Source organism: Psychroflexus sp. MBR-150 (genome assembly GCF_053628795.1).
In genome coordinates, this window is sequence record NZ_JBRJHB010000008.1 from 1 (window position 1) to 56,743 (window position 56,743).

The 56,743-nt window shown below is 33.9% G+C and carries 59 protein-coding genes and 1 other RNA gene (1 of these 60 cut by a window edge); 38 read left to right on the forward strand and 22 right to left on the reverse strand.

What is annotated here, in order from left to right:
• Window positions 1–167: 167 nt before the first annotated feature.
• Window positions 168–572 (reverse strand): Holliday junction resolvase RuvX, encoded by a 405-nt coding sequence (gene ruvX / locus ACSSV5_RS05980; protein ID WP_211066008.1) that lies wholly within the window; start codon window positions 570–572, stop codon window positions 168–170.
• 81 nt (window positions 573–653) lie between these two features.
• Between ruvX and ACSSV5_RS05985 the strand changes: the two genes are divergently transcribed.
• Entirely contained in the window at window positions 654–1,469 is an 816-nt protein-coding gene (locus ACSSV5_RS05985) for a 2,3,4,5-tetrahydropyridine-2,6-dicarboxylate N-succinyltransferase (protein WP_454245161.1), read from the forward strand.
• Here ACSSV5_RS05985 and ACSSV5_RS05990 read toward each other — a convergent pair.
• A complete protein-coding gene (locus ACSSV5_RS05990; protein WP_454245256.1) occupies window positions 1,466–2,116 on the reverse strand; it encodes a queuosine precursor transporter in 651 nt (216 codons plus the stop codon). The two genes, ACSSV5_RS05985 and ACSSV5_RS05990, sit on opposite strands and share 4 nt — an antisense overlap.
• Window positions 2,117–2,267: 151 nt before the next feature.
• Between ACSSV5_RS05990 and folK the strand changes: the two genes are divergently transcribed.
• The 10 genes from folK (at window position 2,268) to sucD (ending at window position 12,500) form a co-directional block, all read left to right on the forward strand.
• Window positions 2,268–3,389, forward strand: coding sequence for a 2-amino-4-hydroxy-6-hydroxymethyldihydropteridine diphosphokinase (gene folK / locus ACSSV5_RS05995; RefSeq protein WP_454245162.1), 1,122 nt, complete (start codon window positions 2,268–2,270; stop codon window positions 3,387–3,389).
• A 119-nt stretch (window positions 3,390–3,508) separates the two neighbouring features.
• Window positions 3,509–5,290, forward strand: a complete 1,782-nt coding sequence (locus ACSSV5_RS06000; RefSeq protein ID WP_454245163.1) for an ABC transporter ATP-binding protein — start codon at window positions 3,509–3,511, stop codon at window positions 5,288–5,290.
• A 62-nt stretch (window positions 5,291–5,352) separates the two neighbouring features.
• Window positions 5,353–5,985: a 7-carboxy-7-deazaguanine synthase QueE gene (locus ACSSV5_RS06005; protein WP_454245164.1), complete on the forward strand. Its 633-nt coding sequence runs from the start codon at window positions 5,353–5,355 to the stop codon at window positions 5,983–5,985.
• A 191-nt stretch (window positions 5,986–6,176) separates the two neighbouring features.
• Entirely contained in the window at window positions 6,177–7,217 is a 1,041-nt protein-coding gene (gene lpxD, locus ACSSV5_RS06010; RefSeq protein WP_454245165.1) for a UDP-3-O-(3-hydroxymyristoyl)glucosamine N-acyltransferase, read from the forward strand.
• On the forward strand, window positions 7,198–8,595 hold the full coding sequence (locus tag ACSSV5_RS06015; RefSeq protein WP_454245166.1) for a bifunctional UDP-3-O-[3-hydroxymyristoyl] N-acetylglucosamine deacetylase/3-hydroxyacyl-ACP dehydratase: 1,398 nt from the start codon (window positions 7,198–7,200) through the stop codon (window positions 8,593–8,595). Before lpxD ends, ACSSV5_RS06015 begins: the two co-directional genes overlap by 20 nt.
• A 6-nt stretch (window positions 8,596–8,601) precedes the next feature.
• Window positions 8,602–9,384, forward strand: a complete 783-nt coding sequence (gene lpxA, locus ACSSV5_RS06020; protein ID WP_454245167.1) for an acyl-ACP--UDP-N-acetylglucosamine O-acyltransferase — start codon at window positions 8,602–8,604, stop codon at window positions 9,382–9,384.
• A 250-nt stretch (window positions 9,385–9,634) separates the two neighbouring features.
• Window positions 9,635–10,201 carry an elongation factor P gene (efp, locus tag ACSSV5_RS06025; protein ID WP_454245168.1) on the forward strand — a complete coding sequence of 189 codons (567 nt, stop codon included), beginning with the start codon at window positions 9,635–9,637 and terminating at the stop codon, window positions 10,199–10,201.
• Between the two features lie 3 nt (window positions 10,202–10,204).
• On the forward strand, window positions 10,205–11,143 hold the full coding sequence (locus ACSSV5_RS06030) for a UDP-3-O-(3-hydroxymyristoyl)glucosamine N-acyltransferase (RefSeq protein ID WP_454245169.1): 939 nt from the start codon (window positions 10,205–10,207) through the stop codon (window positions 11,141–11,143).
• Window positions 11,144–11,145: 2 nt separating this feature from the next.
• Window positions 11,146–11,544 carry a nuclear transport factor 2 family protein gene (locus ACSSV5_RS06035; protein ID WP_454245170.1) on the forward strand — a complete coding sequence of 133 codons (399 nt, stop codon included), beginning with the start codon at window positions 11,146–11,148 and terminating at the stop codon, window positions 11,542–11,544.
• An 80-nt stretch (window positions 11,545–11,624) separates the two neighbouring features.
• Entirely contained in the window at window positions 11,625–12,500 is an 876-nt protein-coding gene (gene sucD, locus ACSSV5_RS06040) for a succinate--CoA ligase subunit alpha (protein WP_454245171.1), read from the forward strand.
• 247 nt (window positions 12,501–12,747) lie between these two features.
• On the opposite strand, the gene ACSSV5_RS06045 is transcribed toward sucD, so the two are convergent.
• The 4 genes from ACSSV5_RS06045 to ACSSV5_RS06060 all read right to left on the reverse strand — a co-directional run bounded on the left by ACSSV5_RS06045 (window position 12,748) and on the right by ACSSV5_RS06060 (window position 16,635).
• Window positions 12,748–13,746 (reverse strand): alpha/beta fold hydrolase, encoded by a 999-nt coding sequence (locus tag ACSSV5_RS06045; RefSeq protein ID WP_454245172.1) that lies wholly within the window; start codon window positions 13,744–13,746, stop codon window positions 12,748–12,750.
• A gap of 355 nt (window positions 13,747–14,101) precedes the next feature.
• Window positions 14,102–15,343, reverse strand: coding sequence for a M48 family metallopeptidase (locus ACSSV5_RS06050; protein WP_454245173.1), 1,242 nt, complete (start codon window positions 15,341–15,343; stop codon window positions 14,102–14,104).
• 5 nt (window positions 15,344–15,348) lie between these two features.
• The gene (gene ribH, locus ACSSV5_RS06055) at window positions 15,349–15,855 is read right to left on the reverse strand and encodes a 6,7-dimethyl-8-ribityllumazine synthase (protein WP_454245174.1); all 507 of its coding nucleotides are present in this window, start codon (window positions 15,853–15,855) and stop codon (window positions 15,349–15,351) included.
• Between the two features lie 3 nt (window positions 15,856–15,858).
• Complete coding sequence (locus ACSSV5_RS06060) at window positions 15,859–16,635, reverse strand: tetratricopeptide repeat protein (protein ID WP_454245175.1); 777 nt, start codon at window positions 16,633–16,635, stop codon at window positions 15,859–15,861.
• Window positions 16,636–16,848: 213 nt separating this feature from the next.
• Here ACSSV5_RS06060 and rpsU point away from each other — a divergent pair, with 213 nt between their 5' ends.
• Complete coding sequence (gene rpsU / locus ACSSV5_RS06065; protein ID WP_211066021.1) at window positions 16,849–17,043, forward strand: 30S ribosomal protein S21; 195 nt, start codon at window positions 16,849–16,851, stop codon at window positions 17,041–17,043.
• Window positions 17,044–17,103: 60 nt separating this feature from the next.
• Here the strand turns inward: rpsU and ACSSV5_RS06070 are convergent, their stop codons facing one another.
• Window positions 17,104–17,898: a DUF2797 domain-containing protein gene (locus ACSSV5_RS06070; protein WP_454245176.1), complete on the reverse strand. Its 795-nt coding sequence runs from the start codon at window positions 17,896–17,898 to the stop codon at window positions 17,104–17,106.
• Between the two features lie 37 nt (window positions 17,899–17,935).
• Here ACSSV5_RS06070 and ACSSV5_RS06075 point away from each other — a divergent pair, with 37 nt between their 5' ends.
• The gene (locus tag ACSSV5_RS06075) at window positions 17,936–19,459 is read left to right on the forward strand and encodes a GH3 auxin-responsive promoter family protein (RefSeq protein WP_454245177.1); all 1,524 of its coding nucleotides are present in this window, start codon (window positions 17,936–17,938) and stop codon (window positions 19,457–19,459) included.
• Between the two features lies 1 nt (window position 19,460).
• Window positions 19,461–19,985 (forward strand): hypothetical protein, encoded by a 525-nt coding sequence (locus ACSSV5_RS06080; protein ID WP_454245178.1) that lies wholly within the window; start codon window positions 19,461–19,463, stop codon window positions 19,983–19,985.
• A 42-nt stretch (window positions 19,986–20,027) separates the two neighbouring features.
• Here ACSSV5_RS06080 and ACSSV5_RS06085 read toward each other — a convergent pair whose 3' ends face one another.
• The 3 genes from ACSSV5_RS06085 to ACSSV5_RS06095 all read right to left on the reverse strand — a co-directional run bounded on the left by ACSSV5_RS06085 (window position 20,028) and on the right by ACSSV5_RS06095 (window position 22,591).
• The gene (locus ACSSV5_RS06085) at window positions 20,028–20,963 is read right to left on the reverse strand and encodes a glycosyltransferase family 2 protein (RefSeq protein WP_454245179.1); all 936 of its coding nucleotides are present in this window, start codon (window positions 20,961–20,963) and stop codon (window positions 20,028–20,030) included.
• Window positions 20,964–21,833, reverse strand: coding sequence for a glycosyltransferase family 2 protein (locus ACSSV5_RS06090; protein WP_454245180.1), 870 nt, complete (start codon window positions 21,831–21,833; stop codon window positions 20,964–20,966). It abuts the gene before it with no gap.
• Between the two features lie 68 nt (window positions 21,834–21,901).
• Window positions 21,902–22,591 carry a cell division ATP-binding protein FtsE gene (locus ACSSV5_RS06095; RefSeq protein ID WP_454245181.1) on the reverse strand — a complete coding sequence of 230 codons (690 nt, stop codon included), beginning with the start codon at window positions 22,589–22,591 and terminating at the stop codon, window positions 21,902–21,904.
• A gap of 221 nt (window positions 22,592–22,812) precedes the next feature.
• Here ACSSV5_RS06095 and ACSSV5_RS06100 point away from each other — a divergent pair, with 221 nt between their 5' ends.
• The 4 genes from ACSSV5_RS06100 to rny all read left to right on the forward strand — a co-directional run bounded on the left by ACSSV5_RS06100 (window position 22,813) and on the right by rny (window position 25,197).
• Window positions 22,813–23,103 carry a hypothetical protein gene (locus tag ACSSV5_RS06100; protein ID WP_454245182.1) on the forward strand — a complete coding sequence of 97 codons (291 nt, stop codon included), beginning with the start codon at window positions 22,813–22,815 and terminating at the stop codon, window positions 23,101–23,103.
• 5 nt (window positions 23,104–23,108) lie between these two features.
• The gene (locus ACSSV5_RS06105; RefSeq protein WP_454245183.1) at window positions 23,109–23,399 is read left to right on the forward strand and encodes a cell division protein ZapA; all 291 of its coding nucleotides are present in this window, start codon (window positions 23,109–23,111) and stop codon (window positions 23,397–23,399) included.
• Between the two features lie 62 nt (window positions 23,400–23,461).
• A non-coding RNA gene (gene ssrS, locus ACSSV5_RS06110) (6S RNA) lies at window positions 23,462–23,581 on the forward strand.
• Window positions 23,582–23,634: 53 nt separating this feature from the next.
• Window positions 23,635–25,197: a ribonuclease Y gene (rny, locus tag ACSSV5_RS06115; RefSeq protein WP_454245184.1), complete on the forward strand. Its 1,563-nt coding sequence runs from the start codon at window positions 23,635–23,637 to the stop codon at window positions 25,195–25,197.
• Between the two features lie 66 nt (window positions 25,198–25,263).
• Here rny and ACSSV5_RS06120 read toward each other — a convergent pair whose 3' ends face one another.
• Complete coding sequence (locus tag ACSSV5_RS06120) at window positions 25,264–26,217, reverse strand: NAD(P)H-dependent flavin oxidoreductase (RefSeq protein WP_454245185.1); 954 nt, start codon at window positions 26,215–26,217, stop codon at window positions 25,264–25,266.
• 6 nt (window positions 26,218–26,223) lie between these two features.
• Window positions 26,224–27,393 carry a tRNA 2-thiouridine(34) synthase MnmA gene (gene mnmA / locus ACSSV5_RS06125; RefSeq protein WP_454245186.1) on the reverse strand — a complete coding sequence of 390 codons (1,170 nt, stop codon included), beginning with the start codon at window positions 27,391–27,393 and terminating at the stop codon, window positions 26,224–26,226.
• 196 nt (window positions 27,394–27,589) lie between these two features.
• Here mnmA and ACSSV5_RS06130 point away from each other — a divergent pair, with 196 nt between their 5' ends.
• The 3 genes from ACSSV5_RS06130 to ACSSV5_RS06140 are packed head-to-tail and all read left to right on the forward strand — an operon-like array spanning window position 27,590 to window position 29,737.
• The gene (locus ACSSV5_RS06130; RefSeq protein ID WP_454245257.1) at window positions 27,590–28,933 is read left to right on the forward strand and encodes an MATE family efflux transporter; all 1,344 of its coding nucleotides are present in this window, start codon (window positions 27,590–27,592) and stop codon (window positions 28,931–28,933) included.
• 19 nt (window positions 28,934–28,952) lie between these two features.
• Window positions 28,953–29,168: a hypothetical protein gene (locus ACSSV5_RS06135; RefSeq protein WP_211066031.1), complete on the forward strand. Its 216-nt coding sequence runs from the start codon at window positions 28,953–28,955 to the stop codon at window positions 29,166–29,168.
• A complete protein-coding gene (locus ACSSV5_RS06140) occupies window positions 29,168–29,737 on the forward strand; it encodes a phosphatase PAP2 family protein (RefSeq protein WP_371815932.1) in 570 nt (189 codons plus the stop codon). Before ACSSV5_RS06135 ends, ACSSV5_RS06140 begins: the two co-directional genes overlap by 1 nt.
• 18 nt (window positions 29,738–29,755) lie before the next feature.
• Here the strand turns inward: ACSSV5_RS06140 and tamL are convergent, their stop codons facing one another.
• The gene (gene tamL / locus ACSSV5_RS06145; protein ID WP_454245187.1) at window positions 29,756–32,311 is read right to left on the reverse strand and encodes a translocation and assembly module lipoprotein TamL; all 2,556 of its coding nucleotides are present in this window, start codon (window positions 32,309–32,311) and stop codon (window positions 29,756–29,758) included.
• Between the two features lie 29 nt (window positions 32,312–32,340).
• Here tamL and ACSSV5_RS06150 point away from each other — a divergent pair, with 29 nt between their 5' ends.
• Window positions 32,341–33,081 carry a TrmH family RNA methyltransferase gene (locus ACSSV5_RS06150; protein WP_454245188.1) on the forward strand — a complete coding sequence of 247 codons (741 nt, stop codon included), beginning with the start codon at window positions 32,341–32,343 and terminating at the stop codon, window positions 33,079–33,081.
• Here the strand turns inward: ACSSV5_RS06150 and porT are convergent.
• A complete protein-coding gene (gene porT, locus ACSSV5_RS06155) occupies window positions 33,068–33,775 on the reverse strand; it encodes a type IX secretion/gliding motility protein PorT/SprT (RefSeq protein WP_454245189.1) in 708 nt (235 codons plus the stop codon). The two genes, ACSSV5_RS06150 and porT, sit on opposite strands and share 14 nt — an antisense overlap.
• 3 nt (window positions 33,776–33,778) lie before the next feature.
• Window positions 33,779–34,507 (reverse strand): bifunctional demethylmenaquinone methyltransferase/2-methoxy-6-polyprenyl-1,4-benzoquinol methylase UbiE, encoded by a 729-nt coding sequence (ubiE, locus tag ACSSV5_RS06160; protein WP_454245190.1) that lies wholly within the window; start codon window positions 34,505–34,507, stop codon window positions 33,779–33,781.
• A 195-nt stretch (window positions 34,508–34,702) separates the two neighbouring features.
• Between ubiE and ACSSV5_RS06165 the strand changes: the two genes are divergently transcribed.
• The 4 genes from ACSSV5_RS06165 to ACSSV5_RS06180 all read left to right on the forward strand — a co-directional run bounded on the left by ACSSV5_RS06165 (window position 34,703) and on the right by ACSSV5_RS06180 (window position 39,054).
• Window positions 34,703–35,731: a glycosyltransferase family 9 protein gene (locus tag ACSSV5_RS06165; protein ID WP_454245191.1), complete on the forward strand. Its 1,029-nt coding sequence runs from the start codon at window positions 34,703–34,705 to the stop codon at window positions 35,729–35,731.
• Window positions 35,728–36,849 (forward strand): glycosyltransferase family 4 protein, encoded by a 1,122-nt coding sequence (locus ACSSV5_RS06170; protein ID WP_454245192.1) that lies wholly within the window; start codon window positions 35,728–35,730, stop codon window positions 36,847–36,849. The genes ACSSV5_RS06165 and ACSSV5_RS06170 overlap by 4 nt, the downstream gene beginning before the upstream one ends.
• Window positions 36,850–37,162: 313 nt before the next feature.
• The gene (locus tag ACSSV5_RS06175; protein WP_211066822.1) at window positions 37,163–37,612 is read left to right on the forward strand and encodes a LexA family protein; all 450 of its coding nucleotides are present in this window, start codon (window positions 37,163–37,165) and stop codon (window positions 37,610–37,612) included.
• A 176-nt stretch (window positions 37,613–37,788) separates the two neighbouring features.
• A complete protein-coding gene (locus tag ACSSV5_RS06180; protein WP_454245193.1) occupies window positions 37,789–39,054 on the forward strand; it encodes a Y-family DNA polymerase in 1,266 nt (421 codons plus the stop codon).
• 284 nt (window positions 39,055–39,338) lie between these two features.
• Here the strand turns inward: ACSSV5_RS06180 and ACSSV5_RS06185 are convergent, their stop codons facing one another.
• Window positions 39,339–39,671 (reverse strand): single-stranded DNA-binding protein, encoded by a 333-nt coding sequence (locus ACSSV5_RS06185; RefSeq protein WP_211066491.1) that lies wholly within the window; start codon window positions 39,669–39,671, stop codon window positions 39,339–39,341.
• Window positions 39,672–40,085: 414 nt separating this feature from the next.
• On the opposite strand from ACSSV5_RS06185, the gene ACSSV5_RS06190 reads away from it, so the two are divergent.
• The 8 genes from ACSSV5_RS06190 to ACSSV5_RS06225 all read left to right on the forward strand — a co-directional run bounded on the left by ACSSV5_RS06190 (window position 40,086) and on the right by ACSSV5_RS06225 (window position 48,743).
• Complete coding sequence (locus ACSSV5_RS06190; protein ID WP_454245194.1) at window positions 40,086–41,651, forward strand: class I SAM-dependent DNA methyltransferase; 1,566 nt, start codon at window positions 40,086–40,088, stop codon at window positions 41,649–41,651.
• Window positions 41,644–42,750, forward strand: a complete 1,107-nt coding sequence (locus ACSSV5_RS06195) for a restriction endonuclease subunit S (protein WP_454245195.1) — start codon at window positions 41,644–41,646, stop codon at window positions 42,748–42,750. Before ACSSV5_RS06190 ends, ACSSV5_RS06195 begins: the two co-directional genes overlap by 8 nt.
• Window positions 42,743–43,387, forward strand: a complete 645-nt coding sequence (locus ACSSV5_RS06200) for an abortive infection family protein (protein ID WP_454245196.1) — start codon at window positions 42,743–42,745, stop codon at window positions 43,385–43,387. The genes ACSSV5_RS06195 and ACSSV5_RS06200 overlap by 8 nt, the downstream gene beginning before the upstream one ends.
• Complete coding sequence (locus tag ACSSV5_RS06205; protein ID WP_454245197.1) at window positions 43,384–43,596, forward strand: hypothetical protein; 213 nt, start codon at window positions 43,384–43,386, stop codon at window positions 43,594–43,596. The genes ACSSV5_RS06200 and ACSSV5_RS06205 overlap by 4 nt, the downstream gene beginning before the upstream one ends.
• A gap of 20 nt (window positions 43,597–43,616) precedes the next feature.
• Complete coding sequence (locus ACSSV5_RS06210) at window positions 43,617–44,294, forward strand: transposase (protein ID WP_454245198.1); 678 nt, start codon at window positions 43,617–43,619, stop codon at window positions 44,292–44,294.
• A gap of 1 nt (window position 44,295) precedes the next feature.
• Window positions 44,296–47,514: a type I restriction endonuclease subunit R gene (locus tag ACSSV5_RS06215; protein ID WP_454245199.1), complete on the forward strand. Its 3,219-nt coding sequence runs from the start codon at window positions 44,296–44,298 to the stop codon at window positions 47,512–47,514.
• A gap of 319 nt (window positions 47,515–47,833) precedes the next feature.
• Window positions 47,834–48,172 carry a type II toxin-antitoxin system HigB family toxin gene (locus ACSSV5_RS06220; RefSeq protein ID WP_454245200.1) on the forward strand — a complete coding sequence of 113 codons (339 nt, stop codon included), beginning with the start codon at window positions 47,834–47,836 and terminating at the stop codon, window positions 48,170–48,172.
• A 10-nt stretch (window positions 48,173–48,182) separates the two neighbouring features.
• Window positions 48,183–48,743, forward strand: coding sequence for a helix-turn-helix domain-containing protein (locus tag ACSSV5_RS06225; RefSeq protein ID WP_454245201.1), 561 nt, complete (start codon window positions 48,183–48,185; stop codon window positions 48,741–48,743).
• Window positions 48,744–49,454: 711 nt separating this feature from the next.
• On the opposite strand, the gene ACSSV5_RS06230 is transcribed toward ACSSV5_RS06225, so the two are convergent.
• Complete coding sequence (locus ACSSV5_RS06230) at window positions 49,455–49,955, reverse strand: hypothetical protein (RefSeq protein WP_454245202.1); 501 nt, start codon at window positions 49,953–49,955, stop codon at window positions 49,455–49,457.
• Window positions 49,956–50,184: 229 nt separating this feature from the next.
• Here ACSSV5_RS06230 and ACSSV5_RS06235 point away from each other — a divergent pair, with 229 nt between their 5' ends.
• The 3 genes from ACSSV5_RS06235 to ACSSV5_RS06245 are packed head-to-tail and all read left to right on the forward strand — an operon-like array spanning window position 50,185 to window position 52,628.
• Window positions 50,185–51,246: a 3-oxoacyl-ACP synthase III family protein gene (locus ACSSV5_RS06235; RefSeq protein WP_454245203.1), complete on the forward strand. Its 1,062-nt coding sequence runs from the start codon at window positions 50,185–50,187 to the stop codon at window positions 51,244–51,246.
• Between the two features lies 1 nt (window position 51,247).
• Window positions 51,248–51,769 carry a class I SAM-dependent methyltransferase gene (locus ACSSV5_RS06240; RefSeq protein ID WP_211066040.1) on the forward strand — a complete coding sequence of 174 codons (522 nt, stop codon included), beginning with the start codon at window positions 51,248–51,250 and terminating at the stop codon, window positions 51,767–51,769.
• Window positions 51,753–52,628 carry a glycosyltransferase gene (locus ACSSV5_RS06245; protein ID WP_211066041.1) on the forward strand — a complete coding sequence of 292 codons (876 nt, stop codon included), beginning with the start codon at window positions 51,753–51,755 and terminating at the stop codon, window positions 52,626–52,628. Before ACSSV5_RS06240 ends, ACSSV5_RS06245 begins: the two co-directional genes overlap by 17 nt.
• Before the next feature lie 84 nt (window positions 52,629–52,712).
• Here the strand turns inward: ACSSV5_RS06245 and tsf are convergent, their stop codons facing one another.
• The 4 genes from tsf to rplM all read right to left on the reverse strand — a co-directional run bounded on the left by tsf (window position 52,713) and on the right by rplM (window position 55,492).
• Window positions 52,713–53,534 (reverse strand): translation elongation factor Ts, encoded by an 822-nt coding sequence (gene tsf / locus ACSSV5_RS06250; protein WP_454245204.1) that lies wholly within the window; start codon window positions 53,532–53,534, stop codon window positions 52,713–52,715.
• Window positions 53,535–53,562: 28 nt separating this feature from the next.
• Window positions 53,563–54,516, reverse strand: a complete 954-nt coding sequence (gene rpsB / locus ACSSV5_RS06255) for a 30S ribosomal protein S2 (RefSeq protein WP_454245205.1) — start codon at window positions 54,514–54,516, stop codon at window positions 53,563–53,565.
• Window positions 54,517–54,646: 130 nt separating this feature from the next.
• The gene (rpsI, locus tag ACSSV5_RS06260) at window positions 54,647–55,033 is read right to left on the reverse strand and encodes a 30S ribosomal protein S9 (RefSeq protein ID WP_211066044.1); all 387 of its coding nucleotides are present in this window, start codon (window positions 55,031–55,033) and stop codon (window positions 54,647–54,649) included.
• Window positions 55,034–55,036: 3 nt separating this feature from the next.
• Entirely contained in the window at window positions 55,037–55,492 is a 456-nt protein-coding gene (rplM, locus tag ACSSV5_RS06265; RefSeq protein ID WP_211066045.1) for a 50S ribosomal protein L13, read from the reverse strand.
• Window positions 55,493–55,683: 191 nt separating this feature from the next.
• Here rplM and aroQ point away from each other — a divergent pair, with 191 nt between their 5' ends.
• The gene (gene aroQ / locus ACSSV5_RS06270; RefSeq protein ID WP_454245206.1) at window positions 55,684–56,100 is read left to right on the forward strand and encodes a type II 3-dehydroquinate dehydratase; all 417 of its coding nucleotides are present in this window, start codon (window positions 55,684–55,686) and stop codon (window positions 56,098–56,100) included.
• Here the strand turns inward: aroQ and ACSSV5_RS06275 are convergent.
• Window positions 56,092–56,743, reverse strand: partial view of a DUF2851 family protein gene (locus tag ACSSV5_RS06275; RefSeq protein WP_454245207.1) — the 3' portion only. It continues 635 nt past the right edge of the window; the window shows 652 of its 1,287 coding nt (coding positions 636–1,287); its start codon lies beyond the right edge, outside the window — the gene reads right to left on this strand; its stop codon occupies window positions 56,092–56,094. The two genes, aroQ and ACSSV5_RS06275, sit on opposite strands and share 9 nt — an antisense overlap.

Below are 56,743 nucleotides of genomic sequence, written 5' to 3' on the forward strand. Positions count from 1 at the left end.
AAAAAATATGAATCAAAAAAAACATAAATCAAATTTTCAAAAAAAAATTAGAAAAGTTTAAAGAGAAAGAAATAAACGGTTTTTAGAAGTTACCTTAAGTCAAAACTGCAAACCGCAAACTGAATACTGCAAACTGCAAACTGCCGACTGCAAACTGAATACTATCACTAATTAAGGTAGTCCTGCAAAATCAATGTTGCACTGATCTCATCTATCAAACCTTTGCTTCGTTTTTTTTTGTTTTTTAAACCACTTTGAGCAATAGCTTGTGAAGCCATTTTTGAAGAATAACGTTCGTCAATTCTTATGATTTTGAGTTTTGGGAAATCTTTTTTGATATCTTCAATCAACCATAGGATGTTTCTTTCAAGAGCCATAAGTTGACCATCGACGTGTTTGGGTTGACCTATAACAATTTCATCAACTTGATTTTTTGAAACATAAGTTTTTAAAAAATCCATTAAACTCTTGGTTTCAACTGCTTTAAGACCGAAAGCCATCATTTTTAAGTCATCGGTTACAGCAATACCTGTGCGTTTGAGTCCAAAATCTAAAGCCATTACCTTTGGCATAAAATTGTTTTTTACAAATATAGTATAAGCAATATTAATGACTGCTTAAGCAAAATCTTATATTTGAAAAAAAATTGAAAAATGAATAATTTACAAAATATTATATCCAAAGCATGGGACAATAGAGACTTGCTGAAAGATAAAGCTACAATTAAAGCCATTAGAGAAGTCGTTGAACTTTTAGATCAAGGCAAATTGCGTTGTGCTGAACCAACTGATCAAGGTTGGCAAGTCAACGAATGGGTAAAAAAAGCCGTGGTTTTGTATTTTCCTATCCAAAAAATGAAAACTTTAGAAGCTGGCATTTTTGAATATCATGATAAAATTCCATTAAAAACCCATTATAAAGAACGCAATATTCGTGTTGTGCCTAATGCTGTGGCTCGTCACGGGGCTTATATTTCAAGCGGTGTTATTATGATGCCGAGTTATGTCAACATAGGAGCTTATGTTGATGCTGGCACTATGGTTGATACTTGGGCAACTGTTGGCAGTTGTGCTCAAATTGGTAAAAACGTACATTTGTCTGGTGGTGTTGGTATAGGTGGTGTTTTGGAGCCTTTGCAAGCTGCACCTGTCATTATTGAAGACAACGCTTTTCTCGGTTCAAGAAGCATAGTTGTAGAAGGTGTAAGAGTAGAAAGTGAAGCCGTGCTTGGTGCCAATGTAGTTTTGACAGCATCAACTAAAATTATTGATGTGACAGGCGATAAGCCTAAAGAAATGAAAGGCATTATTCCTGCACGTTCAGTTGTGATTCCAGGAAGTTATACCAAGTCTTTTCCCGCTGGCGATTACAACGTGCCTTGTGCTTTGATTATTGGTCAGCGTAAAGCCAGTACCAATAAAAAAACATCTTTGAATGAGGCTTTAAGAACTTATGATGTGGCGGTTTAGTCTAAGCTTATTTCCTCATTAACTTTCAGTTTGAAGCGTTTTCTAAAACTATAAACAATAAGATAAAGTACTGGTGTGTCTAAAGCAGCGACAATAACTTTAAATAAAAAACCAGAAAATAATAGCACGTTAAACTTATTCCAAGGTATTTCACCGAAACTACAAAGTAAGCCAATCACAACTAACGTATCAATAAATTGAGAACTCATGGTAGAAAAATTATTTCTCAACCACAAATGGCGACCTTTGGTTTGTTTTTTCCAAAAATGATAAATAGCAATATCGATGTATTGTGCAAACAAATAAGCAATCATAGATGCAGAAACTGCAATTCCTGTAGAACCAAAAACCCGATTGAAGGTATCATCTTGTATTGGTGATGTGGGAATTGCTGAAACTTGATTTGATACCAAAATGATTAAAAGCGAAAATAAGGAGGCAAAAATTCCTACGGTAACAACTTGGTTAGCTTTTTTACGCCCATAAATTTCGCTGATAGTGTCTGTAATTAAAAACGTTAATGGATATGGTAAAATGCCTACAGAAACTTCAAACGTATAAAACCCAAAAAAATCCCAAGCAAAAAATTTTTTAAAAATCAGATTTGATGAGACTAATGATGAAATAAATAAAGCAGCTAATATCATATAAATAAAAAGTGCTTGTTTTTTAGAGGCTAAAGAATTCAAAATGGTATGTTTGTTTTACTTGCAAGCAAAAATAAAGGGTTGTAGCTTTGTAAAGCTTATTTTTTTAAAAAAAATACAGATCATCAATCGATAAAATTTTCTTAATATATTGAGCACACTCACAAGCGTTTACATCGCCTTAGGTAGTAATCAGGGGCAACGAGAAGTCTATCTACAAAAAGCCATAGAAGCTATTTTCACAAAAATAGGTTCTGTGACACATATTTCTTCAGTTTACGAAACACCAGCTTGGGGTTTTGAAGGCGAAGCATTTTACAACGCATGCATCAAAGTCAAAACTAGGCTTAAAGCTCAACAAGTTTTAAAAGAATTGCAAGAAATCGAAATAACTTTAGGACGTAGGCGACACTCAAAAAGATATCAAAATAGAACCATAGATTTAGATATTTTATTTTTTGGAGATGATTACATTGCGGATTCTAATTTAAAAATACCTCACCCAGAACTTTCAAAACGCGATTTTGTTTTATTTCCCTTGGCAGATATTGCTACCCAAAAAACTCATCCAATTTTGAATCAAAATATTGAAAAACTGAAAGATGATTTACCAAAAAACAACACAATAAAAAAGACGGATGTCAAACTTAAACCTGTCAATTTTAAAGTTCCAGATGTAAACTATATTTGCATTGAAGGAAATATTGGAGCAGGAAAAACAACGTTCGTAGAGATGATGGCCGAAGATTTTGATGCCAAGTTGATTTTAGAACGTTTTAAAGAAAATCCCTTTTTGCCACAATTTTATAAAGATCCTAAGCGTTATGCTTTTCCTACAGAAATGTCTTTTTTGGCAGATCGGCACCAACAATTAGTCGATGACATTACACAACTTGATTTGTTTTCTAACTTTAGTATTGCAGATTACGATTTATATAAAAGTTTGATTTTTGCTAGAATAACCCTTAAAGACCAAGAATTTAAACTCTATAAAAAGGTCTTTGATATCATGTATCGTAATATTACAAAACCAGATTTATATGTTTACTTTTATCAAAATACAGAACGACTACTTGAAAATATTCATAAAAGAGGTAGAAGCTACGAACAAGATATCAATGCCGATTATTTAGAAAAAATCAATCAGGGTTATTTGAATTTTATAAAAAATGAAAACCGCTTTAAAACTAAAATCTTAGATATTTCAGAATTAGATTTTGTTGACAAAAGAGAAGATTACCTCAAATTAGTAGGAGATATACTAAATTTTTGAAAGTATTTTTAAGTTCAAAAATTTATATTTTAAAACTTTGCCATTCTTTTAAGGTTTTTTCGGTCTTCTAAAATTTTAAATTCCCTTAAATTTGCAAATCTTTATAATAAATCAAGTTAATGGCCAAGCGCAAAACCCAATCCGATTTTCCAAAAACAAAACTCAATAAATCGAACTTAAAGCGCTCATTAAGGCTTTTTAAGTATATTGGATCTCATCGGTGGAAGCTTCTTATAGGCATGATATTTTTAGGATTGACTGGAGTAACAGCTCTGTTGTTTCCTAAACTTATGGGCGATTTGATTAAAACCGCTGAATTTAGTGAAGAAGATATAAACACCATGGGAATGTGGCTACTTATTTTATTTACAGCTCAAGCCATATTTTCATTTTTTAGAGTAGTCTTGTTTGTAAACGTCACCGAAAATATGCTTTCTGCCGTTCGTCAAGACGCATACAATACGCTTATAAAAATGCCAATGTCTTTCTTTTCAGGACGACGTGTCAGCGAGCTCAATAGCCGTATTGCGGCAGACATCGGACAGATTCAAGATACCTTTACAACAGGAATTGCAGAGTTTTTGCGTCAAATGATTATTGTTGTAGGTGGTATTATTGCACTTTTTTTAACTTCTGTGAAACTATCTTTATTGATGTTGGTTACCATTCCAGTGTTTGTAGTAGTTGCCGTCATTTTTGGTCGATACATCAAAAAGCTTTCTAAACAAGCTCAAGACAAAGTTGCAGATGCCAATAGTATAGTAGGCGAAACATTGCAAGCCATAGCAGACGTAAAAGCCTTTACCAATGAGTTTTTTGAAATTAAAAAATATAAAAATGCAGTGCTTGATATTAAATCTATCTCCATTAAAGGAGGTTTGGCTCGTGGTGCATTTTCTTCTTTTATCATTTTTTGTATTTTTGGAGCTATTGTGCTTTTGGTGTGGTATGCGGTCAAACTTCAGCACGCTGGTGAGCTTGATCAATCACAGCTTATTACCTTTATTTTATACACCATTTTTGTTGGAGCTTCTATTGGTGGACTACCTATTCAATATGCTCAAATTCAAAAAGCAGTCGGAGCAACCGAAAGAGTATTTGACATTATTGACGAAACTCCAGAAGACTTAAAGGATTTAAAATTAAAAAATAAAATCAAAGGCAATTTAAAATTTGAAAAAGTGAATTTTGCCTATCCTTCACGACCCGATGATCAGGTTTTACATCACCTTAGCTTTGATATATTAAAAGGGCAATCCACGGCTTTTGTTGGTACAAGTGGTGCGGGAAAATCTACTATTGCTAAACTAATTATGAGGTTTTATGAACCACAATCTGGAAAAATTTTGTTTGATGATAAGGAAGCTACATCTTATAATTTAAATGAACTCAGACAACAAATTGCTATGGTTCCTCAAGATGTCCTCCTCTTTGGAGGAAGTATCAAAGATAATATTGCTTATGGAAAACCCAATGCTAGTTTTGAAGCTATAAAAAAAGCTGCAATTCAAGCCAATGCTCACGATTTTATCATGTCGTTTCCTGATCAATACGAGACTCAAGTTGGTGAACGTGGTGTGCAACTATCTGGCGGGCAAAAACAACGTATAGCTATAGCTAGAGCAGTACTCAAAAACCCAGTGATTTTAATTTTAGATGAAGCCACAAGTTCATTAGATTCTGAATCTGAATTATTGGTTCAAGATGCACTTGATAAACTGATGAGAAATAGAACTTCTGTTATTATTGCTCACCGGCTGTCAACCATTAAAAAAGCCGATCAAATTTTAGTGCTTCAAGACGGAAAAATAACTTCAAAAGGCAATCACAAATCACTACTTGATGATAAATCTGGCTTGTATCATAAGCTTTTAACCATTCAGATGGAAGCTCATAATTAACTTATTTCATTTAGGTCAACTAATATAAGCTAAGAGATGCAATTTCTTTAACTTTGCAAGGCATGAAAACAAAAGAAATCAAAAAATTAGTAGATAAGGGTGAATATTTGCCTCTTATGGAAGCCTTTTACACTATTCAAGGAGAAGGTCATCATACAGGAACTGCTGCTTATTTTATACGTATTGGCGGATGTGATGTTGGTTGCCATTGGTGCGATGTTAAAGAAAGCTGGAACCCAGAAATTCATCCTCCAACAGACATAAAAACAATTATTAATGAGGCCAAAAAATACTCGGATACTATTGTGGTTACTGGTGGCGAACCGCTGACTTGGGATATGTCAAAACTCACCCAAGGTCTAAAAGACAAAGGCATGAAGATTCACATCGAAACTTCAGGAGCCTACAAAATGACAGGTGTTTGGGATTGGATTTGTCTGTCACCTAAAAAAATAAAATTACCTCAACCTGAAATTTATAAACATGCAGACGAATTGAAAGTTATAATCTTCAATAAACACGATTTTAAATTTGCAGAAGATCAAGCCCAAAAACTAGAAACTCAAGCTTTGCTTTATCTTCAACCAGAATGGAGTGTTCGAGAAAAAATGATGCCAACTATCGTAGAGTATGTTATGAAGCATCCCAAATGGAAAATCTCACTTCAAACCCATAAATACTTAAGAATTCCTTGATTAAACTCAGTGTTTTTGAAGGTTGATTGCTATGTTATTTGAGATTTAAACAACAATCATTCTTCAGCATAAAAATCATGTGCCAATAACCCTAAAAATAGCTAATGCAGATAAACTTATCAGTATTCTGACTTTAAATTAGTTTTTCATTGAGTAACTTGGGTTTAACTTTTTTTTCTATTTTTGTCAAAATGAAATTCAAAGCAAGTCAAATAGCAGAACTACTCGGTGGAAGTATTGAGGGAAACCAAGATATCGAAGTTGATAAACTCTCTAAAATAGAAGAAGGCGAAGAAGGCTCACTAACCTTTTTGGCCAATCCTAAATATACATCCTATATATACACAACCAAAGCCAGTATTTGTATTGTCGATAAAGATTTTGAACAAGCTCAAGATATTAATATGACATTGATTAGAGTTGATAATCCTTATGAGTCGTTTTCAAAACTTTTAGAATACTACAATCAGGTTAAGCTTGATAAATCTGGAATAGAAGAACCCAATCATATTTCAAAATCAGCTAGTATTGGTAAAAAACCTTATATAGGTGCATTCACATACATAGGTAAAAATGTAAAAATAGGAGATAATGTTAAAATTTATCCCCATACTTATATTGGTGATAATGTTGTGATTGGTAACCATGTAAATATTTTTTCAGGTTGTAAAATTTACTCTGAAACAGTAATCGGCAACAATTGTGTTTTGCACAGTAATGTAGTTTTAGGTGCTGATGGTTTTGGGTTTTCTCCAGATCAAATAGGGGTTTATAAAAAAATACCTCAAATAGGTAATGTAGTGATTGAAGACCATGTTGATATAGGAGCAGGTACAACCATAGATCGGGCAACTTTGGGCTCAACAATTATCAGAGAAGGTGTAAAATTAGACAATCATATACAAATAGCTCACAACGTAGAAATAGGCAAACATTCAGCCATTGCCGCCCAAACAGGAATTGCAGGATCAACCAAAATCGGCGAAAACTGTCTTATCGGTGGTCAAGTTGGTATTGTAGGTCATATCACTATAGGAAATCGGGTAAAAGTTCAGGCTCAAACAGGTATCGGCAGAAATGTTAAAGATGACGAAGTTATTCAAGGGTCACCAGCTCTGGCTTATGGCGATTTTAATAAATCATATGTCCATTTTAAAAACTTACCAAAACTTGTTAAAAAAATAGAAACCCTTGAACAAAAACTTCAAGATTATGAAAAAACATCCAACTAAACAGACTACTATCCAAAGAGAAGTGAGTCTAGAAGGTGTAGGTTTACACACTGGAAAAAACGTAAAATTAACCTTTAAGCCTGCCAAAGCAAATCACGGATATGCTTTTCAGCGTATTGATTTAGAAGGACATCCTATTATTCCTGCAGACGTCAACTTAGTTACAAATACCGAAAGAGGCACCACACTTGAGAAAAATGGAGTTACCATACAAACTACTGAGCATGTTTTGGCCGCTTGTGTAGGTTTAGATATTGATAATGTGCTGATTGAACTCAATGCTTCTGAACCACCGATTATGGATGGATCTTCAAAATTTTTTGTTGAAGCCCTTGAAAAAGCTGGAAAAGTTGAACTCGATGTAGAGCGTGAAGAATTTGTTGTCAAAGATGTTATTTCTTTTGCTAATGATGATGGCTCTGAATTGATTTTAATGCCTGCAGATAATTATCAAGTGACTACAATGGTAGATTTTGGCACAAAAGTCCTTGGCACTCAAAATGCTTCGATAAAATCGGTTAATGAATTTAAAAATCAAATTGCTGACGCCAGAACTTTTAGTTTTCTTCATGAAATAGAAATGCTTCTTGACCATGGTCTAATCAAAGGAGGCGACTTAAATAATGCTATTGTTTATGTAGATAAAGCATTAAATCCAGAAACTACAGAAAAGTTAAAAGAAGCTTTTGGTAAAGATGAAATTCACATCAAATCTAATGGTATTTTAGATAATTTAACCCTGCATTATCCTAACGAAGCCGCAAGACACAAACTACTTGATGTTCTTGGAGATTTGGCTTTGATAGGTACTCGCATAAGAGGCAAAGTGATTGCCAACAAGCCTGGCCATACTGTCAACACACAATTTGCCAAAAAATTATCAAAAATCATCAAAACCGAAAAGCGTAACAAAGTTCCAAAAATCAATCTCAATACTAAACCGCTTTTTGATGTTTCTGAAATCATGAATCGTTTACCACATCGACCACCGTTTTTGTTGGTTGATAAAATATACGAACTTTCTGACAAACACGTCATTGGGGTTAAAAATGTAACTATGAATGAACCTTTCTTTATAGGTCATTTCCCAGGAAAACCAGTTATGCCTGGCGTTTTGCAAGTTGAAGCAATGGCTCAAACTGGTGGAATATTAGCTTTAAGCACCGTTGAAGATCCAGAAAATTATTTGACTTTTTTTATGAAAATGGACAATGTCAAATTCAAACAAAAAGTTGAACCTGGCGATACACTTATTTTTAAATTAGAACTCATATCACCTATAAGACGTGGTATTTGCCATATGCAAGGCTATGCTTATGTCAATGGCAAATTGGCTTCTGAAGCTGAGCTTATGGCACAAATCGTTAGACAAAATTAATAATTTATGAATCAACCTTTAGCTTATGTTCATCCAGGTGCCAAAATAGCAAAAAATGTAGTTATTGAACCCTTTACTACCATTCACAATAATGTCGTTATTGGCGAAGGAACTTGGATTGGCTCTAACGTAACTATCATGGAAGGAGCAAGAATTGGTAAGAATGTGAGCATTTTTCCTGGAGCTGTTATTTCGGCTATTCCACAAGATAAAAAATTTAATGAAGAAGAAACTATCACAGAAATTGGTGATGGTACAACTATTCGTGAATGTGTAACTATCAATCGTGGTACTTCTGATCGCAACAAAACCAAAGTAGGTAAAAATTGCTGGATTATGGCCTATTGCCACATTGCACACGATTGTATTGTTGGCGACAATTGTGTGTTTTCTAACAACAGCACCTTAGCTGGTCATATTACCGTTGGCGATTATGTTGTTCTTGCTGGCATGGCTGCTGTTCAGCAATTTTGTAGCATTGGTCAACACGCATTTATCACTGGTGGTTCTTTGGTAAGAAAAGATGTTCCGCCCTATGTCAAAGCCGCTAGAGAGCCTTTATCTTATGTTGGTATCAATTCAGTGGGTTTAAGACGACGTGGATTTGACACCGAAAAAATTAGAGAAATACAAAATATATATCGAATTTTATACCAGCGTAATTATAATAACACTCAAGCCTTTTCAATCATTGAAGCTGAAATGGAAGCCACGCCTGAGCGAGATGAAATTCTTCAATTTATCAAAGATTCTCAACGTGGAATTATGAAAGGTTATTTTTCAAATTGATTGTTTTTTTAGATTTATTTTAAATCCTAAAATTTATATGTATTGAGTAAATAATAATAAGTAAATTTGTTTAGAAAATGTTTCCGAAAGGAGAAACTTACTCTTTATCTGATTAAAAAATAAGTTCATATAGAAGTGTTTGTGAAAATTTTTCTGAAACTTAAGATTGAAAACTGAATACTGAGAACTGAACACTGAAAACTGAATACTTAAAACTGAACACTTAAAACTGAACACTGAAAACAAAACTATGGCAACAACAAGTGATATTAGAAATGGATTATGCATCAGATATAATCATGATATTTTTAAAATTGTAGAATTTCTTCACGTTAAGCCTGGAAAAGGTCCAGCTTTCGTAAGAACTAAACTCAAAAGTGTAACCACAGGAAAAGTAATTGACAACACCTTTTCTGCAGGTCACAAAATCGATGAAGTTCGAGTAGAAACCCATAAATTTCAATTTTTATACAACGATGGTGAGTTTTACCACTTTATGAATCAAGAAGACTATACTCAGATTAGATTAACAGAAGCTGCTCTTGATATGCCAGGTTTGCTCAAAGAAGGTGATGTGGTAACAGTTCTCATCAACACAGAAGATAATGAGCCGTTGTCTGTTGAAATGCCACCACATGTCATTATGGAAGTAACTCAAACTGAACCTGGTGTTAAGGGCAATACTGCAACAAACGCAACCAAACCTGCAACTGTAGAAACCGGTCACGAAGTCAATGTTCCTCTATTCATTAATGAAGGTGATAAGATTAAAATTGAAACCGAAAAAGGAACCTATAAGGAACGTATAAAAGAATAGATCTTGCAGTTTCCCAAAACATATACTCTAAAACAAATTGCTGACATCATCAAGGCAAAACCCATTGGCAACGATGATTTTGAGATTACTGGCATGAACGAAATTCATGTTATCAATTCAGGTGAAATTGTATTTGTTGACCACCCAAAATACTACGACAAAGCTTTACAATCTAAAGCCAGTGTCATTTTGATCAACAAAGAAGTGGAATGCCCAGATGGCAAAGCTCTATTGATTTCTGACGACCCGTTTAGAGATTTTAACAAGCTTACAGATTATTTTAACCGTTTTGAAAAATCAAATCAAAACATTAGCGATTCAGCTATTATCGGCGAAAACACAATCATTCAACCTCAAGTTTTTATTGGGCACAATGTTAAAATAGGTAAAAACTGTATTATTCATCCCAATACTTGTCTTTATGATGGTGTTGAAATTGGTGATAATGTGATTTTGCACTCGGGAGTTGTTTTAGGTGCTGATGCATTTTACTACAAAAACCGACAAACCCATCACGACAAGCTCAAATCTGGTGGTAGCGTTATCATAGAAGATGATGTTGAACTCGGTGCTAATACAACCATTGACAAAGGCGTAACAGCAAACACCATTATCAAAAAAGGAACAAAAATTGACAATCAAGTCCAAATTGGTCACGATACTATTGTTGGCGAGCGTTGCATCATCGCTGCACAAGTCGGAATTGCAGGTTGTGTTGTAGTTGAAGATGAGGTGACTATTTGGGGACAAGTTGGCATTGCCAGTGGTTTGAAAATTGGTAAAAAATCAATCATATTAGCCACTTCTGGAATCAGTAAAGATTGCGAGCCAGGCAAAACCTATTTCGGGTCTCCTGCAGCTGATATCAGAAAAAAATACAGAGAATTAGCTTCTCTAAGTCGCTTACCTGATGTGCTATCAAAACTCAAAAAATTAATTTAAATATGTCTTATAAAGAGATAGTAACTCATTTTTTATATTCAGATTATTATAAAGACAAAAATGTATTTAAAGACTATATTCATCCAAAATTAGAATTGAATTGGAACAGTAGCGATGGGTTTTTGAAACTCGATTTTGATGGTTTTTTTGAAATGGTTCAAAATATGGGAAAAACCTTTACAGTCTTAACCCCAGAATTTAGTCATATTTTTGCAGAAAACAACAAAGTTTGCGTGCGTTTCACCTATCATGTAGAAACTTTAGAACATGAAGAAAACTTACCTCTTGCTCACTTTATGAGTATTTGGGAAATTGAAGATGATAAAATCCGAAAAGGCTTTATAATGAGCCAAGCTGCAGACGATAGTGTAGATAATATTTTCTCTTATATCGAAAATTAAATTTTGTATCCTAAAAGACACTTAATAACTTTAAGATATCATCAAAAAAAATTACTTTTGCCTAAATTCAAAATAAGATTATGAGCGTTTTAGTCAACAAGAATTCAAAAATTATTGTTCAAGGATTTACTGGTAGTGAAGGCACTTTTCACGCCGAACAAATGATTGAATACGGCACCAATATTGTAGGTGGTGTAACTCCAGGAAAAGGAGGCACAACCCATCTGGGAAAACCCGTATTCAATACAGTTGAAGAAGCTGTAAAAGAAGTTTCTGCTGATACCACTATCATCTTTGTACCACCAGCTTTTGCTGCAGATGCTATTATGGAAGCTGCTGATGCTGGCATAAAGGTGATCATTACCATCACAGAAGGTATTCCGGTTGCTGATATGATAAAGGTTTCAAACTATATCAAAAATAGAGATTGTAGATTGATTGGTCCTAACTGTCCAGGTGTGATTACGCCAGGTGAAGCCAAAGTTGGTATCATGCCAGGTTTTGTTTTCAAAAAAGGTAAAGTTGGTATTGTTTCAAAATCAGGAACTTTAACCTACGAAGCTGCCGACCAAGTCGTAAAAGAAGGTTTAGGCATAACAACAGCCATAGGAATTGGCGGTGACCCAATTATAGGAACAACCACAAAAGAAGCCATAGAACTCCTCGTGAACGATTCAGACACCGAATGTGTTGTGATGATAGGCGAAATTGGCGGACAATTAGAAGCTGAAGCAGCTAAATGGTATAAAAATAGCGGAAGCAAAAAACCAGTTGTAGGTTTCATAGCTGGAGAAACTGCACCTGCTGGACGAACTATGGGTCATGCTGGAGCAATAGTCGGTGGAAGTGAAGACACCGCTCAAGCTAAAAAGAAAATCTTAAAAGAAAGCGGCATTCACGTTGTAGATTCGCCTGCTGAAATTGGCAAAAAAGTTAAAGAAGTTTTGTCGGCTTAGAAATGAGATATTGAGCTGATAAATGTGTTTTTTAGATTTTTGACAAAAGTCTGCTATATGTAATCCCTCAAACTCATAAAAACTTTAGTCCCTCGACTAACGTAAAATGAGTAAATTTTGGATTGAAAGTTGAAACTTCGAATAAAATATAAACAACTGTTTTGCAGTAATATAATTTTGGGTTAGTCAGAATGGTAAAAAATTTGAAATCGGTATTTCACTAAATACTATTAGACAATACAAATATCTACTTTTTTAAAAAATCAGTCAAGGGTTTTATAAATCTATCAAAAGACTCTATATGAGGCAAATGACCAATGTTTTCCAATTCTATTAAGGTTGAGTTTGGTATAGCTTTATGAGTTTTCTTCCCTAATTTATTGTAAAGCCCCATTTTTGATTGAGTTTCTTTCGGAGCTCTTCCTCTGCCTATAGCTGTCCTGTCGCGTGTACCGATGATAAGCAGTGTCGGGCATTTAAGGTTTTTGAATTCATACACTACGGGCTGGGTAAAAATCATATCCATAGTCAGGGCTGCATTCCAAGCGACGATAGGATAATCTTTGTGCAATGTCCAACCCGCCAATAGGTTAAGCCAACGGTCATATTGAGGCTTCCAAGTATTGTCATAATAATATTTCATCTGATAGTTGCGATAGCTTTCTACTGTGTTTTTCAATTCACTTTGATAGTTAGCGTCAATGGTTTGATAGCTTGTCAGAACTTTGTAATCCTCCAGACCGATTGGGTTTTCTAGGATGAGCTTTTCTGTCATTTCAGGATAAGATAATGCAAACCTTGTGGCAAGCATTCCACCCATTGAATGTCCTAATACATTAATTTTATTGATTTTTAGACTATCGAGTATAGATTTGGTATTATGAGCCAACTGCTGAAAACTATATTGGTAGTATTCAGGTTTGGTGGATTTTCCAAAGCCAATTTGGTCAGCTGCGATTACACGAAAACCTTCTTTTCTCAGTGCTTTTATAGTTTGCTCCCAATAAGCGATACTGAAATTTTTACCGTGCATGAGCAGTACGGTTTTTCCATTAGCATTTGATGATGGCAAGACATCTACATAAGCCATTCTTAGATTTTGCCCTTGCGATTTAAACGTATGAAACTTGACATCAAAAGGGTATTTTACAGTCGTAAGGTCTTTATCCAACGCTACTAACGTATCTTGAGAGTAGCATGAAAAAAATGAGGTAATCACTAACAATATTAAGATGTTTGTTTTCATATTCAGTTTTTTATATTAGGAATAATCGGTTATTTTAATGTTTCAGACTGAGGCGAAATTTAAAATTATATATTGAACAAAATGTTATATTATATACATTTACCTATATCTAATCAATTTCACTTTGCAATAGACTAAAGTTTATTACGAGTATAGGGGAAATACGCACTATATATTTTTGTTTATCATCATTGATGTTCATAAAATCAACACTTTTATTTGTGTTTGTAAAGTTAAAAAAAATCTTAACCTTTAAAGATTATAAAATCAGAAATAGGTGAAATATCAAATAATTGTTTTATCAAAGTTATTTATTGAAATTGGCATACCTAGAAGAAGTTAAAAATTCATTGTTCTATCTATTAGAATCTTCTAAGTTTTGAATTCTCTGAAGTAAACTGGGATGAGAGTAATTAAATTTAACGTATAAAGGATGTGGCGTAAGATTGCTTAAACTTTTTCCAGATAATTTTTTTAAACCACTTATCAAATACTCGTGGTTGAAAGTGGTTTTTACATAATTATCAGCTTGGTATTCAAAACGTCTTGATAAAGAATTGACAAGCAGACCTGTAAGTGTAGATATTGGCGTATAAAGTATGCCAAAAGCAACTAAACCAATATGAAAACTAGGCTTATCTACACCAAGAGCTTGAGAAAGCATAGGGTTACCAACAAGTAGAGACAACAACCACAAAGTTATACCAGTGGTAACTATTGACAAGCTGAGGTTATACAAAATATGTTTGTGTTTATAATGACCGACTTCATGAGCCAAAACAGCAACAATTTCGTCTTCATTCAAGTCATTGATAAGCGTATCGTATAGCGTAATGCGTTTTTGAGACCCAAACCCAGAAAAGTAGGCGTTGGCTTTGGTACTTCGTTTTGAACCATCTATAACGTAAATATTATCAAGCTTAAACCCAACTTTACTTGCATAAGCTTCTATTTTGTCTCTCAACGAACCTTTTTCTAACGGGGTTTGATTGTTGAATAGAGGAACAATGAGTTTGGCGTAAAACATATTCATAATTATGCTGAAAACGCTTATTAATAACCAGGCATAAATCCAAAATGTCTCGGGAAATTTTTGATAAAACCAAATGATAAGACTCAATAAAACACCACCAAGAATAGCACCGAGAAACAAGCCTTTAAATTTATCTAACCAAAAGGTTTTTGGGGTTGTTTTATTAAAACCAAAACGTTCTTCTATAACAAAAGTAGCATAGTAACTAAAAGGGGTTGACAAAATATCGATAGCTAACATTAAAATACCAAAAAAGACTAAGGCCACCAAGATAGGTTGCGTGACCAAATTGCGAGCAATTTCATCTACAAAAGCAAAGCCATCAAATATTAGAAATAAAACAAGTGCTAGAAAAGAAATCCAACTGTTGATTTGACTAAACCTATTTTTTTGGGTTTTATAATTTTGAGATTTTTGATATTCATCGGCATTATAAATATCATTTAGTGGCTCGGGAATAGGGTCATTGAAATGCTTTGTGTTGAGATAATCTAAAACTTGTTCTATGACAAAATCAATCACAATAATGCTTAAAATTAAATAAAAAAGCAATTGTGCAGTCATAATAATTAAGGTTTATAAAATTTAGCGTTTTCGCGAAACCGAGCCATTTTAATCGCAGATATTGCAGCTTCAACACCTTTGTTTCCATGTTTTCCGCCCGAACGGTCTATAGATTGTTGTTTGTTATGATCTGTTAATACACAGAAAATAATCGGAATATCCTGTAATACATTGAGTTGGGCTATGCCGTTGGTAACGCCATGACATACAAAGTCAAAATGTTTGGTTTCTCCTTGAATCACAGAACCAATTACAATAATGGCATCTAACATATCAAAACTTTCTGAAAGTTTTTTGGCTCCATATACGAGTTCAAAACTTCCTGGAACATTCCATCTTATGATATTTTCTTTAGAGACGCCGTTTTTTATCAATACATCAAAAGCCCCTTGAAAAAGATTTTCAGTAATCTCTGCATTCCATTCAGATACAACTAGACCAAATTTAAATTTTTTAGCATCTGAAATCTCATCGGCATTATAATTAGAGAGATTTTTACCTTGAGTAGCCATAATTTAAAATTTCATGCCCATTGCTTTGCCAAGGTAAGGCTTTAGTTTTTTAGCTTCTTCAGATTCGGGATATTGTTTTTCAATACGTTCTAAAAATTCAATAGCCTTATCAGGGTTTTTAAGTTCCATAGCCGTAATTGCAGCTTTAAATAAGTATTTTGGCGTTGTGTAGTTATTGTCTCTATGATTTGCTGCTTTTTTATAATATTCAAAAGCATCTTCAAGCTGTTCAAGTTGTAAAAATGCATCGCCAATAGCACCTAAAGCAAATGTGCTTATCATCTCATCCTCAGCTTTAAAATCTTGAAGATAATCAATAGCATTTTTATAATCACCAATGTTGAGATATGATATACCAGCATAATAATTAGCAAGATTACCAGCCTTTGTCGAGCTGTATTCTTTAGCGATATCTACAAACCCAAATTTCCCATGAGCACCATTGATGGCAAGGCTAAATAATGAGTCTCTTGCTTTGGGTTTATTGGTTTCTAGAGCCAAACTAAAATAGTTTTGAGATTGACTCAATTCATTAGAAGCTTCTTCTTGCTGAGGTTTTAAAATAAATCTGTTGTATCCAAGATAACCTAACACAACTATTATTACAACTATTATTATACCAACAATAATATTTTGGTATTTAGAGACAAACTGTTCCGTTTTTGATGCACTTTCATCAAGGGTATTAAATACTCCTGCCGTTGTAGATTCTTCTTCTATTTTGTCTTCTTTCTCTTTCTTAGTTTTAGGTTTACCACCTCGTTTTTGATATGTTGCCATTTCTAAAATTTATTCAATTGGCAAAAATATAATTTTTATTGTTATTTGAGCTTAAAATATCAAAAATGAATGTTTTATTTATCCTGGTTCTTTTAAACCAAAATCGTTTGGAAGTGGAATTAAAGAAACTTGAATTCAATAAATAAAAACTTAAAACCTTTTCAAAATAAAATAAATTCATATATTTGCAACTCAAAAATTTAGAGCAAACTTATGTTAATAGTAAAAGTAAAAGACGGCGAAAAAATTGACAGAGCTTTAAAACGTTTAAAGCGTAAATTTAGAGACACTCAGGTTTTACAAACTTTGAGAGATAAAAAAGAATTTACTAAGCCTTCAGTTGAGCGCAGACAACAAATCAAGAAAGCACAATACGTTCAGTCTTTAAAAGAGAAAGAGGATTTTTAGATAAATCTTCTACTTTTTTATTATAAAATATTAGCCAATTCTTTAATTGGCTTTTTGTTTTTATGATATATTAAAGTCCACAACAAAACCACTGTGACTTCTCACATTAAATACGGTTTCGTCTTCAAAGATGAGATATTGTCCTTTGATGCCTACCAATTTGCCTTTGTAGTCTTTAGTTTTGGTCAAATTTAGACTTTTTACCTTTTTGGGATATTGTTTGACAGGAAACTCAATATTAAATTCTTCTTCGTCTGTTTTAAAAAATTCTTGGGTTTCATCAGGGAGATATTGTTTTAAATCGTTTTTGATTTCTTTTAAATCTAAATCTTCTATCTCATTTTTTAGCATACTCTGCCATTTGGTTTTATCAGAAATATGTTCTTTTAATGCCACTTCGGCAATGCCAGCTAAGTAACGGTTTGGGGTTTCTAAAATAACAATGGCTTCGTGTGCACCTTGGTCAATCCAGCGATAAGGCACTTGTGTTTTTCGAGTTACGCCAACTTTTACACTGCCTGTATTTGATAAATAAACGATATGAGGTTGGAGTTGAACGCGTTTTTCAAATGATAGATCACGGTCTTCTTTGTCGAGATGAGCCTTGCTCAATTCGGGGTTAATGACCCAATCTCCAACTTCTGGTGCTTCATAAAAACAATCGTAGCAATAACCTTGTCTAAAAATCTTTTTGTCTTTATGGCAGTTTAAGCATTCATAAGTTTTAAAAGTTATGCTTATATTTTTGTCAATCAGTTGGTTTAGAATCACAAAGCTGTTTTTGAAGCTCAAGTAATATTGAATAGGTTTGTGATATTCACTTTTCATTTTGTGTAAAACACCTGTATATTGCATTTTTTTATATTTTTACTGTTTAATAATATTTCAATTAATGCCAATTCAAATCATTCACAATGTTGCCTCTTGGTTTTTAAAAAAACGCATCCATCAAATGGAATTGTTTTTAAAATACCCACATGAAGTTCAAAACGAACTTTTATTTAATCTTTTAGACAAAGCCAAAGATACAGAATACGGCAAAACCCACGATTTTAAATCGATTAAAACTTATAAAGATTTTAATGAAAGATTGCCTATTGTAACTTACGAAGATATTTATGATAAGATTGAGCAAAGTCGTCAAGGGGTTTCTAATATTTTTTGGCCAACACCAATTAAAATGTTTGCCAAATCCAGCGGTACTACCAATGCTAAGAGCAAGTTTATTCCATTAAGTGAAGAAGCACTTGAAGACAATCACTATGCTGCAAGTAAAGATTTGTTGTGTATGTATTTAAACAATAATGAAAACTCTAAGCTATTTACTGGCAAAGGTTTACGCCTTGGTGGCAGTAAAGAAATTTATCACAACAACGGCACCTCTTTTGGGGATTTGTCAGCTTTATTGATAGATAATATGCCACTTTGGGCAAGTTTTTCAAGCACGCCGAGCAATGCGATTTCTTTGATGGGCAATTGGGAAGAAAAATTGCCCGCTATCATCAACGAAAGCATCAAACAAAATGTTACCAGTTTAGCTGGCGTACCATCTTGGATGTTGGTTTTGCTTAATGAAATTTTAGAAAAAACCAATGCCAAACATATCAAAGAGATTTGGCCAGATTTAGAAGTCTATTTTCACGGTGGCGTGAGTTTTGACCCTTACCTTAATCAATATCAAAACATTATTCCCGATGGTGATTTTAAATATTATGAAATCTACAACGCTTCTGAAGGCTTTTTTGCAGCACAAGACCAAAATGATAGTAAAGACCTATTGTTAATGCTTAATTATGGTATTTTTTATGAGTTTATTCCTATGGATATTTTCGGTCAAAAAGAAGAAAAAGCCATTGCCTTAGACCAAGTTGAAATTGGTAAAAATTATGCGATGCTCATCACGACTAACTCTGGCTTATGGCGTTACAAAATTGGCGATACTGTCAGGTTTACCTCAACAAATCCTTATCGCATTAGAGTGACTGGTCGAACTAAACACCACATCAATGTTTTTGGAGAAGAACTCATCATTGAAAATGCAGAAGTTGCTCTAAAAAAAGCAGCATTAGAACACGATGTAGAAATTGTAGATTACACCGTTGGACCTATTTTTATGGATGGTAAAGACAAAGGTGCTCACGAATGGATTATTGAGTTTAAAAACATACCAAACTCCATAGATGATTTTACACTGAGTTTAGACAACAATTTGAGAGCTGTCAATTCAGATTATGATGCCAAACGCAATCATGATACCACGCTTAGGATATTAAAATTACACGTGGCAAAAACAGGCTTGTTTTACACTTGGCTAAAAAACAATGAAAAATTAGGTGGTCAACACAAAATACCGAGACTTTCTAACGAGCGAAAATATGTTGAAGAACTTTTGAGTTTGCAAAATAAAATAACTTAGTATGCGATTTTTAAAAATAGGGGTTCTATTGATTTTTACAATTCAATTATCATCTTGCAAAAGTGTGAGTAAAGCCATCGGCAATCCTGATGTTTATTTATACAAAGATCAAGCACAATTAATGAATGGCACCTATTTTATAGACCCATATAAAACGAACGGTAAATCAAAGTTATTGACTGAAATATTTGATTTAAAAGAAGCTGAAAATGTTGAGAAAGTTGATTTCAATTTTATCGATAACAAACACTTGCAAATTAGTTATACCGATGGATTGCGAAAATTTTCAAAAGTGATTGAAGGCAAAATGAAAAATGGTGCTTTTAGATATGAATATAAAAATTTTCCCATAGGGATTCCTTTTTTTCTATTTGCCTATAATTTTAAGGTACACCATATTGCTTTAGGAAATGATGACAATATCATTATCACTGAATATGATTATGTTCATACCCAAAATTTCATTAATGGTTTTAATGAAAAAACCGTTGAAAACCGGTATTATTTTGATCGGCAGTTAAAGTAAAAATTAAGTCTATCAATAAAGCTATTGAAGTTTTGATGATTATTAATTAAAAGCTGACTTATAAACACCTGCCTTAATTAGTTTTTTTTGTAAACATTTTAACTTTAAAAGCATCCATTTTGGGCAGTTTAAAAGAAAAAGGTGTTTGGTTGTCAAATGCGTTTTATCAATTTCAGAGACTAAATTTTTATAAAGCTTTTTGTTGTTATTTATTTTAGATTGTAAAGCTAACGAATATCGGTTGATGTCTAAATAGTGTTTTAAACTAATGTTTTGCTTTTCTATGAGCTTGTGTTTATGGATGTATTTATATGTTTCTTCTAATGAACTTATTGACGAAAGATTATGTTCTGTGTATTTTTTATACAACAAAGTAAACTTGGGATTGTAACCCAATTTGTAGTTTAAAGCAAACCTGATGATTAAGTCTATATCTTCACCAGTTTTTAGATCAACATCAAAACCGCCAATTTTGTTAAAGCTTGATTTTTTAAACGATAGAGTAGATGTCCAAAACAAAGGATCTATAAGGCTATACTCAAAATAATTATCAATATAGCTAATATGTTTTGGTATAGCTTTGCTAAAAACAGGTTTTTTGATATAATGTTGCTCTAATTGAACTGAATATGCCGTTGAAACTAAATCTGCATGGCTCAATTTTTGAATAGCTTTATAAGTTTCTTCAAGATGATTTTTTGACCAGATATCATCGGCATCTAACAAAGAAACCCATTCGCATTCAGCAATTTCAACGCCTTTATTTCGTGCAATAGAAGCACCTTTATTGACCTGATTGTGTAGCTTAATACGCTTGTCTCCAAAATCTTTTATAACCTCAAGACTTTTGTCAGTTGAACCATCGTTAACTATAACGAGTTCAAAATCTTTATAAGTTTGGTTTAAAACGCTTTGTATTGTTTCTTTTAAAAAGTTTGCCTTGTTATAGACAGGTAAAATAACAGAAAAATAAGCCATTTAGTAATTTTTACAAAAGCAAAATAGCTTATATAAATCGAATAACCATAAAGGTTTACCATTTAATAATAAAAATTTGTAAGCTTTTTGGCTTATAATAGGGTTTAATAGGAGTAAAACCTTATGCAAATATAAACGCTTTAGGTTGTGATAAAGTTTTGATATATTGGTTTGCCCAGGGTTTAAAATATTGAGTTTCTCAAGTTTTATCAAGGTTTTTATTGCCGTTTCAGTTTTTGTTAGATAAGTTTTATTGCTCTCTAAATTGCAATGATAAACTGGATTATCAAGATGTAAAACTTTTGTGTTTTTTTTGTAGAGTTGGTTAGAAAACACCAAATCTTCATAGCCATAAGTTTTTATGTGTTTGTCAAATAATTGATTGATGTTGACCAATAAAATATTTGAAGTTAGCAAATACTTAAATGGTTTTTTTTGACGCTTTTTAGCGAGTTTTGCTTCGCGTTTCACACCATAATTATACCTCAAGTTGTGTTTATCGGAAATTTTTTGATAACAAATACCACCAAAACAAGCTATAGCATTGTGTTGTTTTGAAATTTTTATGTAAGTTTTTATAAAGTGATCTTGTTTGGGCATAACATCACAATCTAAAATCAGTTTGGTTTCAAATTGAGCCCAATTTATGAGTCTATTGATATTGCCAGCCCGACCTAAATTTGTTTTTTGAATTTTGTAATGGCAATTTTCTATTGAATTTATTTTATTATTATCCCTTAAAAATTGATGACCGGCATCTTCACTGACCAAAATTTCAAACGCTATTTTTGCACTTTTACATTGTTTGTATAAAGCTTCAACCAATTTTACACTTGGGTAATTATAACATGGAATTAGAATGCTAATCACAAATGAGAGTTTATATTAGGTTTTTAAAGCTTATTGGTAAGTTTTTGTATATCAATTAAATAGAAAATTTATGCTTCATTTTTTTTCTGAACAACTTCAAAAACTTTTTGACCATCACATTTTAAAGTTTTAGATGGATATTTTAATAATAAAGCATAATCATGAGTAGCCATAAGAATGGTATTCCCATTTTTATTAATATCTTGCAATACATTCATAACTTCAATTGAGGTTTGTGGGTCAAGATTTCCCGTAGGTTCGTCAGCAAGAATAAGTTCAGGATCATTCAAAAGTGCCCTAGCAATTGCTACACGCTGTTGCTCACCGCCAGAGAGTTGATATGGAAATTTAAAATGTTTGGTTTGCATCCCTACTTTTCTTAAAACTTCGTCGATTTTGCTTTCCATTTGAGATTTGTCTTTCCAGCCGGTTGCTTTTAAAACAAACTCTAAATTTTGCTTGATGTTTCTATCGTTCAAAAGTTTGAAATCTTGAAAAACAACGCCTAATTTTCGTCTCAACTGAGGAATTTGTTTTTCTTTTAACTTCTTTAAGTCTATGCCTACAATTTCACCTTGACCTTCTTTGAGAGGAATATCTCCATAAAGGGTTTTCATAAAACTGCTTTTACCTGTCCCTGTTTTACCAATTAAGTAAACAAATTCTCCTTTTTTTATCGAAACATTAACCTGTGAAAGTATCAAATTTTCTCTTTGATAAACAGCGACATTTTTTAGATTTAAAATTGTATCAGACATATAAAACATTCATGTTAAAAACGATGTAAAGGTAAAAAAAATATGTTTTAGAATGACCAAATTCAATATGATTGAATTATTTGGTTGTGAATATGACTACGAATAGCATTTTGATTATTTAAAGTTTATAAACCTGCTATCAAAGTAAGTTTCTATAATTTGTAATAATAAATTGTCATTTTAAAATTAAAAACATAAATTTGCTTTTTATAGTAATTGCAATGAGTCATTCATTAGATGTTGTAAAACAAATAGAGCAAAAAGTTTTTAAACTGATAAAAAATCATCAAGCTTTAAGTGAAGACTATAGTCAGATAAAGCTTGAAAACGAAAACTTAAAAGAAGATATAAAATCTTTAAAAAAATCGCTCGAAGTTTTAAAATCTGAAAATGAACAACTCAAAACCGCAAATGCTATTTTAGGCAGTAATGAATTTAAACGAGAAACGAAACTCAAAATAAATCGATTGATTAGAGATGTTGATACTTGTATCACTCAATTATCAGATTAATTAGGATGGAAGAAAAGCTAAAAATAAAAGTTTCAATAGCTGATAGAGTCTATCCAATGACGGTAAGTTCTAATCAAGAGCAAAGTTTGAGATTAGCCGCTCAAAAAATAAATAAAACGATAAAGCATTTTGAGGATAATTATGCGGTTAGAGATAAGCAAGATGTTTTGGCTATGAGTGCTTTGCAATTTGCATCAAAAATAGAACAAAACCAAATTGATACAAACAGCACACAAATTGAAATAAATCATCGACTTATCAGTTTAAATGATGAATTAGAAAAATATATAAGTTAACACGTTCTTTAAAAAAAATAATATTAATACTGCCTGTATTAGTTGTTTTTCTTTTTTGATAAACTCAACACTTTACAATTAAAAAGGGTGAGTTTTGGTTGCTAAAACATGCCGTTATGTTTTACACATTAGACGGAAGTTTGATCATCCATGTAGCCCTAATCCTGTTTTATAAGGAGTTTAATTCAAAACAAAAACTAATACAGGCTTTTTTTATAACCAAAAATCAAGAAAAATGGATCTTATACCTATTATTATAAGTGCTGTGATTGCTCTCATACTGGGCTTTGTCATAGCCAAAGTTTTAGACAAATCAAGTTCAAATAACACTTTAAAACAAGCTCAAGAAGAAAGCAAACGCATAATAGCAGAAGCCAAAAAAGAAGCTGAAAGCATTAAAAAAGACAAAATTTTACAGGCTAAAGAAAAGTTTATAGAGCTTAAATCTGAGCATGAAAAAGTCATTATAGCAAGAGATAAGAAAATTGCTGATGCCGAAAAACGCACTAAAGACAAAGAGTCTAAAATCTCAAATGAGTTAGCCATCACTAAGAAAAAATCTAAAGAATTAGATGAAAAACTAAAAGACATTGATAATAGAAAGTCTCGTATCATAAAAAAACAAGAAGAAATTGACCAAATGTTGCAAAGAAAAATTCAACAGTTGGAAGTAATAAGTGGCTTAAGTGCCGAAGATGCCAAAGCACAACTCTTAGAATCTTTAAAAGAAAAAGCAAAGTCTGAAGCTATGGCAATTGTGAGAGATACTGTTGAAGAAGCTAAAATGACAGCTCAGCAAGAGGCTAAAAAAATTGTTATAAATACAATTCAACGTGTTGGCACTGAAGAAGCTATAGAAAACTGTATTTCGGTTTTTAATCTTGAAAACGACGATATAAAAGGTCGTATCATTGGTAGAGAAGGTAGAAACATCCGTGCTATTGAAGCCGCAACAGGTGTTGAAATAATTGTTGACGACACGCCAGAAGCTATAATTTTATCATGTTTTGACTCTGTAAGACGTGAAATAGCCCGACTATCTTTACACAAATTGGTTACCGATGGACGCATTCACCCCGCCAGAATTGAGGATGTAGTCAGCAAAACTAAAAAACAAATAGAAGATGAGATTATAGAAATTGGAAAACGCACTATTATAGATTTAGGCATTCACGGTTTAAATCCTGAGCTTGTAAAAATAGTTGGTAGAATGAAATACAGATCTTCTTATGGACAAAATCTGCTACAACACTCAAGAGAAGTTAGTAATCTCTGTGGAATTATGGCAGCCGAGCTCGGCATTAATACTAAGTTAGCCAAAAGAGCAGGCTTGCTTCACGACATCGGAAAAGTACCTCAAGAAGATACCGAAACACCTCACGCTATTTTAGGTATGCAATGGGCAGAAAAATACGGAGAAAAACCTGAAGTCTGCAATGCTATTGGAGCACATCACGATGAAATAGAAATGACTTCTTTGTTATCGCCTATTGTTCAGGTTTGTGATGCTATTAGTGGTGCTAGACCTGGAGCTAGGAGACAAGTTTTAGATTCTTATGTCAAAAGATTGAAAGATTTAGAAGATATTGCATTTGGTTTTCAAGGGGTTCAAAATGCCTATGCTATTCAAGCGGGTAGAGAGCTTAGGGTCATTGTAGAAAGCGAAAAAGTTCCTGATGCTGTGGCTAAAGAATTATCGTTTGAAATCTCTCAAAAAATTCAAACTGATATGACTTATCCTGGACAGGTTAAAGTTACTGTAATTAGAGAAACTCGAGCTGTGAATATTGCTAAGTAAATTATTGAATTAATTTTCTATCAAATCATTAAAAAAAGTCTAAAAATTTTATTGATTTGAGTTTAACTAAATGTCACAAACTTTCTGTTGTGCTGTTTTAAACTCTTCTATAATTTCATTGACTATATTTTTGGCAGGTGATATAGAGTCGATTAAACCTGAGATTTGTCCGATTTCTAACTCACCTTCGTCTAAATCGCCTTCAAACATCCCTTTTTTTGCTCTCGCTCGACCAAGAAGTTTTTGTAAATCTTCTTTACTGGGCGATTTTTTATACAATTGCTGAATATCGTTATAAAACTTATTTTTGATCAACCTAACAGGGGCTAATTCTTTAAGGGTTAGTTGCGTTTCTCCTTCTTTAATATCAACTACTTTTTGTTTAAAATTGATATGAGAAGAGGCTTCATGACTAACTACAAATCGGGTTCCGATCTGCACGGCATCAGCTCCTAAAACCATTGCTGCGAGCATGGCTTGCCCATTGCCAATTCCTCCAGCGGCAATCAATGGAATGTCTATTTCTTTTTTTACCATAGGAATAAGCGTAAAAGTAGTAGTCTCTTCTCGACCATTGTGACCGCCAGCTTCAAAACCTTCGGCAACAACAGCATCTACGCCAGCTTGTTGTGCTTTTAATGCAAATTTCACACTGCTTACCACATGGATAACTTTGATGCCATTAGACTTTAAATATGGGGTGAAAGTTTTAGGATTTCCAGCTGAGGTAAATACGATCTTTACATTTTTATCAACAATAATTTGCATGATTTTGTCAATGTCTGGATATAGCATAGGGACGTTGACACCAAATGGATTTTGAGTTGCTTTTTGGCATTTTGAGATATGTTCTTCAAGTACATCTGGATACATTGAACCTGCTCCAATTATCCCTAATCCACCAGCATTACTTACCGTTGAAGCGAGTTTCCAACCACTGGTCCATATCATACCAGCTTGAATTAGCGGATATTTTATAGCCAGCAAGTTTGTTATTTTATTATTTTTAAACATCGTCATTCTATTTTATGAAATGACGCCAGATCCGATAAGTTCATCAGCCTTGTACCAAGCTACAAATTGCCCTTCTGCAATAGCCATTTGTGGATTTTTAAAAATAATAAACAAGTCATTTTCTTCTTGGTATAAAGTAGCTTTTTCTAAAGGTTGACGATAGCGGATTCTGGCTAAATAGTCTTGTTTTTCACCTGTTTTGAGTTTTAGGTCTTCCCTAAGCCAATGTACATCTTTGTTTTTTACTTTCAAACCACTTCGGTATAAACCAGGATGAGATTTACCTTGACCAACGTAAATAGTATTATCTCTTACATCGGTTTCAATCACAAACAGCGGTTCAGGGGTTCCGCCAATATTTAAGCCTTTGCGTTGACCTTTAGTAAAAAAATGTGCACCAGGATGTTCGCCAACTATTTTGCCATCGCTAATTTGGTATTGGTATTTTTGAGTTAGACTTTCTATGTTTTGAGGTTTAACCTTTTTGTACATTTCATGATTTGCATCAATTGCTATGACATGACCTGTTTTGGGTTTAAGTTGTTGCTGAAGAAATTCAGGTAATTTTACTTTACCGACAAAACACAAGCCTTGAGAATCTTTTTTGTCGGCGGTGGTTAAATCGAGTTGAGTAGCAATTTTGCGAACTTCAGGTTTTTGAAGGTTACCAATTGGAAATAATATTTTAGACAATTGCTCTTGATTAATTTGGCATAAAAAATAAGATTGATCCTTGTTTGAGTCTGAACCAGCTAATAAATGATGGGTTTTGTGCGAATTATTTTCAGTAGTGAGTTTTCTGCAATAATGACCAGTAGCAACATAATCGGCTCCGAGCGATTCGGCAATTTTAAGAAATACATCAAATTTGATTTCACGATTGCACAATACATCAGGATTGGGTGTTCTACCGTTTTGGTATTCTTTGAACATATAATCTACAATTCGTGATTTATATTCTTCGCTTAAATCTACGGTTTGAAACGGAATACCAAGTTTTTCAGCAACCAGCATGGCGTCGTTGCTATCATCTAACCACGGACATTCATCACTTATCGTTACACTATCGTCGTGCCAGTTTTTCATAAATAAGCCAATGACATCATAACCCTGTTTTTGACAGAGGTAAGCTGCTACGCTAGAATCAACACCACCACTTAAGCCTACAACGACACGTTTCATGAATTTTTTTTGCAAAAATAATAAAGCTTCAACGAATGCTTATCCTTATAAAGATTTAATTATGAAATATAGATTTATTTTTTTTTAAAACCCTATACATTTTAAGAATTTGTAACCTTGATTATTGTCATATTTATTTTACAATGACTAGATATTTGAAGTTGCAAAAAAGTTTAGTTTTGTGCCCAAATCTCAAATAATGTTAGCAGCTTACATCTCAGAATTTCCTAAAAATTTCAAACTAGCTTTTCCTATCATGTTAGGACAATTAGGACATGTTTTGGTAGGTTTGGTGGACAATATAATGGTAGGACATTTGGGTGCGGTGCCTTTAGCAGCTATATCTTTAGGCAATACTTTAGTGTTTTTTGCCTTGTTTATTGGTATTGGTTTCAGTTTTGCCATTACGCCTTTGGTTGCTGAAGCTGAGGGTGAGCAAAATTTTAATCGTGGTAGAAAAGTATTTCAAAATGGGGTTGTCATGTGTAGTCTCAATGGTGTGATATTGTTTGTTTTAATATATTTCACAAAACCGATTTTGTTTTATCTAAATCAACCGCCAAGTGTTGTTGAAGCTGCATTTCCTTATTTAAATATAGTTGCATTTTCTTTAATTCCGTTAATGGTTTTTCAGGCATTCAAGCAATTTGCTGATGGATTATCGTTAACAAAATATGCTATGTATGCCACTTTGATAGCTAATGTACTAAACATTGTTTTAAATTATTTTTTGATATACGGCATTTGGATTTTTCCTAGATTAGAAATAGAAGGAGCTGCTATTTCAACCTTAATCTCTAGAATAGTAATGTTGGTTTTATTGATTTTTATATTAAAGTCCAGAGCTACACTAAAGCCTTATTTTTCAAAACTCATTCAAAAAGTAGATGTATTTATATTTAAAAAATTGTTGTCGCTTGGTTTTCCAACTGCACTTCAAATGTTGTTTGAAGGTGGAATTTTTACCGCAACGGTTATATTGGCTGGCACACTTGGAGCTGAAGTTCAAGCTGCCAATCAAATAGCTTTAAACTTAGCTTCTATGACTTTTGTGGTTGCTGTTGGTTTGGGTGTTACAGCTACAATAAGGGTGGCTAATCAAAAAGGGAAGAAACAGTTTTTTGATATGAAACATATTGCTAACTCTATATTTTTTCAAATTTTATTAATTGAGATAGTATTTGCAGTAATTTTTATTGTTTTTAGAAATGTTTTACCAGAATTTTATATCCAAGATGAAGAAGTGATTCGTTTAGCTGCTAATTTATTAATAATAGCAGCCTTATTTCAAATTAGCGATGGTTTGCAAGTAGGTATTCTTGGGGCTTTGAGAGGCTTGCAAGATGTTATTGTGCCTACTTTTATTTGTTTTGTAGCCTATTGGTTAATTGGTTTTCCGGTGTCTTACTATTTTGGACAAGATCAGCGTTTAGGAGAAAGTGGTATTTGGTTAGGTTTACTCACTGGCTTGTCGGCTTCAGCATTAATGCTTTATGTAAGATTTTATATAGTAGTCCGGCGACATCTAAAAAAATCTTAAGTTTGCATAAATTAGTTTTATGAAATATCCACGATTTTTATTGGCAGACAATTCAGAGGCTGATACTATTTATGTTGTGCATACAGAGTTTCCGCGTTTTATTTTAAATATCAATACTGATGAACTTGAGTTTTGGGAAACTTTTGATGAAGATGAAGTGAAAGAAGAGTATGATACATTAGTCAAAGAAGCATTTGATTTTTATGATAATGAAATAGAACAATATAGCAAATAATGGAGAGTCTGATTGAACTTGATAAAGAATTATTTTTATATCTCAACAACTTAGGTTCTCCAAACTTTGACGCATTTTGGTTGTTGGTAACCAATAAATTTTTTTCTATCCCGCTTTATTTCATCTTTATTTTTTTAATGTACAGAAGTATTGGACTTAAGAATACCTTGATTTCACTTTTGGTAGTAGCGGTTATGATAGCAATGACAGATCAAATATCTTATGCTGTAAAGCATTCAGTTATGCGACTTCGACCTTGTAGAGAGCCAAGTTTGTCGGGTTTAGGCAGGTTTGTTGCAGATTGTGGTTCGTATGGTTATTTTTCGGGTCATGCTACAAGTTCATTTGCATTGGCTATTTTTCTGGGTTTAATATTTAGAAAGCATTACAAGTATATGTTTCTGCTACTTATATTATGGGCAGGTTTGATTTCTTACAGTAGAATATATGTAGGTGTTCATTATCCAGGAGATGTGCTTACAGGAGCTTTAGTAGGTGCTTTGATAGGTCTGATTTGTTATAAATTTTATAGGTTTTTAATCTTAAAATTTTTTTCAAAATCAAACTAATATGAATTTTAAATAAAATTAGAAAGGGTAATTGATACCAAAATTAAACACCATCTTGTTGAAGTTAAAGTCGTTAAACCATTTTTGTTCCAAATCACCAGGATTATAAGTTTTAAATCCAAAATCTAATCGAATAACAAAAAATGTAATGTCATAACGAAAACCAAAACCCGTTGCAATTGACAAATCTTCAAGGTCTTTTAAACCATCAAAAGTGGCATTTTTGTCCTTGACATTATCAGCAAGATTCCAAATATTTCCAGCATCAACAAACAAAGCAGAGTTTAAATTTCCCAAAACATTAAAGCGGTATTCAAAGTTGAATGACAGTTTAAAATTAGCCTCATTAAAATCGTTTGTGCCGTTGGTTTTTCCTGGACCGAGGTCATAAGGTTGCCAACCACGATTATCGTTTGGACCACCACCAAAAAAACTCCTTGCAAATGGAATAGACTGGGAGTTTCCGTAAGGTAAAGCTAACCCACCAAAGGCTCGTGTTGCTATGATGTTTTTGCCACCTAAATTCCAATGCTTTATGTAGTTAAGCTCAAGTTTTGCATATTGTGAAAACGGAACCTCAAACAACAAAAAATTGTCATTGTCGTTTTTTTTTAAGTTCAATCCATTACCAAGTGTTTGAAGAAGATTTCCTGCTAATTCAAATTTAGAACGGAACTGAAAAAAATCTTCATCATCTATATTTTCTCTCGTAGAATAATCAAATGTAAAATTACTTGCTATAATCAAATTGTTTTCTGTAAGTCTTTGTTTTCGTTCTACAATTGAATTGAATGATTCTCTCTCATCATTTGTTAAATTAATTTCATTGTTTTCTACTTGGTTAATAAATCCATCTGTACCCAAAGGAATAATCAAATCATTGTTGTCAGGATTGATAAACTCTTGATTGATTTCAAAAATATTGTTTTGAGCTATATCATTGAGTTCGCTATAAGAATTCTTAAAAATATTAAAGTAATTATCAATATTTAAATTATTTACAAACTGAAAATCAATTAAGGATAATCTATTGCTTACACTGCGGTTTGGTTTCCAATTATATTCAAAGTTAAAGGTGTGGTTTTGGCGATCTAAACCTATATTTTGTTGAGTATTAAAACCATAAGACATACGAGTGAATGGTTGCATATCTCTTTTTATTATTTTTTGAGTAAAGGGAAATAAAACTTTTGGCACGCTTAAACTTAAGCTTCCGCCCAATTCAGTGATATTAAAAAATTGATCATTCGAACTTGCAGCTTCTCTTGAGGAACCTAAATTTGCTCTAAATGACAATTCCAAAATGTCAGCTAATTGAAATGCATTTCTTGCGAGAAATGATGTGTTTAAACCTATGCCAAAGTCTTGAATATTACTTTGTGAGACTTCAAAATTTGGTGTAAATCCAAATCTTTTTTTGGGGGTTAAAAATACATTTGCTATCAAGTCGTCATCTTCAGGTGTTCTTGGGTCTTTTTGGTATTGAATGTCTGGATATTCAAAAACTCTAATATTTGAAAATCGATTGTAAGTGTCAAGCCTTTTTTTGTCGCTAAAAACTTGCCCTTTATCAATAAAAATAGCATCTGATAATATTTTTGGGCTGACTTTAATTTTGTCTTTAGCGAAAAATATTTTTTGATTATAATGAGTTGAATCTTTAGCGATATAGTTGTTAGATGTGTTGTCATAATCTGTAAACACATTGACTTCACTGATTTTATACACTTTAAAAGGCTCTTGATATGTGGTGTCTAATAGTTTGACTTCACGGTTTTTAATTTTGAGCTCAATGTCTAACAAGTGAGAATCGTCATTTAAACTATCGGCTATAAAACTGATATAATCTCTATCAAAGTTATACAATCCGTGATTTCTAAAATATTTCTCAATGCGCAAACGCTCTTTTTTAAAACTTTCTGTATTAAACTGTTGACCAATTTTGATAGCAGATTTGTCTTTGATAGTATTGTAAATAGAATCGGCTTGAGGAGAAGCAATATTGTAATCTATACTGTCAATCAAATAAGGTTTATTGGGGTTAATTTTATAATTGACTTTAGCTTTTTGTTTGCTTGTATCTCGTTTTACATTATAATTTACTTTGGCATTGAACCAGCCTCTATTCCAATACCAGGACTTGAGTTTTTCTTTAGATTTTTCTAATTTTTTTTCAGTAATTATACTTGGTTGTTCTCCACTTTTCTTTAAACCTTTATGAAAATTAACATAGGCAAGACCTAAATTTTTTAGTTGTTTTTCAGAAAGCATATTTGTCCATCGCTTTTTTCGTTTTGGTTTTTTGTTTAACCAGTTCACGAAAGCTGAATCTGGATAAGGTTTAGCAAGGTTATAAATATGAAGTTTGAGTGGAATGCCAAAAATGAATTTAGAATTGGGTTTTAACTCTAAAAAGGGTTTAACTTTATTGCTACTTAAAGTATCAACTCCCGTATCAATGTTGTTTTGAACGAGTAAAAAATCATCATCTGCTAAGCGTTTTGTCGATTTACAAGACATAAAAAATATGAAGATGACAAAAAGAAATGGTATTTTTGTAAAGTTGTGTTTCAATCTTTATTTATCGTGTTTAATTTTATTCTATGCATTCAGTAAGCAAAAATCAACAAAAATTAGTTAATAGCCTAAAAAATAAGAAATACAGATATAAGAACGGACTTTTTGTGGTTGAAGGTATAAAGGTGATTAAAGAATTTTTAAATAGTTCTTATCGTTTGCATAGTTTATTCAGTATAGCTGATATATTCACCTTAGAAAACAAAACGGTCAACATTATTTCTCCGGAGGAGCTAAAATCTATAAGTTTTTTGACAACACCACAAGTTGCAGTCGGCGTTTTTCACATTAAAAAAAATAAACCTCTCAAAGTTAAATCTCTTACTTTAGCTTTGGATGGAGTAAGAGATCCTGGCAATTTAGGAACCATTATAAGAATGTGCGATTGGTTTGGTATCAAAAAAATTATTTGCTCACTTGATACTGTAGATTGTTATAACCCCAAGGTTGTTCAAGCTTCAATGGGGTCACTCAGTCGTGTAAAAATATATTATGAGGACTTACTCGAGGTTATTAAAAAAACAAACTTACCCGTTTATGCAGCTGACATTGATGCTACGTCTATTTACAATTCAGAAATAAATCAAAAATCTATTTTAGTAATGGGCAGCGAGTCTCACGGTATTTCTGATAAATTAAGGTCTTGCGTTGATCAAACAATAAGCATTCCTCAATTTGGTAAAAACAAACAGACTGAAAGCCTCAATGTAGCTATGGCAACTTCAATAATTTTAAGTGAATTTAAACGCCGAACTATTGAAAAGTAAAGTTGATGAAAATACCCCGAGATGATATTTTGTCAATATTGCTCGTCCATGGGCTGTTGGGGTCTTTGTCTCTCACCAATTCATCATTTATAGCAAAAATACCTTTTATTGAAGGTGTAAACTTAAAATATTCTAAGTAAAGATCAATTCCGAAACCTACTTCATATAAAAAGTTGGTGGTTTTCATTCTAAATTGACCAGCAGCATTGTCATCAGGGTTGTCTTCATTGCTACTCAAGTTATGAGCAAAACCAATACCTGTGCTTACAAAGGGTTTGAAGTTGTTTAATCTTTTGGTAGAAAATTTTACCACCAAAGGCACATATACGTAAGCTGCTTTGGTTTCTCTAAAAGCCTTGACTTGGTCATCGCCAAAAGCCGTAAAATTTAAATCTCGATTTGAAAAAATCACACCAGGTTCGAGCCTTAAATCTATATAATTGTTAATTTTATAATTACCTATCAAACCGACATTGAAACCAATATTTTTGGTTACCAAAATTTCATCACTTTCTTCTATACGGTCTATTTTAAAATCTAAGCTGTTAAAGCCTAAATAATAGCCCCAAGACCATCGGCGTTGTTCAAGGTAATTGCGGTTGTTTTTAACTTCTTCTTTATTAAAAAAACCTTGTGCATTAGCTTCTAAAAAGCCTACCATTAATAGCGATGCTAGCGAGATAATAAATTTCATAAATTATTTTGAAGCTTTATAAATGGTTGAAACCCCAAAAGTTTGTGGGTAATGTTTCACGTCTATAAACCCATTTTTCTTTAAAATATTGTTGAAAGCTTGACCAAAAGGAAAAACTGAAGCACTTTCGCTGAGATACTGGTATGCATTTTTATCTTTTGAAAACAACTTGCCTATCACAGGTAGAATGTATTTGGTATAAGCAAAATAGCCTTGTTTAAATGGAAATTTGGTAGGATTTGAGGTTTCTAAAACCACAAACAAACCACCGGGTTTGAGTACGCGATATATTTCAGAAAGTCCTTTGTCAAGATTTTCAAAATTCCTGACACCAAAAGCTACTGTAACAGCATCAAAACTGTTGTCCTTGTAAGGCAAATTTTCTGAATCGGCTTGCACCATATCAATTTTTTCAGTTAAGTTTTGAGCTTTTATCTTCTGTCGTCCCACATCCAACATGCCATTAGAAATATCTACACCAACCACCTTTTGGATGTTAGTTTTGGCCAACGCAATAGCTAAATCTCCCGTACCTGTAGCGACATCTAAAACCTTTTTAGCATTAGCTTCAATTATCATTTTTATAACTTTTTTTCGCCAAGATTGGTCAATGCCAAACGAAATCACTCGGTTTAAGCCATCATAGTTTGACGATATGTTGTCAAACATGCTTTCTACCTGTTGCTTTTTTTTATCTTTAGAATTTTTATAAGGTTTTACCGATTTATGCATTCAAAATTTTTGGCAAATATAAACTTTCATATCAAGCTTGAAAGGTTTCAAATCGCTTTTTAAATTTAGTTTAAGGAAAGTTGCTCTATGTATATTTTTGTTATTTTCACGTTTTAAAGACTATTTATAATCTGACATGCTAAGATGGGTTAGATTAAATATAGATAACCTAAGTCAACCACAGAAAATTTGACATTGAAAATTTTAATCATACAAAACAAAAAAATAGGTGATGTTTTAACAACTTCTATTTTATTTGAAGCACTTAAAGATAATTTGGATAGTGTTGAGACGCATTTTTTTGTTTATACTAATGCTTTATCTGTTTTGAAATATAATCCTCACATAGATAAAATATGGCACTGTAGCGAAAAAGAATTTAGAAGTTTAAAGGGATTTTATAAATGGTATAAAACATTTAAACAAGAGAGTTTTGATATTATCATAGATGCTTATGCAAAATTGTCAACTTTAGGATTGGTTAAAGCTTTAAACCCTAAACAGAGTATCAGTTTTAAAAAATCTCTTTCAGCATTATTTGTAAAAACCAACATATTGCGAAAGCAAACTCCAGAGACTTCAGCAACTTTAGGTATCGAGCATAGGTTGCAACTAATAGAACCCATTGTTGGTCGCACAGGTGTTTATAAACCAAAAATTTACTTATCAACAAAAGAGCTTGAATCTTCAAAAGATTTATTGCTCGATTACAAATTGAGTCCAGAAGATAAATTGATTATGATTAGTGTTTTAGGAAGTGAAAAACAAAAGACTTATCCTTTTCAATATATGGCCAAAACCTTAGACTATGTTGTAAATATTGACCTCCAATACAAATTACTTTTTAATTACATCCCAAATCAGATTGAGGATGTAAACCGTATTTATAAGCTTTGTCAACCCCAAACACAAAAACAAATTTATAAAGAATTTTACACCAAAGACTTAAGAGAATTTTTAGGTATAACAAAACATTGTAAAGTTTTAATAGGAAATGAAGGCGGAGCCATAAATATGGCAAAAGCCTTAGATGTGCCAACTTTCACAATTTTTTCACCTCAAATTAAAAAAAACGATTGGAGTATTTTTGAAGATGGTAAACAAAATATATCGGTTCATGTTGATGACTACGATGTCACACCAAAAAATTACGAAAATTTCAAACCAGAGCTTTTTAAAAAAGAACTTGAGTATTTTTGTAAACTAAATATAAATGTAAAATGATTATAGGTTACGAAGCCAAACGCTATTTTCATAATTCTACTGGATTAGGTAATTATGCCAGAAGTTTGGTTAATAATTTAGCAAAATTTTATCCCTATAACAAATACTTATTATACAATCCTAAATTTAATGATACCTTTAAAATTCCAAAACAATTCCATAATAAATCAATTTTTGAAATTACTCCAGAAAACAGATTTAACAAAAAAATGTCGTCTTTATGGCGATTAAAAACAGTTTCAACCAGATTTAAAAATGATAATGTTAATATTTTTCACGGACTTTCAGGTGAGTTGCCTATGTCAATTCCTAAATCAATATCTACTGTGTTGACAATACACGATTTAATTTTTATTCGTTTTCCTGAATTGTATAATTTTATTGATAGAAAAATATATTATCACAAACATAAAAAAGCTGCTGAAAACGCTGATGTAATTGTTGCTATCAGTCAACAAACCAAGCAAGACATCATTCATTATTTAGATATGCCACCTTCAAAAATAAAAGTTATTTATCAAGGTTGTCGAGATGTGTTTAAGAAAAATTATAGTGATATTGAAAAAGTTAATGTTCAAAAACAATTCAATCTGCCTAAAAATTATGTGCTTTATGTCGGAACAATTGAAGAAAGAAAAAATCTGCTAAACCTTGTCAAAGCTATTAAAGATGTAGATATAAATTTGGTAGTTGTAGGTAAAAAAACAAAATATGCTGAAGCTGTTAATAGCTATATTAAAGGCAACAACTTGCAAAGCAAAGTTCATTTTTTAAACAATGTTGATGATATTTCGCTGGCTATCATATACCAACTGGCTAAAGTGTTTGTTTTACCCTCTTTTTTTGAAGGTTTTGGAATACCAATTATAGAAGCTTTATATTCAAAAACTCCCGTAATAACTTCAAAAGGAAGTTGTTTTGAAGAAGCTGGAGGCTCACATTCTATTTACATAAACCCCAATAATAGTTCTGAAATCAAAAATTCCTTAATCAAAGTATTGTCAGATAATAGTTTACAGCAACAGATGACAGTTGAAGGTGTTAATCACAGCAAAAATTTTGATGACGACAATTTAGCCCATCAATGGATTGATTTATATTCATCCTTATTGAGTTAAAGCAAACTAAATTTGTGATATTTTTTTAAGTTTTACCCCAAATTCTCATTTCAATGTTGCATTTTTTCGTTCTGCTACTTCATTTTTTTAGTGATTATATTGTTGTCAAACTTAAACATAACGGTATGATTAACTACAGATTAAACAAAAACGTCATTGGTAGTATTTGAACAACATTTAAAATAGTTATACTTTTCTGTATTTGATGGTAGTTTTTTATGACTCTATTTATATCAACACATGTTAAAACTTAACGGATTATATCCAAATAAACGGAATATTTCCTAAATTTGCTTTCAAAAGAATGAGGACAATGCAAGACCGTTTTTCAGCTATACAATTATATCAACCTGAATATAATCATTTAGTCAATCTACCTTTAGCAGATCAAGGCATCAGTGCGGGTTTTCCGAGTCCAGCTGATGATTTTCTCGACTTGAGCATCGACCTTAATAAAGAACTTATCAAGCATCCGTATGCCACATTCTACGGTCGCGTACGTGGCGATAGCATGACAGGTGCAGGCTTAGACGATGGCGATTTATTGATTATAGACAAGTCTCTCGAACCTCAAGATGGCAAAATTGCTGTGTGTTTTATCGATGGTGAGTTTACGGTAAAACGCATCAAACTCGACACCGATAGTTTGTGGCTCATGCCTGAAAACAAAAAATACAAACCCCTAAAAGTTACAGAAGATAACGAGTTTGTTATTTGGGGCGTGGTAACTTGTGTGATTAAAAAGTTAGCTTTTAGTTGGTAGTCGGTAGCTTTTAGTTGGTAGTTGGTAGCTTTTAGTCGGTAGTTGGTAGCAATTAGTAATAAACATTAAACTAATAAATTAGAAACTTTTCCCCTTTCCTTTGGAGAGGGTTAGGGAGAGGCTTTTTCCCCTTTCCTTTGGAAAAGGTTAGGGATAGGCTTTAAACCCAGAAAACTATGGAACTTTTTGCCCTTGTCGATTGCAATAATTTTTACGCCTCGTGCGAACGGGTGTTTAATCCGAGTCTCAACAATAAGCCCGTTGTGGTGTTGTCTAATAATGACGGTTGTGTGATTGCCCGAAGCAACGAAGCCAAAGCACTTGGTATTCCTATGGGTGCACCAGCATTTAAATACCAATCCACTTTTGAAAAACACAATATTCACGTCTTTTCGTCCAACTATGCTTTGTATGGCGATATGAGTCAACGGGTGATGAATACGCTGTCACAATTCACACCAGATGTTGAAGTTTATAGCATTGACGAAGCCTTTCTTAAATTTTCAGGATTTGAACATTTCGATATAGAATCTTATGCACGTCATATCAAAGCCACTGTCGATAAACATACAGGCATTCCCGTTAGTATTGGCGTGGCATCGACCAAAGCTTTGAGCAAAATCGCTAACAAAATCGCCAAAAAATTTGCGGATAAAACTGGTGGTGTTCATGTCATTCAAACTGAAACTCAACGTCTCAAAGCCTTGAAATGGCTCGACATAGATGACGTTTGGGGTATTGGTCGCCAGCACGCTAATCGACTTAAAGCCAAATCAGTCTTTAAAGCTTATGATTTCACACAATTGCCAGACGATTGGGTTCGCCAACAGATGAGCGTTGTTGGACTTCGGCTTAAAAAAGAACTCGAAGGTCAACCGACTTTAGATTTAGAAGAAGTCGCCACCAAAAAAGCCATTGCCACCACACGCTCTTTTGATAAGCAGTACAGTGATTATGACATTATCCGTGAACGCGTGAGCAGTTTTGCCATCAGTTGTGGTGAAAAACTTAGACGTCAACACAGCCATTGCCAAATGATTCACGTGTTTTTACGCACCAACAAATTTCGACAAGATTTAGCACAATACCATCGCAGCATGATTGTCAAAACCGAATACCCAACCAATTCCAGTATAGATTTGATCAAATACGCCGTAAAAGCCCTTGATAAAATTTACAAACCCGAATACCAATACAAAAAAGCTGGTGTGATTGTCATGCAACTTCAACCCGAAAACACCGAGCAACTCAGCTTATTTTCTCAAAAAAATCCCAAACACCACCAACTCATGCAGCACATTGACCATCTCAATAAGAGCATTGGCCGTCATAAAGTTAAATTTGGCAGTCAAGATTTAGGTCGCGTGTGGAAGATGCGTCAAGAACGATTGTCACAACGCTACAGCACCACGATTAGTGAAAGTATTGTGATTAAAGTTTAAAATAATTTGGACGTTCCTCCCGATATATGCGGGATTTCCACTACAATCCCTAACGCAAAATAAACGGTTGTTAATAAACAATTTTAAAACGATAACCAATCCCAAAAAAACACCTAAACCCACAAGTTTTTAAAATCCATCGGAGTCCAAGAGAATTAAACCCAAATTATGCATTAGAGCATAATCCTCCATAATAGCCGACGAAAACATAGTTTTGGTCGGGGTTTGTGAATAATTCGGGTTAAAAAAACCAGTGAGTCAAGTGCCTAAAATAAAATCAAAACCTATTTCTGCGTCATCACAATATTATTGCAAACCACTTCAGTGATGTAGCGTTTGTCACCGTCTTTAGTTTCATAAGAACGCGTAGTCAGTTTACCACCAATCAGTACTTCTTGACCTTTAGAGACGTGATTTTCAATAATATCAGCAGTTTTGCCCCAAGCCACAATATTGTGCCAGTCGGTATTTTCTACTTTTTCACCCTTAGCAGTGGTGAAATAATCGTTGGTAGCTAAACTGAATTTCGCTAATTTTTTACCAGAATCTAAGTTGATGATTTCTGGGTCTTGACCTAATCTTCCCATTAATTGCACATGGTTACGTAAATTATTCATAATATAAAATTTTTGATTCCGCCTTTGGCGGAACAAGTTAAACATAAAACCGATTTAGGGTTTCTAAACCAGTGCCGTAACAAAACGACAGGACAAAGATGAGATAGGAGGGAAGAGATATTCGGTAAATAAACATCTACTTTCGTTTACTTTTGTTTGTAACTATTTGTAAATGGATAAAAACCTAATAAACAAATATTTATAAAAAATTAATAAATTGTTAAAAAAGTTTTATATTTGTTGGTTTATGATGGGGTTGTGAGTAAGGTTGAAAAAATATAGCCGTGCAAACAGGCACATTTGGTTTTTACCGACCCACAAGCCAAACGCTAAAAACCAAATGTGCCTGTTTTTTAGCCAACGCTCGGACAGAAAGAACGAAATTTAGAACAGACAAAAAGAATATAAAAATAAATGGCAAAAAATAACGAAATAAAAGAACCACTGACCAAACAACCTATCGGTAAATTGGAAGCTTCATTATGGAAATCGGCTGACAAGCTGAGAAAGAATATTGACGCTGCGGAATACAAACATGTTTTGCTCGGACTGATTTTCCTGAAATATATCTCGGATGCCTTTGAAGAGCTTTACGATAAACTAAAAGCCGGAGAAGGTGAATATACCGGAGCTGACCCGGAAGACAAAGACGAGTACAAAGCCGAAAATGTATTCTTTGTGCCTGAAAAAGCCCGTTGGACTTATTTACAATCTCAAGCTAAACAACCGACCATTGGAAAATCGGTGGATGAAGCGATGGATGTGATTGAAAAAGAAAATGCTTCTCTAAAAGGTGTTCTGCCTAAAGTATACGCACGACAAAATTTAGACCCCACCAGTTTGGGTGAACTGATTGACCTGATTGGAAACGTTGCCTTGGGTGACACCAAATCCAGAAGTGCGGATATTCTCGGACACGTTTTTGAATATTTCTTAGGAGAGTTTGCTTTGGCAGAAGGTAAAAAGGGCGGACAGTTCTACACCCCAAGAAGCGTAGTTGAATTATTGGTTAAAATGCTTGAACCATATAAAGGCCGTGTTTTTGACCCTTGCTGTGGCTCCGGTGGAATGTTTGTGCAGTCTGAGAAATTTGTGGAAGACCATCAAGGTAAAATCAACGATATTTCCATTTACGGTCAGGAGAGCAACCAAACCACATGGCGACTGGCTAAAATGAATCTTGCCATTAGAGGCATTGACAGTTCCCAGGTGAAATGGAACAACGAAGGCTCATTTTTGAATAATGCCCACAAAGACCTGAAAGCCGATTACATCATTGCCAATCCTCCTTTTAATGTGAGTGATTGGAGCGGTGATTTGCTGCGAAAAGACGGACGCTGGAAATACGGCACACCACCCACAGGAAATGCCAACTACGCATGGATTCAACATTTCCTTTACCACCTGGCACCAAGCGGACAAGCGGGTTTTGTTTTGGCAAAAGGTGCGTTAACTTCCAAAAGTGGTGGTGAAGGCGAAATAAGAAAGGCTCTTGTAGAAGCCGATTTGATTGACTGTATTGTAAACCTGCCGGCCAAGTTGTTTTTGAATACGCAAATACCTGCTTCACTTTGGTTTATGAGCCGTAATCGCAGTAACGGAAAATTCAGAAACAGAACAGGGCAAATTCTCTTTATTGATGCTCGAAATCTGGGACATTTAATTAACCGCAGAACCAAAGTGCTTTCTGATGAAGATATTAATCAGATTGCAGATACTTACCACAACTGGCGAAACCCTGATGGAGATTATGAGGATGTAAAAGGCTTCTGTGCTTCTGCCGCCAAAGCACGGGTAGCCGAACTGGATTATGTACTTACACCCGGACGCTATGTTGGCTTGGCTGAGGAAGAAGATGATTTTGACTTTACGGAACGCTTTGCCAGCCTGAAAGAAGAGTTTCAAGGCCAGCTCAAAGAAGAAGCCGAACTCAACGAACGTATTGCTGCTAACCTTGATAAAGTGAAGATAGATGAATGAGTGGAAAGATGACCAATTAAGCTCAGTACTTGAAATAAAGTATGGCAAAGACCACAAATCTTTGGAAGATGGTGACATTCCGTGTATTGGTAGTGGCGGCATTATGCGATATGTAAATGATTCCCTATATGATAAAGTGTCAATTCTAATTCCAAGAAAGGGTTCGTTAAATAACATAATGTACCAAGACAATCCATTTTGGACAGTTGACACTATGTTTTGGTCAATAATTAATGAGGGAAAAGTAAATCCTAAATTCCTGTTTTATCAACTGACATTAATTGATTACACAAATTTGAATGTTGGTTCTGCTGTCCCAAGTTTAACAGTTCCAGTAATCAATGAAATTGATATTTCACTACCACAAAAAGACGAACAGAACGAAATCGCAGAAGTCCTTTCCAGCTTAGACGACAAAATAGACCTGCTGCACCGCCAAAACCAAACCCTGGAGCGAATGGCCGAGACGCTCTATGATGCTTGGTTTGAAGAAAAAGAATTAACAAGTCTCGTTAGCGATTTAATTAGTCTTCAAAATGGATATGCTTTCAAGAGCAAAAGCTTTCAAGATTTTGGGGTGGATCGAGTTTTGAAAATTAAAAATATATCTGGGGGCATTGTTGATATTGAAACAACTGACTATGTGAGCCATGAAACAGTTGAGAATTTAGATGAAAAATTTTCAATCTCTACTGGCGACATTCTTTTTGCCATGACTGGAGCTAAAATTGGAAAAATGGGAATAATCCCAAAAACCGATTACAAACTCTGGTTAAATCAGCGAGTTGGACTGTTCAAAGAGAAATATTATGGTTCTCGCTTCTTGGCATATCTGCGTTTGAAATCAGATTACGGAAAAGATTACATCGAAAACACAGCGACAGGAAGTGCGCAACCAAACATTAGCGGAACAGGAATAGAAAATTGTGAATTTCCAGAAATCACAAAACAAGAAATAATTGATTACTCAAAGCAGCTTGCACCGCTTTATGAAAAGGTAATTTTCAATTTAGGTCAAATACAGAAATTAGAAGCGTTAAGAGACACCTTACTGCCTAAGCTAATGAGTGGTGAAATTAGAATTGACACAGATGATTAAGCTCAAAAAAGTCATAGAAGAATATCCAAGCTGGAAAGTGCTTTCTTACTACATTAATCGTGTGGAAGCCCATATTGAAATTGATTTTAGCCATTCATTAGAAAATGCCAAGACCATTCTGGAGACAATAGGTAAAGAGGTTTGCATAAAAAATGGTGTTGACCTTGGGGCAAAGCCTTCAGTAAATAGTGTTGTAGGCAAATGTTTTTCATCAATGGGTTTTTCTAATAAAAACATGGCTCAACAAATAGCACGTTCCTTATCAACCATAGCACAGCATATTGGAGATTTGAGAAACGACATAGGTCCCACGGCTCATGGTAAAACATTAGACGAGATTAAGGATCGAAATAGCAAAGTGGATGAGCTGACCAGAGAATTTTTGATTGACACTGTTGAAACGGTTTGTGTTTTTATCATTCGCAACTACGAGAGTAAAAAAGAAAAGAAAGCTGCTGAACAATTAGAAGATACTTTGGACTATTGGGAAGCAGATGACTTCAACGAATTCTGGGATGATTCCTTTGGTGAATTCAAAATGGGTGATTACTCCTATCCTGCAAGTGAAATTTTATTCAATGTTGATAAACAAGCCTATGTAAACGAATACAAAGCATACACCGAAACTGAGGAATGACAAGAATAACTGAAAATACAATAGAAGAATTCACCATTAAACTCTTGCAGCATAATGGCTATGAATACATTTATGCCCCAAACATAGCACATGACATGCCTGCGTCTGCAGGACAGGCAGGCGGTGAAACACCTGAAAGAATAAGCTATGAAGATGTTTTACTTTTAGATAGGTTACGTGAGTCGATTAGAAGAATAATTGATGAGTAGAAAAATAAAAGTCGAAATCAATGGATAAATTTAAAAATAAATATAGAATACAATCGCACCGAATGCCTGGTTGGGATTATTCAGGAAAAGGGATTTATTTTATCACATTGGTAACAAAAAACCGCGAATGCATTTTGGGTGAAATTGTTGATAAAAAAATGAAATTATCAGCATTTGGTAAAATTGTTGACCACGAATGGAATAAATCATTTGAAATTCGCAATGAATTGTTTTTGGATGCATATGTCATCATGCCAAATCATTTGCACGCCATTATTGTTTTGGATAAAAATGGGATTGAAAAAAACGGAATGCACGATTCGCATGATTCGCCTGGTTCACATGATTCGAACGGTACGTACGGTTCGCACGTAGAGACGCACGGCCGTGCGTCTCTACAATCCCCGGAACAATCCCCGGAACAATCATTTATACGCAAACCAAAATCAATTTCATCATTCATTGGTGGGTTTAAATCGGTAATTAATTCAAAAATTGACGATTATATTGACGAATACCATTTGGATATTCCCAAATACAACAGAACCAATCATTTTTTTCAATCCAATTATCACGACCACATCATCCGCAACGATAAATCATATCAAAATATATTGAAATATATCATCAACAATCCTCTGAAATGGAATGATGATAAATTTAATCGCGTTAAAAAAGGTAAAAATAATGCACAGTAGGTTGACCGAAAACACCATTGAAGAATTCACCATCAAATTGTTGGAGCATCTGGGCTACCAATACATTTATGCACCAAACATTGCCCATGATGGTGAAAATCCTGAGCGCAGTTCTTATGAAGAAATACTGCTCGCTGAACGATTAAAAGAAGCTATAAGGAGAATAAACCCAACCGTTCCAACGGAAGCCCAGGAGGAAGCAACCAAAGAAATTCAGCGGCTCAACTCACCCGAACTGCTGACCAATAATGAACAGTTCCACCGATTATTGACCGAAGGCATCAAGGTGAGCTATCAAAAAGATGGACAGCAAAGAGGCGATTTGGTTTGGTTGGTGGATTTCAACATACCAGAGAACAATGATTTTATAGTTGCCAATCAGTTTACCGTTGTGGAAGATGGCGTCAACAAACGCCCTGATATCATTCTGTTTGTCAACGGCATTCCATTGGTGGTTATGGAGCTTAAAAATGCAGCAGATGAAAACGCTACCATTAAATCGGCATTTCGGCAAATAGAAACCTACAAAGCCACCATTTCAAGTCTGTTTACCTATAATGCTTTTACCATTATTTCAGACGGATTGGAAGCCAGAGCAGGAACGCTATCATCAGGCATGAGTCGCTTCATGACCTGGAAGTCCGCAGACGGTAAAGAAGAGGCATCGCATCTGGTGAGCCAAATGGAAACCCTTATCAATGGCATGCTGAACAAAGAAACCCTGCTCGATTTGGTGCGGCATTTCATTGTGTTTGAAAAATCAAAAAAAGAGGATGCTAAAACCGGAGTTGCCACAATTACAACTGTCAAGAAGTTGGCTGCCTATCATCAATATTATGCGGTGAATCGAGCGATAGAATCTGCCATGAGAGCTACAGGTTTTACTTTAGAAAAAGAAACACCAACCAGCATGGTGATGGAATCGCCCGAAAGTTATGGCGTTCTGGGAGTAAAAACTCAACCCAAAGGAGACCGAAAAGGCGGTGTGGTATGGCACACACAAGGAAGTGGCAAATCGCTTTCCATGGTGTTTTTTACTGGAAAACTCGTTTTGGCTTTAGACAATCCTACCGTTGTAGTCATTACTGACCGTAACGATTTGGATGACCAACTTTTTGACACATTCGCATCTTCGACCCAGTTACTGAGACAAGAACCCAAACAAGCTGAGAATCGGGATGATTTGAAAGAGCGTTTGAAAGTGGCCTCCGGAGGGGTAATCTTCACCACCATTCAAAAATTTCAACCTGACGAAGGCAATGTGTATGAAACACTTTCTGAACGTGAAAATGTAGTAGTGATCGCTGATGAAGCACACCGAACGCAATACGGCTTCAAGGCCAAAACAGTAGATGATAAAGACGAGCACGGTAATGTAATCGGCAAGAAGACCGTGTATGGTTTTGCCAAGTACATGCGTGATGCTTTACCGAATGCTACCTACATTGGCTTTACAGGAACACCTATCGAAAGCACAGATGTAAACACACCTGCGGTTTTCGGAAACTACATTGATGTGTATGACATTGCCCAGGCAGTAGAAGATGGAGCCACCGTTCGCATTTACTACGAAAGTAGATTGGCGAAAGTAAATCTGAGCGAAGAAGGTAAAAAACTCGTTGAAGAGCTTGATTCAGAATTAGACGGAGAAGAACTGACCGAAACTCAAAAAGCTAAAGCCAAATGGACGCAGTTGGAAGCCTTGATCGGTAGTGAAAACCGAGTAAATAATGTTGCCAACGATATCATTCAGCATTTCAACCACCGGCAAGAAGTATTTGAAGGTAAGGGAATGATTGTCGCCATGTCAAGGCGAATAGCTGCGGAACTGTACGATGAGATTATTAAAGTAAGACCCGATTGGCATTCAGATGATTTAGACAAAGGCGTAATTAAAGTGGTGATGACCTCTGCTTCGTCAGACGGCCCAAAAATTGCCAAACACCATACCACCAAACAACAGCGAAGAGCCCTTGCCGATCGCATGAAAGACCCGGAAGATGAATTGAAACTCGTAATCGTTCGCGATATGTGGCTCACAGGTTTTGATGCACCAAGCATGCACACGCTTTACATCGATAAACCCATGAAAGGCCACAACCTGATGCAAGCCATTGCCAGAGTGAACCGGGTTTACAAAGACAAACCCGGTGGTTTGGTAGTCGATTACTTGGGCATTGCTTCTGACTTGAAAAAGGCACTTTCATTTTACTCAGATGCAGGTGGAAAAGGAGACCCAACCATAGCCCAGGAACAAGCTGTGAAGTTAATGCTTGAAAAAATGGAAGTTGTTTCTCAAATGTTTAATGGCTTCCCTTATGAAGATTATTTCCAAGCAGAAACCAATAAAAAGCTTTCCATGATCTTAGCAGCTGAAGAACATATTCTCGGCTTGGAAGATGGCAAGAAACGTTTCATTACTGAAGTAACAGCTCTTTCGAAAGCCTTCGCAATTGCTGTTCCACATGAACAGGCCATGGACGTAAAGGATGAAGTTTCATTTTTTCAGGCCGTTAAAGCAAGATTAGCCAAGTTTGACAGTACAGGCACTGGAAGAACAGACGAAGAAATTGAAACAACCATTCGTCAAGTAATTGACCAAGCCTTGGTATCTGAACAAGTGATTGATGTCTTTGACGCAGCAGGAATCAAGAAACCGGACATTTCCATTCTATCGGAAGACTTTTTGATGGAACTGAAGGGAATGGAACACAAAAATGTGGCACTAGAAGTTTTAAAGAAGCTGCTGAATGATGAAATAAAAGCACGTTCCAAAAAGAATCTGGTCAAAAGCAAGTCGCTCAAAGAAATGCTCGAAAACTCCATCAAAAAATATCACAACAAGATTCTGACAGCAGCTGAAGTGATGGAAGAACTGATCAATCTCAGCAAGGAGATTGTGAACATGGACAGCGAAGCCAAAACCCTTGGACTCTCTGATTTTGAATATGCTTTTTATACAGCGGTTGCAAATAATGAAAGTGCAAAGCAACTCATGCAACAAGATAAACTGAGAGAGCTTGCAGTAATACTAACAGAAAGAGTTAAGAAAAACGCATCCATCGACTGGACAATAAAAGAAAGTGTCCGAGCGAAACTGAAAGTAATCATCAAACGGACTTTGAGACAATACGGCTATCCGCCAGACATGCAAAAACTGGCGACAGAAACCGTTTTGAAACAAGCAGAAATGATAGCAAAAGAATTAACAACAGACTAAGAAATGCCAAAACTCTAAGCTATACACATTGCCAAGTCGCTTAAAGCAACCACACGAGCCAAAGCTTGTCAATAATATAATTGTGTCTGAGTCAACATACGGACGAAAAAGAAGCACGATTGCACAACACTGTATATAAAAAATGGGCGGACAGTGGTAAATTTCAAGTGTATAGCTCATACCAAACTTTTAGTTTCGGTGGACAGATAATCGCTCCGATATGCCCAACGATTTATACACAAACCATTGGCAGTAATAAAAGAAAATTTATAAAGTTCGGTAATTATCCGAACTTTTATATATATATTTGCAATAGTAAATGAGACTGACCAATAAGAAAATATTAGAAAAGCTAAAGAGAAAGAACAAAGGAAATGTTCCTTTAACCAAAGCTATCGACAAGCTAATTAAGGATGTTGACGAGAATGATTGGAAAGACCAAACGGAATTAAACGAAACGAGACAGGATGCTGATAATGTTCATAGTGATGGATTTTATTTTTTCAACATCAATGTTCACAGAACAATGATTATGATTGAGTTTGACGGTAATGAAGCAACAGTGGTTTGGGCAGGAACACACCAACAATACGAAACGACTTTTAGGAACAATAGAAACACGATAAAAAAGTGGTTAAAGTCTAACGATTGGATTTAAAAACAATATTATGAAAACACAATTTGACATATCTCAACTAATAAAAACTGGAAAAATTCAAAATGAACTGGATTTTGAAAGAGCATTGATTGCGGACAGAAAACTACGTGTTCTTTCAAAAGAAAATCCGAAATTCAAATCCGTTCGAAAAAAGTTAAGAGATTTAATTGAGCAGTACGAAAATGAGAATTGGAGTGCGGAATCTAAAATATCTGACAAAAAACTACGTGAAAGCGATGTTGCGGAATTGATTGCCGAAAAGGAACGTTTATTTATCCAGCGAAGAAAAGAGCTGATAAGAAAGAAATTAAAGAACTTAAACCTAACACAACAAGACTTTGGGAAAATTTTGGGACACCAAAGCAAATCCTATATGTCTGAACTGATAAATGGTGTAAGTCCTTTTTCCTTAAAAGATTTAATTGTTATTAATCGAATTTTGAAAATTGATTTAACTGATTTGGTGCCGACTTTTTTGTCCCAATCTGATAGAGTAAAAATTAGATCAACGATTAAAAAATTAGATAATTCAAAATTGAAATTAAGTAAAGACGATTTAACAATAGCGTAAATTACTAATGCCAACAACTAAGTTTTCGTCGAGAACACAGCACCAATGATGAAAAATTGTGTTGAACTAAACCGTTGAGTTTAGCCTTCTTTTTGCAAAAATTATTGGGGATATCGTCTTTCGGAAAGTGTTATTCAGAGTGTTTTAATTGGTGTAGTTTACTTTTTTTAATCCAATAATATTTTTTCTGTTTTCGACAATTTAAAATCATAACTTACCCAAAGTGTATCGTTTACGATATTTTTGACTTTATTTTGGGTGTTTCAGGGTGTCTTTTAGTAAATTTGCACTGTGTTTGTGCACAATCCCTCATAAACTCGCAGAAACTTTAATCTCTCGACTAACGTAAAATGAGTAAATTTAGGATTGAAAGTTGAAACTTCGAATAAAATATAAACAACTGATTTATAGTGATATAATTTTAGGTTAATCAGAATTAAAATTTAAGCATAATATTAACCAAAAAACGAAAAAAATGATTAAAAAAAGCGATAAAGCAAGTGCCAACACGATGCTATAAGTAATACCTGCGAAATCGCAAAATCGAAAATTTGGATGTGAGTTTTTCGCGAGCAATTTATATTTTTATAACATCAAAATCAGGAAGCACGCAAATGAAAATGACACCGAACGCTAAGCACACAGAAGTATTGCCACAGATCATATACATGAAATTACTGGCACAAATCGGATCGTAATATTAAATACCAATCAATTTTCTTTAACCCAGTCCTTAAAAACATCTTCCAATTCATAAGCTTGAGACAATCCGCGTTTCCGATTGTATCGTGCAAAAAAATAGAGACCTATCCAAACTAAAACAACGGCAATCATCAAATAAACATACAGCATAAACGGGGCATTAACCACAGATTTTGTGTAAGCCATTATAGCAAATCCAATAAACAAACAGACTAAAATAAGATGTAGAAAAATGAACAAAGTCCAATATGAATTATTTGGACTGTAAAGCCCTTTTATTGTGGTTTGAGTATTTTCGTCTTCAATAATTTCAAGATGTAAGTTTGGGGTGAAAATTTTTTCACGGCTTCTTAGATGATATATCCACAGGTGATTGTCAGACTGAGTAAGTCGATATTGAGATTTGTATTTTGATTTCAAGAGTTTAATACGATCTAATAATTCAGTTTTTTCAAGCGAAGTTTTGTGCTGAAATCGTGGACGCAGGCGAATGGTTTTATCAATATCCATAAATTCTAAATTAATGAAATTTAACTAATGTTTAAAGATATTGATTTTTTTTTAAAATATCTCAATCGTTTAAGTGTTCAAAACTTTGCAACGTTGTTCGGCTTGTGATTTGTTTTTCGTAGGATTTTTAAACTGCTTTTTAAATAAAAACATTCATTTTAATTATAATTAAGGCTTTGCTTTATAAGATGTTTATTAAATTGCAAACTCTTTTTTAAGATAAAAAATTATGGCTGTAAAAATCACTGGATTTGGTTGTTATATTCCCGAAATTGTAAGGACAAATGAAGATTTTTTAAATCATAAATTTTATACAGAAACGGGTAAAGATTTCGATGATAACCCACAAGTTATCATCAAAAAGTTTGAACAAATCACTGGCATCAAAGAACGCCGATATGTAAGTGATGATCTCAATGTCTCTGATATAGCACTCATTGCAGCACAAAAAGCAATAAATGATGCCAAAATAGATCCTGAAACTTTAGATTATATCATTGTGGCTCACAATTTTGGAGATGTCAAACACGGCACAACTCAAACTGACATTTTGCCAAGTATAGGTTCTCGGGTGAAGCGTTTTTTGAAAATAAAAAATCATAGAACCGTTGCTTATGATATCATATTTGGATGTCCAGGTTGGCTGCAAGGCAGTATTCAGGCCAAAGCTTTTATTGAAAGTGGATTAGCTAAACGCTGTTTGGTTATTGGTGCCGAAACCTTATCGCGTGTTGTTGATCCTCACGACAGAGACAGTATGATATATTCTGATGGAGCAGGAGCAACCATATATGAAAAAAGTGATGATGATAGTGGCATTCTTTCGCATGAATCGGCAACTTTCACCGAAAAAGAATCACACTATATTTACTTTGGCGAAACCAATAATAAATCTAACGTTAGTGATAGAACTGGTTACATCAAAATGTATGGAAGAAAAATTTATAATTTTGCTTTATCAAATGTGCCAAAAGCCATGAAGTCTTGTTTTGACCAATCGGGAAAAGATATTAAACAGTTAAAAAAAATATTTATTCACCAAGCCAACGAAAAAATGGACGAAGCAATCGTCCAAAGATTTTATAAACTATATGGTTTGGAAATGCCAGATAAAATAATGCCGATGAGTATCGATAAGCTGGGCAATAGCAGTGTGGCTACCATCCCAACATTATATGATTTATTCCTGAAAGGTCATTTCAAAAATCAAACTTTAGAAAAAGGCGATATCATCATGTTTGCCAGTGTTGGTGCAGGAATGAATATTAATGCATTGACCTACCAAATCTGAGATGTACGACGACAGGTTTCCGCATAAACGTTATAAACATACTTTAGAATTTTTAAATAAAAATATTCCAGCTCAAACTCATATTTTAGATTTAGGTGTAAAAAATCCATTTTCTAAAATTATGCAAGATGAAGGCTATCAAGTAGAAAATACAAATGGCGAAGATTTAGACGAAGATTTCTCAGCTGTTGAAAAATCCAAAGCAGAAGTCGTTACAGCCTTTGAAATTTTTGAACATCTCATAGCTCCTTACAATATTCTAAAAGCCATTAAAGCTGAACATCTTGTGGCTAGTGTACCTTTAAATTTATGGTTTGCCAATGCTTATAGAAGTAAAACCGACAAAAGGGACAGACACTATCACGAGTTTGAAGATTGGCAATTTGATTGGTTGCTGGAAAAGGCTGGTTGGCAAATTCAGAAACGAGAAAAATTTACAAATCCTGTAAACAAAATAGGTTTTAGACCAATTTTACGTTACTTTACACCAAGGTATTATTTGGTTTATGCAAAACGTCGCTAAGCATCTAAAATTTGCAGTCATTATTCCTGCTTATAATGAAGAAGAACATTTATCAAAATGTTTAAAATCATTATTAAATCAAACCTTAAAACCACATACGATTGTCGTAGTTGATGATTCTTCAACTGATAACACAGGAGAAATCATCAAAGCGTTTGAAAATAAAAATACAATAATAACTTCTATTTATCAAGCTTCAGAAACAAAGCATTTACCTGGTCAAAAAGTGATAAATGCTTTTAAAAAAGGCTTAAATAGTCTAAACTTAAATGATTTTGATATCATCTGTAAATTTGATGCCGACTTAATTTTTCCATCTCATTATCTTGAAGAAATTAATAAGGCTTTTGTGAGTGATAAAAAAATTGGATTATGTGGTGGCGTTTGTAGTGTAGAAAATAGTGGTCGTTGGCAAACAGAAAAACTAACTAATTTAGATCATATTCGCGGGGCTTTAAAAGCCTATCGAGTAGAAGCTTTTAAAGACATAGGAGGTTTACCTTCTCAAATGGGTTGGGATACGGCAGATGAATTTAAATTAAGATATAAAAAATGGAAAATCAATGTCTTACATAATTTGCCTGTCAAACATTTAAAGCCAACAGCAACTTCCTATCAAGACTCATATTTTAAAAAACAAGGCCAAGTTTTTTATGCATTAAGGTATAGTTTTTTACTGACGTTAATTGCATCTTTAAAAATTGCAAAACAAAGAAATCAATTATCTAAGTTTAAAGTTGTTTTAAACTCTTACTTGAAATCTAAAAATAAAAAACTCAACTTTTTATTGAGCAGGGAAGAAGGACAATATCTGAGGCACTACCGTTGGAATCAAATTTGGCGGAAGTTAAGACCATAAAAAAAATCATCTAAAATTACATAAGACGCTGAAACGAGTTGAGCGTGACAAATAAAATAATTTTAGATGATTTAGTCTAATTGCTTATCCTAAAGCAACACGTTTAAAACCAACAACTTCTACATCGCCAAAAGTTTTAGCATATTGTGCAACAGAAGTTTTGTTGTCTTTAATAAACATTTGATTCACTAAAGTGTTGTCTTTAAAAAAACGTTTCAATTTGCCTTGAGCAATTTTATCAAGCATATCTTCTGGCTTGCCTTCTTGTCTTAAATTGTCTTTAGCTATTTCTATTTCTTTGTCAATTGTAGCTTGGTCAACGCCATCTTCGTTTAAGGCAACAGGGTTCATAGCTGCAGCTTGCATAGCAACATCTTTAGCCAATTCTTCAGCATTGTCAACAGCTTTAGATAAACCACTTAAAACGGCTATTTTGTTACCAGCATGAATATAAGAGCCAACAAATGGGGCTTCTAAAATTTCAAAAGCACCGAGTTCTATTTTTTCGCCAATAACACCAGTTTGTTCAATAAGTTTTTCTTCAACTGTAATGCTTTCAAAGTCTTGTTTTAAAAGCTCTTCCTTAGAAGAAACATTAAGTGCCTTTTGGGCTAAACTTTTAGCTAAGTTTATAAAATCTTCATTTTTAGCAACAAAGTCAGTTTCGCAATTCAGTGAAATGATAACCCCTTTCGAGTTGTCATCATTAACCAAAGCAATAGCAACACCTTCTGATGACTCACGATCAGCTCTTTTGGCTGCAACTTTTTGACCCTTTTTACGTAGCACTTCTATAGCTTTGTCAAAATCGCCATCAGTTTCAACTAAGGCTTTTTTGCAATCCATCATACCAGCACCAGTTTGTTCTCTAAGTTTTTTAACGTCTGCAGCAGTTATTTTTGTCATGATTATTTAAAAATTGTAAATTGAGTGATTAAGATTTTGTTTCTTCTTCTTTAGATTTTTCTTCAGACTTTACAGAAGTTTCTTTTTTGTCTTTTGTATTGTTGTCTGGGGTTTTGGTTTCTTTCTTTTCTTCGACTTTATCGGCTGTTTTTTTAGCTTGTGCTTTTTCATCAGCCTTTTTATCTTCTTCTGCTTTTTTCTTTTCTTTTTCTTTTTTGGCTTCTTCTAACTTAGCTTCTTCTTTGGCTTTTTTCTCAGCTTCTTTTTTTGCTGCATCTTCTTTTTTCTGGTTTTCTCTTTTGTCAAGACCTTCAATAATACCATCAGCTACAAAACTAATAATTTTATTGATTGATTTTGATGCATCATCATTTGCTGGAATCACATAGTCAACTTCTCTAGGGTCAGAGTTGGTATCAACCATAGCAAAGACGGGAATATTTAGTTTTTGTGCTTCTTTGACAGCGATGTTTTCTTTAATGATATCAACAACAAATAGAGCTCCAGGAAGTCTAGTCATATCAGAAATAGAACCTAAGTTTTTTTCAAGTTTAGCTCTCATACGATTGACTTGAAGTTTTTCTTTCTTAGACAAAGTATCAAAACTTCCGTCTTTTTTCATACGGTCAACCGCAGCCATTTTCTTTACTGATTTTCTGATAGTTACAAAATTAGTAAGCATTCCACCAGGCCATCTTTCTGTGATATAAGGTTGGTTGGCTTTGCTTGCTTGTTCTGCAACAATTTCTTTAGCTTGTTTTTTGGTGGCTACAAAAAGGATTTTGCGACCACTGGCAGCAATTTTAGTGAGTGCATTTGTAGCTTCGTCTAATTTAGCTGCTGTTTTGTAAAGGTTGATAATGTGAATACCATTACGCTCCATATAAATGTATGGTGCCATGTTAGGATTCCATCGTCTAGTGAGGTGACCAAAGTGGACACCTGCGTCAAGGAGTTCTTTTACTTCTGCTTGTTTTGCCATTTTTTTAGTAGTTTACGTTCTGTTGGTATAGCAACAACCAAGTGGTTTTTATGCCTTGATTGTTTAGATGCTAAACTAATTTCTTGACATTTGTCGTCAAGATAACAACAAAAATGATTTAATATATAGATTAACGTTTTGAGAATTGGAATTTCTTTCTTGCTTTTTTCTGACCGAATTTTTTACGCTCAACCATTCTTGGATCTCTAGTTAAAAGACCTTCTGGCTTAAGTTTACTACGATTTTCTTCATCGACTTCACAAAGTGCTCTAGCAATTGCCATTCTTATAGCTTCAGCTTGACCTGTGATGCCACCACCTAAAACATTGACTTTAAGGTCGTATTGTTTTTCGGTTTCGGTCAATTCAAATGCTTGATTGATTTTGTATAATAAAGGTCCTGTTGTAAAGTATTCATTTACTTTTTTTCCGTTAACAACAACATTGCCTTTGCCTTCTGTCATATAAATACGTGCAACTGATGTTTTTCTACGACCTATTTTATGAATTGTCTCCATGGATTACAATAATTCGTTTAAGTTAATTTTTTCGGGTTTTTGAGCTTCAATATCGTGTTTGTCTCCTGAGAAAACACGAAGATTTCTAAATAAATCAGCCCCTAATTTATTCTTAGGTAGCATTCCTTTAACGGCTTTTTCTATTAGACGCTCGGGGTGTTTTTCAAAAACTTGAGTGGCGGTTTTGCTACGTTGACCACCTGGATAGCCAGTGTGACTGATATATACTTTATCATCCCATTTTTTGCCAGATAATTTTATTTTATCGGCGTTAATTACGACCACATTATCGCCGCAATCTACATGAGGTGTAAAATTCGGCTTGTTTTTGCCTCTTAAAATCTTTGCAACGGCAGACGATAATCGTCCTAAAGTTTGATTTTCAGCATCGACTAAAACCCACTGTTTATCAACAGTTTGCGTGTTTGCCGAAACGGTTTTGTAACTTAATGTATCCACTTCAATATTTTTATAATTAAAACTAGTCCTTTTTAAAGGGGTGCAAATTTACAATTATAAATTTATATTTCAAGTTTTTAGTTTAAATTATTTTAAAATGTCAGCTAACATTTTTACAGCTATTTTATTTTTTGCTTTTATTTTTATGAGTTAGTGATTTATTTCAGTATTTTTAAACCAAAATAAACTTTATGAAAATCCACATCATCAACGGACCAAACCTTAATCTTCTCGGTAGTCGTGAACCTGAGATATATGGCAAGACTAGCTTTCAAGATTATTTTTCTGAATTGCAAATGAAATTTAAAAGCCTTGAGCTTTCTTATTTTCATTCTAATATTGAAGGGGAAATCATTTCCGAGCTTCACGAAGCCGATGACAATGTTGATGGTATTGTGCTTAATGCTGCTGCTTATTCGCATACGTCAATTGCTATTGCTGATGCCATAAAAGCTTTAGAAACTCCAGTTGTTGAAGTGCATATCTCTAATGTTTTTGCACGTGAAGATTTCAGAAAACATTCTTACATCAGTCCTGTGGTTTTTGGTAGCATCAGTGGTTTTGGGTTGAGAAGCTATGATTTGGCTATTGAAAGTTTTTTAGATTGAATGGTTGAGAATGCGTTTTCCGAGATGGCATTTCAAGCAATAGTTTTTATCGCAATATTCAGTTTTGAGTTGAAGTAAGGCTTGTGAGTGCAAAGCATTCTGATTGGTTTTTGGACGAAGATTTTCAAAAACATCAACTTTTCGATTGCGTTCAGGCTTTAGGCTACTAACTAATTCAAAAAGTTTGTCATTAGATAATTCATTGGTGGTGTGTTTTTGGTAACAAAATTTTAATGGAATTATCGTGTTGATGATCAACAAATCTACAAAGTTTTGACTCAATCGTTTGGTTTTTGGTTTGCTCTGTTTGGTTAAACTGTAATGGGTTTTCCAAAATTCTGATAATTCTATGTCAAATAATTTATAAATATCTTTTTTGTTTTTAACAGAAATAATATCCTGAAAAAGTTGAGGTTGTTGATGATAAACTTCTGCTAATTCAGCCAGACGTAAACTTGGAAAATTGTCGGGTCTTAGCCTAAAAAACTGAGGTTTTTCATCGACCGCTGCAAGTTGGTATTTGTGTTTAAGATATCGATAACGGTCTTGTAAATTTTTGATGTATTGTTCTTCTGTATCGATTTCTAAAAGGCTACTTTGTCCTAATAATAAAGCTTCTAAATCTTCAATATTTTGATGGTGT

What these genes read in the sequence shown, in the direction of transcription:
- ACSSV5_RS06180 (WP_454245193.1), top strand. Translation starts at nt 37,789, where the DNA reads ATGGAACTTTTTGCCCTTGTCGATTGCAATAATTTTTACGCCTCGTGC.
- ACSSV5_RS06225 (WP_454245201.1), top strand. Translation starts at nt 48,183, where the DNA reads ATGAAAACACAATTTGACATATCTCAACTAATAAAAACTGGAAAAATT.
- ACSSV5_RS06015 (WP_454245166.1), top strand. Translation starts at nt 7,198, where the DNA reads ATGAAAAAACATCCAACTAAACAGACTACTATCCAAAGAGAAGTGAGT.
- ACSSV5_RS06140 (WP_371815932.1), top strand. Translation starts at nt 29,168, where the DNA reads ATGGAGAGTCTGATTGAACTTGATAAAGAATTATTTTTATATCTCAAC.
- ACSSV5_RS06000 (WP_454245163.1), top strand. Translation starts at nt 3,509, where the DNA reads ATGGCCAAGCGCAAAACCCAATCCGATTTTCCAAAAACAAAACTCAAT.
- ACSSV5_RS06170 (WP_454245192.1), top strand. Translation starts at nt 35,728, where the DNA reads ATGATTATAGGTTACGAAGCCAAACGCTATTTTCATAATTCTACTGGA.
- ACSSV5_RS06085 (WP_454245179.1), bottom strand. Translation starts at nt 20,963, where the DNA reads ATGGCTTATTTTTCTGTTATTTTACCTGTCTATAACAAGGCAAACTTT.
- sucD (WP_454245171.1), top strand. Translation starts at nt 11,625, where the DNA reads ATGAGCGTTTTAGTCAACAAGAATTCAAAAATTATTGTTCAAGGATTT.
- ACSSV5_RS06095 (WP_454245181.1), bottom strand. Translation starts at nt 22,591, where the DNA reads ATGTCTGATACAATTTTAAATCTAAAAAATGTCGCTGTTTATCAAAGA.
- ACSSV5_RS06035 (WP_454245170.1), top strand. Translation starts at nt 11,146, where the DNA reads ATGTCTTATAAAGAGATAGTAACTCATTTTTTATATTCAGATTATTAT.
- ACSSV5_RS06240 (WP_211066040.1), top strand. Translation starts at nt 51,248, where the DNA reads ATGTACGACGACAGGTTTCCGCATAAACGTTATAAACATACTTTAGAA.
- ruvX (WP_211066008.1), bottom strand. Translation starts at nt 572, where the DNA reads ATGCCAAAGGTAATGGCTTTAGATTTTGGACTCAAACGCACAGGTATT.
- ACSSV5_RS06150 (WP_454245188.1), top strand. Translation starts at nt 32,341, where the DNA reads ATGCATTCAGTAAGCAAAAATCAACAAAAATTAGTTAATAGCCTAAAA.
- ACSSV5_RS06175 (WP_211066822.1), top strand. Translation starts at nt 37,163, where the DNA reads ATGCAAGACCGTTTTTCAGCTATACAATTATATCAACCTGAATATAAT.
- ACSSV5_RS05990 (WP_454245256.1), bottom strand. Translation starts at nt 2,116, where the DNA reads ATGATATTAGCTGCTTTATTTATTTCATCATTAGTCTCATCAAATCTG.
- rny (WP_454245184.1), top strand. Translation starts at nt 23,635, where the DNA reads ATGGATCTTATACCTATTATTATAAGTGCTGTGATTGCTCTCATACTG.
- ACSSV5_RS06195 (WP_454245195.1), top strand. Translation starts at nt 41,644, where the DNA reads ATGAATGAGTGGAAAGATGACCAATTAAGCTCAGTACTTGAAATAAAG.
- ACSSV5_RS06050 (WP_454245173.1), bottom strand. Translation starts at nt 15,343, where the DNA reads ATGACTGCACAATTGCTTTTTTATTTAATTTTAAGCATTATTGTGATT.
- ribH (WP_454245174.1), bottom strand. Translation starts at nt 15,855, where the DNA reads ATGGCTACTCAAGGTAAAAATCTCTCTAATTATAATGCCGATGAGATT.
- ACSSV5_RS06220 (WP_454245200.1), top strand. Translation starts at nt 47,834, where the DNA reads ATGAGACTGACCAATAAGAAAATATTAGAAAAGCTAAAGAGAAAGAAC.
- porT (WP_454245189.1), bottom strand. Translation starts at nt 33,775, where the DNA reads ATGAAATTTATTATCTCGCTAGCATCGCTATTAATGGTAGGCTTTTTA.
- aroQ (WP_454245206.1), top strand. Translation starts at nt 55,684, where the DNA reads ATGAAAATCCACATCATCAACGGACCAAACCTTAATCTTCTCGGTAGT.
- efp (WP_454245168.1), top strand. Translation starts at nt 9,635, where the DNA reads ATGGCAACAACAAGTGATATTAGAAATGGATTATGCATCAGATATAAT.
- ubiE (WP_454245190.1), bottom strand. Translation starts at nt 34,507, where the DNA reads ATGCATAAATCGGTAAAACCTTATAAAAATTCTAAAGATAAAAAAAAG.
- lpxA (WP_454245167.1), top strand. Translation starts at nt 8,602, where the DNA reads ATGAATCAACCTTTAGCTTATGTTCATCCAGGTGCCAAAATAGCAAAA.
- ACSSV5_RS06235 (WP_454245203.1), top strand. Translation starts at nt 50,185, where the DNA reads ATGGCTGTAAAAATCACTGGATTTGGTTGTTATATTCCCGAAATTGTA.
- ACSSV5_RS06230 (WP_454245202.1), bottom strand. Translation starts at nt 49,955, where the DNA reads ATGGATATTGATAAAACCATTCGCCTGCGTCCACGATTTCAGCACAAA.
- ACSSV5_RS06100 (WP_454245182.1), top strand. Translation starts at nt 22,813, where the DNA reads ATGAGTCATTCATTAGATGTTGTAAAACAAATAGAGCAAAAAGTTTTT.
- ACSSV5_RS06245 (WP_211066041.1), top strand. Translation starts at nt 51,753, where the DNA reads ATGCAAAACGTCGCTAAGCATCTAAAATTTGCAGTCATTATTCCTGCT.
- ACSSV5_RS06105 (WP_454245183.1), top strand. Translation starts at nt 23,109, where the DNA reads ATGGAAGAAAAGCTAAAAATAAAAGTTTCAATAGCTGATAGAGTCTAT.
- ACSSV5_RS06200 (WP_454245196.1), top strand. Translation starts at nt 42,743, where the DNA reads ATGATTAAGCTCAAAAAAGTCATAGAAGAATATCCAAGCTGGAAAGTG.
- ACSSV5_RS06005 (WP_454245164.1), top strand. Translation starts at nt 5,353, where the DNA reads ATGAAAACAAAAGAAATCAAAAAATTAGTAGATAAGGGTGAATATTTG.
- ACSSV5_RS06060 (WP_454245175.1), bottom strand. Translation starts at nt 16,635, where the DNA reads ATGGCAACATATCAAAAACGAGGTGGTAAACCTAAAACTAAGAAAGAG.
- ACSSV5_RS06045 (WP_454245172.1), bottom strand. Translation starts at nt 13,746, where the DNA reads ATGAAAACAAACATCTTAATATTGTTAGTGATTACCTCATTTTTTTCA.
- ACSSV5_RS06135 (WP_211066031.1), top strand. Translation starts at nt 28,953, where the DNA reads ATGAAATATCCACGATTTTTATTGGCAGACAATTCAGAGGCTGATACT.
- ACSSV5_RS06190 (WP_454245194.1), top strand. Translation starts at nt 40,086, where the DNA reads ATGGCAAAAAATAACGAAATAAAAGAACCACTGACCAAACAACCTATC.
- ACSSV5_RS06210 (WP_454245198.1), top strand. Translation starts at nt 43,617, where the DNA reads ATGGATAAATTTAAAAATAAATATAGAATACAATCGCACCGAATGCCT.
- ACSSV5_RS06185 (WP_211066491.1), bottom strand. Translation starts at nt 39,671, where the DNA reads ATGAATAATTTACGTAACCATGTGCAATTAATGGGAAGATTAGGTCAA.
- rpsI (WP_211066044.1), bottom strand. Translation starts at nt 55,033, where the DNA reads ATGGAGACAATTCATAAAATAGGTCGTAGAAAAACATCAGTTGCACGT.
- ACSSV5_RS06080 (WP_454245178.1), top strand. Translation starts at nt 19,461, where the DNA reads ATGCGATTTTTAAAAATAGGGGTTCTATTGATTTTTACAATTCAATTA.
- ACSSV5_RS06120 (WP_454245185.1), bottom strand. Translation starts at nt 26,217, where the DNA reads ATGACGATGTTTAAAAATAATAAAATAACAAACTTGCTGGCTATAAAA.
- ACSSV5_RS06075 (WP_454245177.1), top strand. Translation starts at nt 17,936, where the DNA reads ATGCCAATTCAAATCATTCACAATGTTGCCTCTTGGTTTTTAAAAAAA.
- ACSSV5_RS06070 (WP_454245176.1), bottom strand. Translation starts at nt 17,898, where the DNA reads ATGCAATATACAGGTGTTTTACACAAAATGAAAAGTGAATATCACAAA.
- mnmA (WP_454245186.1), bottom strand. Translation starts at nt 27,393, where the DNA reads ATGAAACGTGTCGTTGTAGGCTTAAGTGGTGGTGTTGATTCTAGCGTA.
- lpxD (WP_454245165.1), top strand. Translation starts at nt 6,177, where the DNA reads ATGAAATTCAAAGCAAGTCAAATAGCAGAACTACTCGGTGGAAGTATT.
- ACSSV5_RS05985 (WP_454245161.1), top strand. Translation starts at nt 654, where the DNA reads ATGAATAATTTACAAAATATTATATCCAAAGCATGGGACAATAGAGAC.
- rpsB (WP_454245205.1), bottom strand. Translation starts at nt 54,516, where the DNA reads ATGGCAAAACAAGCAGAAGTAAAAGAACTCCTTGACGCAGGTGTCCAC.
- tsf (WP_454245204.1), bottom strand. Translation starts at nt 53,534, where the DNA reads ATGACAAAAATAACTGCTGCAGACGTTAAAAAACTTAGAGAACAAACT.
- ACSSV5_RS06205 (WP_454245197.1), top strand. Translation starts at nt 43,384, where the DNA reads ATGACAAGAATAACTGAAAATACAATAGAAGAATTCACCATTAAACTC.
- rpsU (WP_211066021.1), top strand. Translation starts at nt 16,849, where the DNA reads ATGTTAATAGTAAAAGTAAAAGACGGCGAAAAAATTGACAGAGCTTTA.